Genomic DNA, 55,507 nt, shown 5'->3' with positions numbered 1-55,507 from the left:
GCGCCGCCTCGGCCTCGACCCCGACACCGGCGCCGCCGCCGTCCTGCTGGGCCCCGGCGAAATCGAACAGCGCCGCCGCACCAGCGGACTCGACGCCGTCCTGCCGGTGCTGCGCGAGACCCTGCTGGAGGTGGGCGGAGCGGCCCCGCTGCTGCTGGCCGTCGCCGACGCCGAGGGCCACGTGCTCTGGCAGGAGGGCGAGCGCGGCCTGCGCCGCAGCGCCGACCGGATCGGCTTCATCACCGGCGCCCGCTGGATCGAGGAGAGCGTCGGCACCAACGGCATCGCGGTCGCGCTGCGCGCCCGGCGCCCGATGCACGTCCACTCCGCCGAGCACTACCTGCGCAGCCACCACGCCTGGACCTGCGTGGCCGCGCCGGTGCGCGACCCCGGGACCGGACGGCTGGTCGGCGCCATCAACCTGAGCGGCCCGGCGCACAGCGTCCGCCCGTTCCTGATCCAGCTCACCGCCACCGCCGCCCGGCTCGCCGAGGCCGAACTGCGCGCCCACCGGCTGGAGGCGCTGCACCAGCTGCGCGCCCTGGCCGCCCCGCTGCTCGCCCGGGTCGGCGGCCCGGCGCTGGTGGTCGACGCGGCCGGCTGGACCGCCGCCGCCGCCGGACTGCCGCCGCCCAGCCGGCTGCGGGTGCCCAGCGAGGGCTGGACCCCGGCCACCGTGCACTGGGTGCCCGGCCTCGGCGAGTGCGCGCTGGAGCCGCTCGCCGACGGCTGGCTGGTGCGCCCGGTCCGGCCGCCCGAGGAGGACGGCTCCGGCACGGTGACCGCCGAACAGGCCGAGGGCGCCCACCTGCGGCTCGACCTGCGCCGCCCGGATCGCCCCGAGCTGTCCGTCCGGGGCGCGGCCGACAGCTGGTCGCACCCGCTCAGCCCGCGCCACGCCGAACTGCTGCTCCTGCTCGCCACCGGACGCGAGGGCAGCACCGCCGCCCAGCTCGCCGAGGCGCTGTTCGGCGACGCGGGCCGGACGGTGACGGTCCGCGCCGAGCTGTCCCGGCTGCGCCGCTACCTGGGCGGGCTGCTGGCCCACCGGCCGTACCGGATCGCCGAGTCGGTGCTGGTCAGCGTGGACGGGCCGGACGACCCGTACGACCTGCTGCCCGCCTCCTCGGCCCCGGCCGTCCGGCGGCTGCGGGCCGCGCTGGCGGCGGGGACGGCCCGGTTGCCCGGCGCGCCGCCCCTCGCGCCGCCGTGCGCCGCCGGGCCGCCGGAGCGCCGCTGACGGCCCTGCTGCCCGGCGGCCTGGCGTCGGCGGTCGGCCTCAGCCCTCGGCGAGCAGCGCGGCCAGCTCGGCGTCGGTGGGGCCGCAGTGGCGCTCCTGGTGCTCGGAGACCAGCGCGTAGGTGCGGTCCAGCCAGGCCTGCACCCGGGGCTTGGAGGCCTCCAGCAGCGCGCTGCCGTGCGGGGATTCGAGCGCCAGGTGCAGCGTCGAGCCGTGGCACGGGCAGTACGCCGGCCACAGTTTGACGTCGCCCTGGCCGCTCAGCGCGCGCAGGCCGTCGCGCAGCAGTTCACGCGAGAACACCCAGTCCGCCTCGTCCGGCCGCCCCAGGTGGAAGGTCAGCAGCACCTCGTACGGGCGCGCGGCGGTGAACCGGAACCGGGTGCGCACCTCGCCGACCACCTCCTCGCCCAGCGAGATCCGCAGGATCAGCACCTCCTCCACCGCCGCCGGAGCGGCGGTGGAGACCTCCCCATCGCCGCCCGTGGGGGTGGCGGCGAGGGGTGCACTGGAGGCTGCGGACAGCGGGTCGGACGGCATGACGGTCTCTCCGGGACGGCGTGGGATGCCCTCAGCCTGCGTCACGCCCGGTACGGCGGGCAAGGGTTGCAAGGGGGTTGCAATAACCCCCGGCCGGGCCTTCCTTCCCCTGTCGGCGCTTATCAGACGGAGCGTCAACTTCCGTGTGGCGCACGGATGTCCGCGAAGTGGAGGGGGTGCGACCGGGCCACGGCCGTCCGCTGGTACGCTCTCCCCTCTCCCCACGCGGGCCCGCGTGGAACCGGCCCTCCGCGGCCGGAGCCGGGCCCGGCGGCGGCGCGTGGGAGAATACGGCGACGCGACGGCGGCTTCGGGGAGGGAGGGGTCCGGTGGCTGTGCGCGAGGACACCGCGCGGGACGTGCAGCACGAGCCCGCACGGCAGGGCCGGCACGGGCGGCCGCGCCCGTTCGGCGGCCTGTTCCGGCTGCCCACCCTGCGCTTCTCCGGCGCCGCGATGGCGATGTCCACCGTGGTCGGCATCAGCATCGCGACCACCCTGCTGCTCAACGAACAGCAGGGGATCGGCCGCCGGGCCGGCGTCGCCCGGGTCGGCAGCACCCCGCCGCCCACGCCGGCCGCCACCGAGGAGGCCGAGGCGGTCTCGGCGCAGACCCCGACCGACGGCCCGTCGTCCTCCCCCGCCGCGAACCGGCCCTCGACGCACCCGTCCACGCACCGCTCGGTGGACCCCCCGGTCGCCGCCTCCCCGCCCGCGCCCCGCGCGACGGTCCCGGGCGCACCCCAGACCGGCGGCCAGGCCTCGGCCGGGCAGGACGCACCCGCCTCAGGCACCCAGCTCGCGGGCACCGAGGCCGGGCTGCTCGGCGCCACGGCCCCGGCCGGCCCCTCGCCCTCCCCTTCCGTCTCCGTCCCGGCCCCGGGCGCCAAGCAGCCCGGCTTCGGCCCGCCCACCCCCGGCCGCCCGGCGCCGCCGCCCGCCCTGCCCGTCCCGGACACCGACGGCGCGGCGGACACCGGCGACACCCCGGACACCGACGGCACCGATGGCACCGATGGCACCGACGACAGCGCGGGCACCGACCACGCGCTGACCGGCGCCGCCCGGGTCTCCCCGCTGGGCCGCGACGGCCTGCGCCACCAGCTCACCCTCGCGGCCACCGAGCCGGTCACCGCGTTCCAGGCCGAGTTCCGGCTCGTCCCGGGCGAGTCGGCCCCCGGCCCCGGCTCCGCCTGGACCGACCTGCCGGGCGCCGTGGTGACCGTCCAGCAGGAGCGCGGCACCCTCGTCTACCGCTTCACCACCCCGCCCGGCACCGACGTCCGGCCCGGCCGCTACACCTTCGGCGTCCGCGGCGCCCGTCCGGCGGCCGACCCGTCCGCCGTGGTGCGCAAGTCGGCCCCGGCGGAGAGCTGGAGCGTCTCCGCCTTCGCCCTCGACCGCCCCCGCGCGGTCGCGGCGCTCGGCTCCTTCGGCCCGCCTCCGCCGCCGCCGTCCGCCGAGCCGTACGCGCCCGGCAGCCCGGCCGCCACGCCGCTCGCCGCTCCGGCGCCCACCCCGGCCGCGACCCCGGCCGCGACCCCGACCGCCGCGGCCCGCTGAGCCGCCGACGGCCCGCAGCGGACGATCGTCCGACGATCCGACAGCCGGCCCCGCCGGACGGGCGCATCCCCGCACCCTCGTTCGTTACTGTGGGCAGCACCCGGCCCGGCGCCCCCAACGGCCCCGGCCGGGCCGCCGTTCCGCACCCGAGGAGGAGTCCGTGCCCACCGTCCTGACCCAAGGCGGCAACGCACCGCTGACCGCCGCGCGAGTGACCGTCGAGGTCACCGCGCCCAAGGCGCTGGACGTCTCCGGCCTGCTGCTGACCGATGCCGGAAAGGTCCGCTCGGACGACGACTTCGTCTTCTTCAACGCCCCGAACGGCCCCGGCGTCAGCCACCGCCCGGCCTCCGCCGGCACCCCCGACGCGATCACCGTCGACACCCGGGCCGTCCCGGCCGGCATCACCAAGATCGTGGTCACCGCGAGCCCCGCCGACCAGGTCTCCACCTTCGCCGGGACGGAGCCCACCGCCACCGTCCGCGACGCCGACACCGGCGAGGTGCTGGTCACCTTCACCCCGCCCCGGCTGGGCCTGGAGACCGCGCTCATCGTGGTCGAGGTCTACCAGCGGGGCGGCGCCTGGAAGGTGCGCGCGGTCGGCCAGGGCTACGCCGACGGCCTCGCGGGCATCGCCACCGACTTCGGCGTCACCGTCGACGACTCCCCGGCCCCCGCGCCCGCCGCCCCGGTGGCAGCGGCCGCACCGCCGGCCCCGATGGACCGGACCATCCAGCTCCCGACCGCTCCGCCGGCCGCCCCGCCCGTGCCGCCCGCACCGGCGGCCTCCCCGATCGACCCGCGGATCGCCCTCGCCACCGGCCAGACCGCCGTCCCGGCCCCGCCCGCGGCTCCCCCGGCGCCCGCCGCGCCCCCGGCCCCGGCCGCCCCCGGCAAGGTCACCCTGGACAAGGGCCGGGTCAACCTGGTCAAGGGCAGCTCGGTCTCCCTGGTCAAGAACGGCCGCCCCTTCCTCTCCTCCGTCCGGATGGCCCTCGGCTGGAAGTCCGCCGCCCGCGGCCGCGACATCGACCTGGACGCCTCCTGCCTCGCCTTCGACGCCCGCCACAAGCGGCTGGAGACGGCCTGGTTCATGAAGCTGAGCATCTTCAACGGCGCGATCTCCCACTCCGGCGACAACCTGGTCGGCGGCGAGGGCGGCGACGACGAGGCGATCACCGTCCACCTGGAGGGCCTGCCGGCCGAGGTCCACGCGCTGGTCTTCGTCGTGAACTCCTTCTCCGGCCAGCGGTTCACCGAGGTGCGCGACGCCTACTGCCGCCTGCTGGACGCCCGGACGGAGGAGGAGCTGGTCCGCTTCGACCTCACCAACTCCGAGCCCCACACCGGTGTGATGATGTGCAAGCTGGTCCGCCGCCCGGGCGGCGAGTGGGAGATGACGGCACTCGGCGAGTACGTCGACGGCAAGACCGCGCGGGCGATGATCGAGCCCGCCGCCGCGACGCTCTGACACCCGGCGTCACCGTCCTGCCCGTGGTTTCACCCTCCCGAGGCATCAAGTCGTCCACAGAGCGACTCGATTGACTCTCAGGAGGGTGAAACCGCACTCTCCCCCTATCCCCAGGAGGAGAGCCGTGCCACGCTTCCTGTCCCGCCTCGCCGTCGCCGGCACCGCCACCGTGCTCGCCGCCGGGCTGATCACCCCGACCACCTCCCAGGCCGCCGCCCGGCCGGGCACCCGCGCCGGCGCACTGAGCTGGACGGCCCTCGGCGACTCCTACACCGCCGGGGTCATCGAGGCCACCGGCGACGAGACCGCGCCCCGCGACGGCTGCGCCCGGACCGTCGACTCCTACCCCGAGATCATCCGCCGCGACCTCGGCTCCCTGGCCGACCTGCGGAACGTCAGCTGCAGCGGCGCCACCACCGACGGCGTCGACGTGACCGCGCAAGCCCCGCTCGGCCGCCCGCTCCCGCCGCTCGGCACCGACCCGAACGGCCCCTACCCGCCCGTCCCGCCGCAGATCGACGCCGTCGACCCGGCCACCGGCCTGGTCACCGTCGGGATCGGCGGCAACGACCTCGGTTTCGCCGAGATCCTCAAGAGCTGCATCGAACTCGGCGCCGTCCAGCTCGGCCGGGGCACGCCCTGCAAGGACAAGTTCGACGCGGGCCTGCCCGACCGCTTCGCCCGGCTGCGCAACGGCTACGACCGGATGCTGACCGCGCTGCACGCCAAGGCCCCGTCCGCCAGGATCCTCACCGTCGGCTACCCGCACCTCGTCCCCGAGAACGCCGGGCTCTGCCAGTTCGGCAACCTCCTGCAGTTCGGCACCTTCACCGGCGGCGACCTCGTCTGGGCCCGCACCGCGATCGTGGAACCGCTCAACGCGCTCGTCGCCCGGAGCACCGCCGCCCACGGCGACACCTTCGTGGACCTCTACCCCGCCAGCGCCGGCCACAGCGTCTGCGACGCCGACCACTGGCTGGACGGCGTGCTGACCAGCGTCCTCCCCCTCGAGTACGCCGTGGTGCACCCCAACGCCACCGGCCAGGCGCACACCGCCGCCCTGGTCGAGAAGGCCGTCCTCGGCGGCTGACCGGCCGCTCCGACCGAAAACCGCTGGCCCGCCCACCCCTCGAGCATCATTCTGGTCCGATGCCCCTGCCCACGCCCGCGCCCGTGCCCGCTCCCGTCCGCATCCGCGAAGCCGTCCCCGAGGACTGGCCGGACATCTGGCCGTTCTTCCACACCGTCGTCGCCGCCGGCGAGACCTTCCCCTACCCCCTGGACATGTCCTCCGAGCTGGGCCGGGAGTGGTGGATGCTCGCCGCCCCGAACCGCACGGTGGTCGCGGTGGACGGGGACGGGCGCATCCTCGGCACCGCCACCATGAACCGCAACCGCCCCGGCAACGGCTCGCACGTGGCCAGCGCCAGCTACCTGGTCGACCCGGCCCACCACGGCCGGGGGATCGGGCGGGCCCTGGTCGAGTACACCCTCGACTGGGCCCGCCGCTCCGGCTTCCGCGCCATGCAGTTCAACGCCGTGGTCGCCACCAACCACCACGCCGTGCGGCTCTACGAGTCGCTCGGCTTCGAGATCGTCGGCACCGTCCCCGAGGCCTTCGACCACCCCGTGGACGGCTACGTCGGCCTGCACGTCATGTACCGCAAGCTGTAAGGCCGTTACCCCTGCTCCTACTCCTCGATCGCCCCGCCGATCCGCCGCAGGTGCCGCCGGAAGCTGTACGCCGGGTCGGCGGCGCGCCGCTCCAGGTACTCCTCGAAGGAGGTCTGCCGGCGCAGCGTGTCCCCGGAGGCGATCCGGGCGGCCTGCGCGCGCTCGGTCCGGGCGATCCCGCCGGCCGTCTCCAGCACCTCCGCGACCCGGTCGCCTGGCACGAACAGCACCCCGTCCGGGTCGGCGAACACCACGTCCTCCGCGCTCACCGGGTGCGGCCCGAACTTGGCCGTCAGCAGCGCCGCCGGCTCCCGGTCGTCCAACCGCACCGGGCCGAGCGGCAGCGCCCCGTAACTGAACACCGGCAGCCCGATCTCCCGCAGCTCGGGGGTGTCCCGGTGCAGCCCCCACACCACGATCCCGGCCACCCCGGCGGCCCGCGCCTCCAGCACCGCGAGGTCCCCGATGCAGGCCTCGTCGGTCCGCCCGCCGTTGTCGACCACCAGCACGTCCCCGTCCCGGGCCGCCCCGTACGCCTCCAGGAACACGTCCACGCTCCCGTAGTGCCGCACCGGCAGCACCCGCCCCGCCACCCGGGCCCCGGCCACCACCGCCCCCACCCCCGCCGGCGCCACCCGCACCCCCACCCCGAGCCGCACACAGGCATCCGCCACCAACGGCGTGGACAGCTCCGCGAAAGCCTTCAGCATCCCCAACTCCTCCACTCAAAAAGCCAGTTCACCAGCAGGAAGATCCTAGGCCCCGCCCCGAACTCACACCATCGAGTGACGATGACGCAGTCCCTGCCCCCGCTTGTGCCCACCGCGCATAGCCTTCCGACGCATCCGGTCGAGAGGTCGTTCATGAACACAACGGATAACGAGATCCTCCTCGAGCTGTTTCTCGCCCTGGACGCCCCCGAAGGCCTGAGGGCCGAACTCGTCAATGGCGAGATCCTCATCCGACTCCCCGTCGACGGCTACCACTGCCATCTCATCAGCGAGTTGACCGGCCAGGTGTGGCGCAAGTCGGCTACCGAAATGCAGATGTCGGAGAACAAGGGACTTCGCCTCGTCGCCAGCGGGCACCACCCTGCGGACCACGTCATCCCGGACGTCACGTTCGCCCCCGAGGAACTCCGCCTCTTCCGGGGCGCACCGTCCTGGATGGAACCGGACGGCGTCTCCATGGTCGTGGAAGTGACCTCCGCCAAGCCCGACCAGGACCGCATCGCCAAGCGGCACTGCTACGCCCGGGCGGGCATCCCGCTCTACCTCCTCATCGACCGCGAGAAGTCCCAGGTCAGCCTCTTCGCCAGGCCGCACCGCGACGAGTACACCGAGGTCCACCTCGCCGCCTTCGGCGAACCGCTCGCGCTCCCTGCCCCGTTCGACTTCGACCTCGACACGAAGCCGTTCCTCTGACGTCGACAACGCACGACGGCCCGCACCCCCCGTCAGGGGTGCGGGCCGTGGCCTGGGGCGCCGGGTCAGCCGCGGGTGGCCATGGCGCGCAGGAAGAAGGTCAGGTTGGCGGGGCGCTCGGCGAGGCGGCGCATGAAGTAGCCGTACCACTCCTGGCCGTACGGGAGGTAGACCCGCATGGTGTTGCCCTCGGCGGCGAGGCGCAGCTGCTCCTCGGGGCGGATGCCGAACAGCATCTGGTACTCGAAGGAGTCCCGCTTGCGGCCGTTCCACTGGGCCAGCTGGCCGGCGATCTTGATCATGTTGGGGTCGTGCGAGGCGATCATCGGGTAACCCTCGCCCGCCATCAGGACCTTCAGGGCCCGGACGTACGCGAGGTCGACCTCGTGCTTGCCCTGGAAGGCGACCGACTCGGGCTCCTTGTAGGCGCCCTTGCACAGGCGCACGCGCGAGCCGGCGCCGGAGAAGTCGCGGCAGTCGGCCTCGGTGCGGCGCAGGTAGGCCTGGAGCACGACGCCCAGCCACGGGAAGTCCGCCCGCAGCTCCCGCGCGATGGCGAGGGTGGAGTCGGTGGTGGTGTGGTCCTCCATGTCGAGGGTCACCGTGGTGCCGGCCTCGGCGGCGGCCTCGCAGATGCGGCGGGCGTTCTCCAGCGCGATCTTCTCGCCGTCCACCGGGAGGAACTGGCCGACGGCCGACAGCTTGACCGACACCTCGGCGCCAGCCGCGAGGCCGGTGTCCTTGAGGGCCTTGAGCAGGTGCTCGTAGGCCTCGGCGGTGCCGGCGGCCTGGGCGGCGTCCTGGGTGTCCTCGCCGAGGTGGTCGAGGGTGACCTTGCGACCGGTGGCGATCAGGTCGTCGGTGGCGGTGACGGCGTCGTCGAGGACGTCACCGGCGACGAAGCGCTCGACTATCGCGTGGGTCGGCGGGAACTTCTCGACCACGGTGCGGACCTGCGGGGACCGGGAGGCCGCGAGAAGGGCGGAACGGAGCATCGTGACTCCTGGAGCTGGTGCTTCTTAAGGATGGCAGAAAGGGCCGGGGCGGCGGTGCGGGGATGGGGCACCGCCGCCCCGGGAGGCGGCGCCCGGCTGCGGGACCGGGCGTCGCGGGTGACCGGTGGCTACGGGACGAGCCGGCTGGTCAGGGGGCTGGTCAGCCCATGTGCGGGTAGCGGTAGTCCGTCGGCGGGACGAAGGTCTCCTTGACCGAGCGGGTCGAGGTCCAGCGCGCCAGGTTCTGCTTGGCGCCGGCCTTGTCGTTGGTGCCCGAGGCCCGGCCGCCGCCGAAGGGCTGCTGGCCGACGACGGCGCCGGTCGGCTTGTCGTTGATGTAGAAGTTGCCGGCGGCGAAGCGCAGCTTGTGCATCGCGTCCTGGGCCGCGGCGCGGTCCTGGGAGATGATCGAGCCGGTCAGGCCGTACGGGGACACCGACTCCATCTGGGTCAGCATCTCCTCGTACTTCTCGTCCTCGTAGACGTACACGGCCAGGATCGGGCCGAAGTACTCGTCCTTGAAGTACTCGGCGGCCGGGTCCTGGCAGACCAGGACGGTCGGGCGGACGAAGTAGCCGACCGAGTCGTCGTAGGTGCCGCCGGCGAGGACCTCGACCTGCGGGTCGGCCTGGGCGCGGTCGATCGCGGCCTTGTTCTTGGCGAAGGAGCGCTCGTCGATGACGGCCGACATGAAGTTGGACAGGTCGCTGACGTCGCCCATGGTGAGGCCGTCGACCTCGGCGGCGAACTCGTCCTTGAGGCCGGCCCAGAGCGAGGCGGGGACGTAGGCCCGCGACAGCGCCGAGCACTTCTGGCCCTGGAACTCGAAGGCGCCGCGGGTCATCGCGGTCTTCAGGACCTTAGGGTCGGCGGACGGATGGGCGACCAGGAAGTCCTTGCCGCCGGTCTCGCCGACGATCCGCGGGTAGGTGCGGTAGCCGGAGATGTTGGTGCCGACCTCGCGCCACAGGTGCTGGAAGGTGGCGGTGGAGCCGGTGAAGTGGATGCCGGCGAGCGCCGGGTGCTTGAGCGCGACCTCGGAGACGGCCAGGCCGTCGCCGGTCACCATGTTGATGACGCCCTTGGGCAGGCCGGCCTCCTCCAGCAGCTGCATCAGCAGGTGCGCGGAGAACTGCTGGGTCGGGGACGGCTTCCACAGCACCACGTTGCCCATCAGCGCGGGCGCGGTCGGCAGGTTGCCGGCGATCGCGGTGAAGTTGAACGGCGTGATCGCGTAGACGAAGCCCTCGAGCGGGCGGTGGTCGCTGCGGTTCCACACGCCGTCCGAGGAGATCGGCTGCTCGGCCATGATCTGGCGGGCGAAGTGCACGTTGAAGCGCAGGAAGTCGACCAGCTCGCAGGGGGTGTCGATCTCGGCCTGCTGCGCGGTCTTGGACTGGCCGAGCATGGTGGCGGCGGCCAGGGTCTCGCGCCAGGGGCCGGCCAGCAGGTCGGCGGCCTTGAGGAAGATCGCGGCGCGGGAGTCGAAGGAGAGCGCCTGCCAGGCCTCGGCTGCGGCCAGGGCAGTGTCGATGGCCTCCTGCGCGTCGGCCTGGGTGGCGTTGCGCAGGGTGCCGAGCCGAGCCGCGTGGTTGTGCGGCTGGACGACGTGGATCTCGGTGCCGCCGCCCATCCGGCGCTCACCGTTGATCGTCATGGTCAGCTGGACCGGCTCCTGGCCGCCCAGCTCCTTCAGCTTGGCCTCCAGACGGGCCCGTTCCGGGCTCCCGGGGGCGTAGCTGTGGACCGGCTCGTTCACCGGCGCGGGGACCTGGGTCACAGCGTCCATAGAGCGCACGCTCTCCTTCGTTCAGTGCGGGGGGATTGCCGGCGCGGGTTGCACGCCGACCACAGCACGAACGCTATTCCTGGCCACCGGGCGACTTGATTGGCCGCGCGGCTAAATTCCCCCGTACGGCGTTGTCCGGCCCGACGAAGTCGGTCACGCCGCGGTCACGAACCGTCCCCGATCGCCCCACCTTTCACACCACCCCGCGCCACCTCGCGCCTCCGGGCTCACGCCCCCGGCCCACGAAGGCGGCTCGCGCGCCGGTGCCCGTCGGCAGGCCCCGGCGCGCCCGCGCGCCGGGCCGCGGTCCGGCGGCCACGCCGAATCTCTGTCCGTCCGGCTAAAATCGACCGCGAAACGTTGTCCGAGCGGATGAAGGAGGACCGGCGTGACCACCCCCGGCCTGCCGCTCCGTCAACTCCTGATGTCCCTCGGCGAACCGCTGGTCGAGCTGCAGGCCGCCCCGCTGGGCCTGGACGTCCCGGTGCGCGACGTCGCGATCCTCGACCCGGAGGACCCGCCGACCGCCGCCCCCGGCGAGCTGGTGCTCGCGATCGGCGCCCGCGGCCGCGCCGCCCTGCCCGCCCTTCGCGCGGCCGGCCGGGCCGGGGCCGCCGCCGTCGCGGTGAAGCTGGACGGCCCCGGCCAGGCCGACGCGCTGCGCGAGGCCGCCACCGACGCGGGCGTCGCCCTGCTCTCGGTGCGCCGCGAGACCCGCTGGGAGCACCTCGACTCGCTGGCCCGGGCGATCATCGCCGGCCCTGACGCCCCGGACGCCCCCGGCGCCCCCGAGCCCAACGCGGGCGACCTCTTCTCCCTCGCCCAGACCGTCGCCGTCCTCACCAACGGCATCGTCTCGATCGAGGACACCTCCAGCCGGGTGCTGGCCTACTCCCGCTCCTCCGACTCCGACGAGGTCGACGACCTGCGCCGGCTGTCCATCCTCGGCTGGCAGGGCCCGGAGCCGTACCTGTCCAAGCTCCGCGAGTGGGGCATCTTCCAGCACCTGCGCAGCTCGGACACCCCGATCGCGGTCGAGCCGCACCCCGAGCTGGGCCTGCGCCGCCGCCTCGCGGTCGGCATCCGGGCCGGGGCGCAGCCGCTCGGCACCATCTGGGTGCAGGAGGGTGCCCAGCCGCTGGCCCCGCTGGCCGAACAGTCCCTGGTCGGCGCCGCCCGGGTCGCGGCCGCCCAGCTGGTGCGCCGCCGCCGGGAGCTGTCCGCCGACGTCCGGCTCACCCAGACGCTGCTGACCGGCCTGCTGGAGGGCTCCACCGGCCCCCAGTCGCTCGCCACCCACCTCGGCCTGGACCTGCGCCGCCCGGCCACCGTGCTGGCCTACAGCGCGCACACCACCGACGTGCTGCACCGCTCCGACGTCACCGGCCTGATCTCGGTGCACACCGCCGCCCGGCACCGCACCGCGCTGCTCGCCCCGATCGAGTCCCGGGTGTACGTGCTGCTGCCCGAGCTGCCGCCCGGCCTGCCGATGACCACCGTGCGCGACTGGGCCTTCGAGGTGGTGGCGGCCGCCCGGGAGCACCTCGGCGTCCCGCTGCGCGCCGCGATCGGCTCGACCGTCGACGGCCTGGCCCAGGTCCCCGACTCCCGCGCCCAGGCGGACCGCATCCTGGACGCGATGGGCCGCGGCGGCGTGGACCTCGACGTCGCGGCGCTGATCGACGTCCAGGCGGAGGTGCTGGTCAGCGAGATGCTCGCGCTGCTCCAGGAGCGCACCGGCCTGCGCGACCCGCGGCTGACCGCGCTCACCGCGTACGACCGCCGGCACGGCACCCGGCTCGCCGAGTCGGTGCTGGCCTGGCTGGACGCGCTCGGCGAGGTCCGGGTGGCCGCGGACGCCTTGCACATCCACCCCAACACCCTGCGCTACCGGGTGCGCCGCGCCGAGCAGTTGACCGGCATCGACCTCGCCCAGCCGCAGCAGCGGCTGCTGGCGATGCTGCAACTGCGGCTGCCCGCGGACGAGTAGTCCGCGGGCAGCCGCACGGTCATTCCTGACGGTTCGTCACTCGCCGTAGCCCTGGCCGCGCTTGTGCTCGTTCAGTCGGCGCCACGGGCCGCTGATCGCCAGCTGGATGCCCGGGGTCTGGATGTTGGCGAACAGGGTCTTGCCGTCGTCCGAGAAGGTCACTCCGGTGAACTCGCTGAACTCGGGCTTCTCGGCGGTGCCGATGTTCAGCTCGTTGCGGGCGATCGGGTAGACCAGCCCGTCCTCGGTGGCGCCGAACAGGTGCGAGACGCCCTCGCCGTCCTCGCAGATCACGATGCCGCCGTACGGCGAGACGGTGATGTTGTCCGGGCCGTCGAAGTTGTCGTGGTCGCCCCAGACGTCGGTGTTGACGCCCAGCAGCACCTTCAGGGTGATGGTGCGGCGGGCCGGGTTGTAGAACCAGACCTGGCCGTCGTGCTGGAGCGGGCTCTCCGAACGGGCGAAGCTGGAGACGAAGTAGAAGCCGCCGTCACCCCACCACATGCCCTCCAGCTTGCGGGCGCGGCTGACCTCGCCGTCCTTGAACTGCTTGCGCACCGAGACGGTCCTGGCGTCGCGGTCCTGGACCTTGACCCAGTCCACGCCGTAGGTGGTGCCGACCTTGGTGGCGCGGGAGAGGTCGTCGACGAACTTGCCCTGGGCGTCGAAGACCTTGAAGGCCTCCAGCACACCGGCGTCGGCGGCGAGCTTGCGCAGCTGGTAGCGGCCGTGCTTGAAGCCGGCCGGCGGGGTCCAGCGGAACAGCAGGCCGTTCGGGTTCGAGGCGTCCTCGGTCAGGTAGACCTGGCCGCGCTTCGGGTCCACGACCACGGCCTCGTGCGCGTAGCGGCCGAAGGCCTTCACCGGCTGCGGGTCCCGGTTGTAGTCGTCGTCGAAGGGGTCGACCTCGAAGATGTAGCCGTGGTCCTTGGTGAAGCCGTTCTTGCCGGCCTTGTCCTCGGTCTCCTCGCCGGACAGCCAGGTGCCCCACGGGGTCACGCCGCCCGCGCAGTTGGTGGCGGTGCCGGCGATGCCGACCCACTGCTCGACCGAGCCGTCCCGCTTGGCGTGCACGATGGTGCAGCCGCCGGCCGCGCCCGGGTCGTAGACGTGGCCCTCGGTCAGCGGCACCGGGTGCGGCCAGTTGGCGCGGGCGCCGGCCAGCTCGTGGTTGACGACCATCAGGTTGCCGCCGCGCTCGTCCTCGAAGGCGGAGGTGCCGTCGTGGTTGCTCGGGGTGAACTCGCCGGTGCGCAGCTTGGTGACGCCGGCCCGGTTGAGGACCTTGTACGAGAAGCCCTTCGGCAGGGAGAGCAGGCCGGCCGGGTCCTGGACCAGCTGGCCGTAGCCGACGGCGGTGCCACCGGCCGAGTTGGTCCCGGCGGCCGCGGCGACCGGGGCCTCGCCGCCGACCGGGGCGGCGATCGCGCCCGGGGCGCTGGCCAGCGCCTCGGCGCCGCCGGCGATCAGCACGCCGGCCCCGACGAGGGTGGAACGGTTGACGAAGTCCCGACGGGACAGCGACATGGCAGCAACTCCTGAGGATGAGCGGGGGCGCCGGTGCGGGATGCCGACGCCCAGCAGGCTCCGCCGGGCGGGTGAACCCGGCATGACGCCCACCTCACGCCCAGGCGGCCATTTGCCGACCGATGACCTTCACATGACCTGTGCTTTACTGAGGCCCCCGCCGACCCGCCCGACCCGTCAGCGCCGCGCCGCCCGCCACTGCTCCCAGGCCGACAGCCACAGCTGCTCGGCCAGCCGCTGCTCCTCCCAGACCCCCGCCCCGCCGCCGCCCGGCCGTTCCCGCCACAGCTGCGCCCAGGCCCGCTGCGCCGGCAGGCTCGCCACCTCGCTCGCGAACACCGTGTACCGGACGACCTCCTCGACGGCCGCCTCCCCCTCCGCCGTGCCGACCAGCCAGTGCGTCTGCTGGGACAGCCGGTTGAGGTGGTTCACCATCGAGGTCACCGCCGCCGCGGCCTCCTCCCGGGTCTCGGTGGCCAGCCGCATCTGCTGGCGCACCGCCGCCTCCCAGCGCACCGCGCCGACCTCCCCGCGCAGCCCGCGCGGCAGCCTCGGCGTGCGCCCCACCCGCACCTGCGCCTCGATCGCGGCGGACTCGGCGACGCTCTGCGCGATCAGCGCCCGGTGCGCCTCCATCCCGACGGCGGGCGGCAGTTCACGCTCCTCGACCGGCACCCGGCGGGCGCGCCGGGCGGCCAGGTCGCGCAGCAGCTCGGTGCGGCCGCGCAGGCAGTCCTCGAAGTCGCCGATCGCGCCGAGCTCCACCGCGCCGGGGGCCACCCCGCGCGCGCACACCGTCACGGTCAGCCCGCCGACCCGCAGCCGCCCGGCCCACACCGGCTCCGGACCGTCCGCCGCCGGGGCGCCGGGCTCCGGCACCGGCCGGTCCTCGTGCACCTCCACCGCGCAGGGCTCGCCGTCCACCGTGATCCACGCGCGCAACGCCCGTACCCGGCCCGGCCCGTCGCCCTCGTCGACGCCCAACTGCTCGTAGACGCGGTCCCGTTCGTCCTCGACCAGGTCCTCCAGCTCGGGCAGCCGCTCGCCCGGTTCGGCCCCCGGCCGGTAGGTGCGCACGGTCACGTACGGGCCGGCCGCCGAACGCCAGTCGCCGCACTGGACCTCGACCCAGCGCAGCTCGCCGCCGGAGGTCTCGAAGGCGGCCAGCGCCTCACCGGCCAACGCCCCGTCGGCCGTCATCGTCCCGCCCGCGGGGACCCCTCCCGCGGGAGCCTGCCCCGCGGCCACGCCGTACACCGGGAAGTCCGCCGCCGCCAGGGTCCGGCGGGAGAACTCCTCCTGGTCGGCGAACCGGTCGACGGGCCTGCCCCCGGGCCGACCGGCACCCTGCTCGGCCGACCGGTCCAGTGACCGGTCCGCGGGCCGACCGGCGAAACGGTCCTCCCGGACCGGCCGGTCCGGGGCCGGGGCGGACCCCGAGGACCCGGCGTCCCGCTTCTGGTGCCTGCCGCCGCTCTCCCGCATCATCCTGTGCCGCACCCCCGAGACCTCGCACCCGCACCGCTGACGCCACCTTACGTGGCCGCAGCTGCCGGGTCATCAGCTCGGCCCCCGGACGGGGGTGGTGGCCGTGTCAGGGCACCCGGTTGTCAGCCGCCCTCCCTAACCTGGCGGCATGACAGCACAGAACGACGCAGCACAGGACCGCACCGGGCAGGGCGCCTTCCCCGCCCGGATCAGCATCGTCACCCTCGGGGTGACCGACCTCGACGAGAGCGCCCGCTTCTACGAGGCGCTCGGCTGGAAGCGCTCCACCGCCTCCAGCCCGGAGATCGTCTGGTTCCGCACCGCCGACTCGGTGCTCGGCCTCTTCCCCACCGACGAGCTGGCCGCCGACGCGGGCGTGCCCGCCACCGGGGAGCCCTCCTTCCGCGGCGTCACCCTCGCGGTAAACCTGGAGTCCCCCGCGCTGGTGGACGCCGCGCTGCGGACGGCGGTCGAGGCCGGCGCCGTGGTGGTCAAGCCGCCGGTCCCGACCGACTGGGGCGGCTACTCCGGCTACTTCGAGGACCCGGACGGCCACCTCTGGGAGCTGGCCCACAACCCGTTCTTCCCCTTCACCGAGGACGGCTCACTGGACCTCCCCTAGACCGCCGTACGGTGCGCCCGGAGGGCTCAGCTCCTGGAGCGCGCCTTGAACGCCGCCTTGCGCGCCTCCTTGGCCAGCGCCCGGTCCGGGTGCAGCTCCCCGATCGCCTCCAGGACGTCCGCCGTGTACGGGTGGTCGACCCGCCACAGCTCGCCGAACCACCCCGCCGGATCGCCGTTCACCGGCAGGTCGGCGACCAGCTCGCCCAGCAGCTCGGCGTCCCCGCCGTTGTCCAGCAGCTGGGCGGCGAAGGTGTCGACCACCGTCCACAGCGCCATCGCCCGGTCCGGCACCGGGACGTCCGTCGCCCCCTGCGCGGTCAGCCAGGCCCGCACCGCACCGCCCAGCTCCGGGTCGTCCATGACCTCCCGGGCGGCCGGCTCCGCGCCCGGCCCGAGCAGGTTGAGCGCCGAGACGCCGAGCATCCGGCGCAGCGGGCCGTAGCCGTCGGAGCCGCGCGCCGCCGCGAGCAGCTCGCGCGCCGCCGCCACCGGCTCCCGGTCGGCGGTCCACGCCCGCAGCTCCTCCTCCGGCAGCACGTTGGCCGACTCGCACACGCCGCGCAGCAGCTCGGCCGCGTCCCCCTTGGCCAGGTCGCCGACCAGCGGCGCGTCGTAGCCGTCCTCCAGCAGCCACTGCCGGATGCCGTACTGGCCGAGCGGGGTGAGCCGGACCAGCCCGAAGCGGGCCGACTCCTCCTCGTCCAGCGGCTCCTCGCCGACCACGGCGGGCTCCTCGCCGTCCTCCTCGTCGAACAGCTCGGGGTCGATCGGGCGGTAGTCCAGCAGGCCGAGCTCGGCGAGGTCGCCCAGCATCGGGTCCAGCGCGACCATCACGTCCGTGATGTCGCCGAGCAGTTCCTCGCTGGGCTCCTCGCCCTCCGGGACGACCAGCAGCGCGGCCAGCACGCCCAGCGGCACGGTCTCGTTGCCGGGCTCGGCGAAGGCGGTGGTCTCGTAGAGCACCTGCAGGGCCTCGTCCAGCAGCTCGGCGGCCTCGTCACGGGCCTCCTCGACCTCGGAGAGCGCGTCCTCGTCCTCCTCGCCCTCCCCGGCCCCGGCCTCCTCGGCGCCCTCCTCCGGGCCGGAGTCCGCCTCGACGGCCAGCTCCCGGACGATCCCGGCGGCGGTCAGCCACAGCTCCAGGACGGTCTCCGGGTCGCCCTGCTCGGCGGGCTCCAGGTCCGGGCCGGGGACGGCGACGTGCTCGCCCTCCGCGGTCGTACCGAGCTCCACCAGGTCCAGGTCGCAGGCCAGCGACCAGGCCCGCAGCGCCTCGATCTCGGCCTCCTCGGGCACCTCGCCCTCGGCCGGGGCCAGGCCCAGCAGCCGGGCCGCGGGCGCCCGGTCCGCCTCGACCAGGTCGCCGAACTCGTCCACCTCCCGGTGCGGGGCGGACCAGCGGGCCAGCGCCAGCGCGTACCCGAACATCGGTACGGCCTTCGCCTGCTCGGCCAGCTCGCGCTCGGCGGGCAGCTTCACCGGCGGGACCAGGACGGCCGCGTCGTCCAGGTCCTCGTCGTCCAGCCCGTGCGCGGCGAACGCCCCGTAGAGGTCCTGGAGCTCCAGGTCGGCGGGCAGCACCGCCTCGGCCGCGCCCTCACCCGTCGAAGCCCCGGTGTTCTTGCGACGTCGTCCGGCCATCGTTGTGCGCTCTCCCTCAGCCCAGCGGTCAGCCCAACAGCGCCGCGTACCGATCCATCACCTCAGCGTATAGGCCGGGCACCCCCGACGCCCGGCCGTACGGGGCGCACCCAGGGGCGCGCGCCATGGGCGTACGCCCACCCCTTATCCTTCGGTCTGGTACCGCGCACACCCCGCGCGTGCCACCGGGGCAACGAAGCCCAACCGCCCTCCGCCCGACCCCGGGCCGGAGGGGCCCTCTTCAGCTCACCTCGCCCCACCAGGGAGCCCGTACCCTCGGCCACCACCACAGCGCCTCCGGACGGGCGCGCCGGCACACCCCGCCGACCCCGGTGGTGCCCGGCCACAGGAGACCCCTGCCATGGCGGACCTCTCCCCCGCCGGCTCCGGCCTGCGCACCGCGCAGCTCGACGGACGCCGACTGTCGGAGGCCCTGCTTCCCCCGGAGCTCGCGCCGCGCGCCCAGCTCCGGCTCGCCGCGATCAGCCGCTGGAACGCGCTGCGCGGCGTCCGCGTCGGCCTGGTGGCCGCCGCCCTGCTGCTGATGCTGATCGGCGCCAACCTGGCCACACCGATCTACTCGCTCCTCCAGCAGCGGCTGCACCTCACCGCGCTCGACACCACCGTCCTGTTCGCGATCTACGTGCTGGCACTGGTCCCGGTCCTGGCCGTGGTCGGCCACTGGTCCGACCACCTCGGCCGCCGCGCCCTGATCCTGCCCGCCGTCGCGCTGTCCGCCGTCGGCGACGTCGTGTTCGCCACCTCCGACAGCTTCTGGCAGCTCGCCGCCGGCCGGGCCGTCCAGGGCATCGCCGTCGGCCTGTCCACCGGAGCCGCCGGAGCCGCCCTCGGCGACCTGCTGCCCGACCACCCGACCCTGGCCGCCAAGATCACCCTGGCCTGTTCCGCGGGCGGCGTCGCCCTCGGCCCGGTGGTCGGCGCCCTGCTGGCCGGCGGCTCCGACCCGCTGCTGACCCCCTTCCTGCTGCACGCCATCGCCCTGCTCGCGCTCTGCGTGCCGCTGGCCCTCCTCCACCCCCGGATGCCCGGCCGCAGCCGCCCGCCGGCCTCCCCGCCCCGCATCACCACCCCGGCCCACCTGCGCCCCCAGCGCCTGCGGCTGCCGCGCACCGGGCGCCGCGAGTTCCTGCTCGCCGCCACCGCCGGCTTCATCTCCTACGCGGTGTTCGGCGTCTACCTCAGCCTGGCCCCGGCCTTCGCCGCCAAGCTGCTGCACACCGACTCCAAGCTGGTCGGCGCGATCGTGGCCGCCCTCCTGCTCGGCTCCTCCGCCGCCACCCAGCTGCTCGTCCCGCCGACCTCCGACCGCGTGGTGACCGCCCTCGGCATGACCGGCCTGGCCACCGGCCTCGGCCTGGTCGTCGCCGCCCAGTACACCGGCACCCCGGCACTGCTCTTCATCGGCAGCGTCCTCGGCGGCGTCTCCCAGGGCGTCGCCTTCCGCTCCCTGTTCACCAGCGCCGTCACCGCGATGAACCCGGAACGCCGCGGCTCCGAACTGAGCGCCCTCTGGGTCATCGTCTACCTCGGCAGCTCCGCCCCCATCATCGCCCTCGGCGCCCTCGTCCAGACCTACGGCCTCCTCCCCTCCGTCAGCGGCTTCGCCGCCCTCGCCGCCCTCGCCTGCACCGCCCTCGCCATCGCCGTCGCCCGCAAACCCAAGCCCACCGCCTGACGGCCCACCCACAGAACGCCGCTGCCCGGGACTTCCGAAGAAGTCCCGGGCAGCGGCGTCTTCCCACCCCCGCTTCGCCCGCCGCCGGGTGAAACCCGCGCATCATCTGCTGCGCTGTTCAAGTCCCCCGCCGTTCCCCACCATCCACCCCCCACCCGCCTCCCGGCGGGTGCCCGCCCCCGCCCTCACCGCACGCCGTCCCGCCTGTCACATCGAAGCGCCGTGGCGTGGCCTTACGGGCGGGTCGCTCCGTGCTCCAGGTAGACGGTCTCGGACTGCATCCTGGCCGCGCAGGCAGCGTGGACGCGGCGAGCGAGGCGTGGGATGAGGACTTCGTCGAGCTGGCCGATGGTATGGAAGGCGTACTCGCCGATCTCCACCCGGTCGATGGTGATGCTGTCGAGCTCGTCGGTGGAGAGGACGCCACCGTCGAAGACGAAGAGGAGCTTGTCACCCTCGGTGGGGTGGGGAGCCCAGTCGGCGACGAGCAGGCGCCCGATCGGCGGGGTGATGCCGAGCTCCTCCTTGACCTCCCGGGCCGCGCCCTCGCTCGGTGTCTCGCCAGCGTGCAGGTAGCCGCCGGGAATCTCCCAGCCAGGCTTGTAGGTCGGCTTGACGAGGAGGACGCGGTCGTCCTCCTCGTCGAAGAAGAGCACGCCGGCGGCGGTACGGGGCTGGGCCACGACCTCGGGAGACGGGGAGTCGCTCATGGCCGCGACTGTAGCCGCCCAGCCAGACGGCGCGAGGGGTTCACCCGGCGGCGGGCGAACCCCTCGCGTGCTGAGGCACGGAGACGCCACTGCCCGGGACTTCCGAAGAAGTCCCGGGCAGCGCGGCAGGCCTCAGACGCTCCAGGGCTTCCAGGCGTCGGTTGCGATCTCGACGTCGAACGGCTCCGGCAGCCGGACGGTCTCACCGAACTTCCACTCGCCCAGCACCTCGTACGTCCCCTCGCCCCGGTTCGGTTCCCCGAACAGGGTGACACCGGACTGCCGCGGGTCGCGGTCCACCAGCAGGTAGTACGGCACTCCGGTGCGCGCGTACCCGCTCCACTTGGTGGGATTGCCCGATACAGGGCGCCGGTCGTTGTGCGCGCTGGGATACGCGGTGACCTCGGCCACCAAGCTGATCTCGTTCGGGCTGAGGTATCGGTCCTCCGCCCTCGCCAACAGGTCCACCTCAGCGGTCACCACAATGAGGTCAGGGCTGTACCCGTCACCGATCTCCGCAAGATCGACGCCGACGTGCTGCACTACCCGCCACGGGAAGCCCCCATCTCTGGACTCGGCACGGAACAGCCACTCGTGGATGTCCCGCAGCATCAAGGCATGATTCACCGGCGGATACGGAGTCACAGCGAACTCCCCGCCGATCACCTCAACCCGCAGCACTTCGGGTAGCCCCAGCTGCTCATCGAGCTCGCCCCGAGCCCAAAGCGCGTATGGCGATTCGGGCAAGACCCACTGCCCGAGCGCAACAACAGACGACATGAGCCCCACCTTCACCGGCCGCGAGCAGCCGTACCAGCGGCACACAGTTCTTTCCGCCGAAGGAGAGGTTTGAGCAGTGGGAGATTGACGACTCATCTCCGGACGAAGGGTGCGCTGCTGGCAGGATCAGCACATGAGGATTCTCGTGCTGGGTGGCGGCTGGTTCCTGGGTCGCGCGGTCGTGAGCGGCGCGCTGGAACGGGGCTGGGCGGTGACCACGTTCACGCGCGGACTGTCCGGTACCCCGGTGCCCGGAGCGGTCGCCGTGCACGGCGACCGGGAGCGCCCCGAGGACCTGGCGCGTCTGGCCGATCACGGTCCGTGGGACGCCGTGATCGACACCTCGGCCTCGGAGCTGTCGCCCCGTGCTGTCCTGGCGGGCACTCGGGCCCTGGAACCGGTCGTCGGCCGGTACGTCTACGTCTCCACCGTTTCGGTGTACGAGGGATGGCCCCATGAGCCTCTGAGCGTGGACTCGCCGGTACTGGAGGCCCCGGCCGGTGCAGGGCCAGGCACTACTCAGTCATCGGACAGCGCCTCGGGCATCAACCCCGACTACGGGCGGCGGAAGGCCGGTACCGAGTATGCGGTGACCGAGGCATTCGGTCTCGCCCGAACGAGCCTTCTCAGGCCAGTCGTGATCCTCGGCCCCGGGGAGTACGTCGGCCGACTGCCGTGGTGGCTGGGCCGAGCCGAGCGGGGCGGAGCGATCCTCGCGCCTGGGGACCCCACGAGACGGGTCCAAGCGGTCGATGTTCGGGATGTCGCCACTTTCGCACTCGACCAAGTCCTGCACGTCGGTCACCAGGTCCACAACCTCGCCACCCCGATCGGCCGGGAGACGATGGGCGGCTTCCTCCAGGCGTGCGTGGACGTGACCGGCAGCACCGGGGAACTGTTCTGGGTGGAGGACGAGATCTTGCTCCGCCACGGTCTGCGGCAGTGGACCGAGCTTCCGCTGTGGTGGAACCACCCTGGTGTGTCCGTCATCGACTCGTCCTCGGCGGTCGCGGCCGGCTTCCACAGCCGGCCGCTCGCAGAGACCGTGGCCGACACGTGGCACTGGCTGAGCCAAGGCAACACGCCGGTCCCGCACAGGCGTTGGGCCAAGCACGGTATCGACCCGGCCAAGGAGCAGGCCATCCTGGACAGCGTGCGCTAGTCATTGCCTCCACCGAGAGCGATCCGCGTCGTGCCGGGCCCGAGAACCTGGGGCGGAGCCACCAGGGTGAAGTCGTCAATCCGGTCCGCAAGATCCCGTGCGAGCTGGGCGCTGCGGAAGGCCGGCAACGCCAACTCGGTCCGGACCGCGTTGACCCTGCCCGTAAGGCCCGCGCCACGCCACTCCCGGGGAAGGGAGAGCACCGGGGAGAGCGCGTCAGCAGCGCCGTCCAGATCATGGCGCATCAGGAGGGCAGAAGCCAGATCGGCCCGGGCCTGGGGAGCGATGACAAGAGGATTGGAGTTCGCGGAGCGGGCAGCGCTCAGTTCCAGCGACCGCCGGGCAGAGGCCTCGGCGCCACGGCCGTCCCGCAGGAGCAACAAGCTGGCGCTGTTACTCATCTCGACCCGCTCCACGTCTGGGCCCGGGTCGCCGCCATGCGCCCGGCACCCGCAGAACCACCGCAACCGGTCACCGACAGGATCCGAGTGCTGCTGTCCGCCGACACCCTCACCATGAGCGCCCCCGGCCAAGCCATCCACGCAGAAACCGATCGCGTCCACGCCTTCGCCCGCGCGGGCCGTGAATTGGCCGACCTCGCGCTGTGTGGAAGCCTCACCCGTGGACTGCGCGACGTCCTCGCGCACATGATCGCCTTCCACTGGAACCGCGCCGCGATCCCCACCCCGCATCAGGCCACCCTCGCCCGTGCCGCACGCAACCACATCCTCGGATTCCCCCGCTGAGACGACGAGCTCATCGAGGGGCGGACGATGCCGAACATCCACAATCGATTCGTCGGGCCACCACCCCTGACGCCCGACCCGAGGACCAGATCCGCCGCCAGTGCGTCCCGCGCCGTCGCCTTCCTCGCAGGCCCCAGCGCGTCCTTCATCGCCGGCCAGTCGTTGCACGTCGACGGCTACTGGCTCCTCCACTGACCGCCCGTCCCATCGAACAGGAAGCAGGCCACCATGCAGCACCGCGTCCGCGCCGTCCTCCTCACCCCGAACGACACCATGCTGTTGATCAAGCGCATCCGTCCCGGCATCGACCCCTACTGGGTGATCGTCGGCGGCAAGATCGAGCCCACCGACGCCGGCCCCGAGGAGGCCCTGCTGCGCGAGGTCCGTGAGGAGATCGCCGGCGAAGCCGAGATCACCGGCCTCCTCCACACCATCCAAACTGACGACGAGCGCCAGGACTTCTACCTCGCCACCGTCGACAAGTGGAGCTTCGAGGACCGCACCGGCCCCGAGTTCAGCCAGGAAGGCCGAGGCGAGTACATCCTCGAAGAGATCCCCCTCACCGCCGAAGCCCTCGACGCGGTCAACCTCCTGCCCCAGGACTTCGCCACCGTCCTGCGCGGGGCCGTCGAACGCGGGATCCTCCCGGCCACCAGGTAGCCGCAAGCCGGCAGCTACCCACCAATCCCAAACGTCTCACGCAGTGTCAATTACCGTGATACGTTCTGTAATCCAATCGAAAACAGGCGACCCCGGCGGTGCTGGAACACCCCGGGGTCCGGCAACAGGAGTACAACCTCCCGATGCGCGTCCATCGTAGCGCCCCCGTGCGCAACTTCACCGTGCTACCCAACGCCGTACTCCAGTACCGGCGGTTGAGCTACACCGCCCGCGGCCTGCTCGCGGACCTCCTCTCCCGGCCCGACGGCTGGCGCGAGGACGGCCGGCACATGGCCGACACCAGCCCCCAGGGGCGCGGCGCCGTCCGCAGGGCCCTGAAGGAGCTGACCGAGGCCGGCTACTACCGGGTCGAGAAGATCCGCATGCCGGACGGCACGATCCGCACCGAGACCCACGTGTACGACACACCATGGTTCGCGCCGGATGCCACCCGTCCGGCGCCCGGTGGAGCGGCAACCGGCGCTGCTGGCAGCCCTGTTGTAAAGGACCGGCAGCAAGAACCCACCCTCCCCGCGAGTCCGGCCGATGACCTCACGTCGAAAGGACAGGAGGAGGATTCCGAGACCGAAGAGGTCCGCGAAGCGGTGGCCACCCTGTTCCGGGTGATCCGACCGGAACCCCGCCTGCGCCTCGGCGAGGCCGAAGCGCGCGTACTCGCTCCCCTGGTCGCCCAGTGGCTGGCCCGCGGCAGCACCGCCGCCGACCTGGCCCATGCCCTGCTTCCGGGCCTGCCCACCCCGATGCACTCGGCAGCCGCCGTGCTCCGCTATCGCCTGGAGCACAAGCTGCCACCCGCCCGGCCCGCCGCACGGCCACCGGCCCGGTACGCCGAGTGCGCCAAGTGCCACGACCCCGTGCCCCGACCGGGCATCTGCCGCCCGTGCGCCGGCCTGGCCACCCGAGCCCTCACGGTCGGCCAGGGAGCGGACTTGGCAGCCGCAGGTGCCGCCCGAGTCCGAACAGCTCTACGCTCCGCGATGACCGGCAGTCGGCCTGCACACATCGCCGCCTGAGACACACTGTCCCACCGGCCCGAAGGGGCTCCGGCAGGTAGTCACCCTGCTCCATCTGCGCCGCACGCGGCGCAGGGCAGGGGCGGGCACCCGCCGGCAGGCGGGTGGGGGGTGGATGGTGGGGAACGGCGGGGGACCTGTGCAGCACAGCAGATGGCGCTCGGGTGTTTGCGCAAAAACGCCGCCGCCGCGCGACCCCCAAGGGTTCGCGCGGCAGCGGCGTACCGTACAGCAGATCTCAGACGTTGAAGCCGAGGGCGCGGAGCTGGTCGCGGCCGTCGGGGGTGATCTTGTCGGGGCCCCACGGCGGCATCCAGACCCAGTTGATGCGCAGGTCCTGCACCAGGCCGTCGGTGGCCGTCTTGGCCTGGTCCTCGATGACGTCGGTCAGCGGGCAGGCCGCCGAGGTGAGCGTCATGTCGATGGTGGCCACGTCGGACTCGTCGATGTGGATGCCGTAGATCAGGCCCAGGTTGACGACGTCGATGCCCAGTTCGGGGTCGACGACGTCCATCAGGGCCTCGGTCAGGTCCTCGACCGAGACGGTGCCGGCGGTGGTGCCGACGATGACGGTGCCGGTCTGCTCCTCCGCAGTGGAGGGGGTTTCGTCACTCATGGTCTTGTCCTCCTCTGCGGGTCAGTCGTTCACGGCGGGGTTCTTGGCGAGCGCCTGGGCGGTGGCGTCCTTCCAGGCCATCCAGCTGAGCAGGGCGCACTTGACCCGGGCCGGGTACTTGGAGACGCCGGCGAACGCGACCGCGTCCTCCAGCACCTCCTCGTCGCCCTCGCCCTGGCCCTTGCTCTGCATCAGCTCCAGGAAGGCCTCCTGGACGGCCTGCGCCTCGCCGACGGTCTTGCCGACCACCAGCTCGTTCAGCACCGAGGCGCTGGCCTGGCTGATCGAACAGCCCTGGGACTCGTACGAGACGTCGGTGACCTTGGCACCGTCGAGCTTCACCCGCAGGGTGATCTCGTCGCCACACGTCGGGTTGACGTGGTGCACCTCGGCGTCGCCGTCCCGCAGCCCCTTGCCCTTCGGGTTGCGGTAGTGGTCCAGGATGATGTCCTGGTACATCGAGTCGAGCTTCATGGTCGTCCTGCCCCGTCCCTCAGCCGAAGAAGTTCCGGACGTGGTGCAGGCCGTCGATCAGCGCGTCGACCTCGCCCGGCGTCGAGTACAGATAGAACGACGCCCGCGTGGTCGCCGGAATTCCGTACCGCAGGCACACCGGCCGCGCGCAGTGGTGGCCGACGCGCACGGCGATGCCCTGCTCGTCCAGCACCTGGCCCACGTCGTGCGGGTGGATGTCGCCGAGGGTGAAGGAGATCGCGGCGCCGCGGTCCACGGCCGTGCGCGGGCCGATGATCCGCAGGTCCGGGACCTCCAGCAGCCGCTCGACGGCGTACTCGGTGATCGCGTGCTCGTGCGCCGCGATCTTCTCCATGCCGATGCCCTGGAGGTAGTCGATGGCCGCGCCGAGTCCGACCGCCTGGGCGATCGGCGGGGTGCCGGCCTCGAACTTGTGGGGCGCCGGGGCGTAGGTGGACGAGCCCATGGTGACGGTCTCGATCATCTCGCCGCCGCCGAGGAACGGCGGGAGGTCCTCCAGCAGCTCCTGGCGGCCCCAGAGCACGCCGATGCCGGTCGGGGCCAGCATCTTGTGCCCGGTGAAGGCGACGAAGTCGGCTTCCAGCGCCTGCACGTCGAGCACCATGTGCGGCGCGGCCTGCGAGGCGTCGATGACGACCAGCGCGCCGACCGACTGGGCCTTGCGGACGATCGTCTCGACCGGGTTGACGGTGCCGAGCAGGTTGGAGACCAGGGTGAAGGAGACCACCTTGGTCTTCTCGGTGATCAGCTCGTCGATGTTCGACAGGTCGAGCCGGCCCTCGTCGGTCAGCCCGAACCACTTGAGCTTCGCACCGCTGCGCTGCGAGAGCAGCTGCCACGGGACGATGTTGGAGTGGTGCTCCATCTCCGTGATGACGATCTCGGAGTCGGCGTCCACCCGGTACGGCTCGTCGGCCCAGGCCAGCATGTTGGCAACGAGGTTGAGCGACTCCGAGGCGTTCTTGGTGAAGATCACCTCGTTGCGGCTCGGCGCGTTGACGAACGCCGCGACCTTGTCCCGGGCGCCCTCGTACAGCGCCGTGGCCTCCTCGGCGAGAACGTGCACGCCGCGGTGGACGTTGGCGTTGTGCCGCTCGTAGTAGGCGTTCAGCGCCTCCAGCACCTGGCGCGGCTTCTGCGAGGTCGCCGCGTTGTCCAGGTAGACCAGCGGCTTGTCGTCGTGCAGCACCCGCTGGAGGACCGGGAAGTCCTTGCGGATCGCGTCGGTGTCGAGCAGTCCCGCGAACGGATGCGTCACTCGGACGCGCCCCCCTTCACATACGCCTCGTAGCCCTCGTTCTCCAGCTTGTCGGCCAGCTCGGCGCCGCCGGACTCGACGATGCGGCCGCCCGCGAAGACGTGGACGTAGTCGGGCTTGATGTACCGCAGGATGCGGGTGTAGTGGGTCACCAGCAGGGTGCCGACCTCGCCGGTCGAGCGGACCCGGTTGATGCCCTCGGAGACGATCCGCAGCGCGTCGACGTCCAGGCCGGAGTCGGTCTCGTCGAGGATCGCGATCTTCGGCTTGAGCAGCTCCAGCTGGAGGATCTCGTGGCGCTTCTTCTCGCCGCCGGAGAAGCCCTCGTTGACGTTGCGCTCGGCGAAGGCCGGGTCCATCTGGAGGGCGGCCATCGCCTCCTTGACCTCCTTCACCCACAGCCGCAGCTTGGGGGCCTCGCCGCGGACGGCGGTGGCGGCGGTGCGCAGGAAGTTGGAGACCGAGACGCCCGGGACCTCGACGGGGTACTGCATGGCCAGGAAGACGCCGGCCTTGGCGCGCTCGTCGACGGACATCTCCAGGACGTCCTCGCCGTCGAGCAGCACCGAGCCGCCGGTGACGGTGTACTTGGGGTGGCCGGCCAGCGAGTAGGCGAGGGTGGACTTGCCCGAGCCGTTCGGACCCATGATGGCGTGGGTCTCGCCCTGCTTCACGGTCAGGTCCACGCCCTTCAGGATCTCGCGCGGGCCGTTCTCGGCGTCCACGGAGACGTGCAGGTCGCGGATTTCAAGGGTTGCCATGTGTACTCAGGACTCCTGGTTGACGGAGACGAGCACATCGTCCCCTTCGATCTTTACGGGGTAGACAGCGACCGGCTTGGTGGCGGGCAGGCCGGACGGCTTGCCGGTGCGCAGGTCGAAGCTGGAGCCGTGCAGCCAGCACTCGATCATGCAGTCCTCGACCTCGCCCTCGGAGAGCGAGACGTTCGCGTGCGAGCAGGTGTCGTTGATCGCGAACACCCCCTCGTCGGTGCGGACGACGGAGACCGGCACGCCGTTGAGGTCCACGCGCTTGGGAACGTCCTCCTGGAGGTCGCTCAGCGCGCAGGCACGGAGGAAGGTCATCTGGATCAGACCGCCGCTTCCAGCTCGGCCTCGATCTTCTCCATCAGCTGGTCCTGGATCTCGGCGACGCCGATCTGCTGGACGAGTTCGGCGAAGAAGCCGCGGACCACCAGGCGGCGGGCCTCGTCGGCCGGGATGCCGCGGGACCGCAGGTAGAACAGCTGCTCGTCGTCGAAGCGGCCGGTCGCGGAGGCGTGGCCGGCGCCGACGATCTCACCGGTCTCGATCTCCAGGTTGGGGATCGAGTCGACCCGGGCGCCGTCGGTGAGCACCAGGTTCCGGTTGAGCTCGTAGGTGTCGGTGCCCTCGGCGGCGGCGCGGATCAGCACGTCGCCGACCCAGACGGCGTGGGCGTCCTGGCCCTGCAGCGCGCCCTTGTAGACCACGTTGGAGCGGCAGTGCGGGGTGTCGTGGTCGATGACCAGACGGTGCTCCAGGTGCTGGCCGGCGTCGGCGAAGTAGAGGCCGAACAGCTCGGCCTCGCCGCCGGGCGCGGCGTAGCTGACCCGCGGGTGGATCCGGACGACGTCGCCGCCGAAGGTGACGACCACGGACTTCAGCGAGGCGTCCCGGCCGACCAGCGCGGTCTGCTGGGCGGCGTGGACGGCGTCGCGGTCCCAGTCCTGGACGGAGACGAAGGTGAGCTTGGCGCCGTCGCCGACCAGCAGCTCGACGTTGGCGGCCCGGGTGCCGGTACCGGTGTGGTTGATCACCACGACGGCCTCGGCGAACGGCTTGACGTCGACCACCACGTGGGCGAAGCGGGTGCCGCCCTCGCCGTGCACGTCGATCTTGACCGGCTCGGTGAGCACCGCGTCCTGGGGGACGGTGACGACGAGCGCCTGGTCGAAGGCGCTGAACGCCTGCGCGGCGACCCGGTCGACCGGCGTGCCGGCCTTGCCCAGGCGGGCGTCGTCCCGGCCGACGGTCTCGGCGGTGACGCCGTCCGGCAGCGTGAACTCGACCTTGTCCTCGCCGCGCTCGGCAGCGGCGGCGGTGCCGTCGTGCAGCCCGCCGAGGCGGTGCAGCGGGGTGAACCGCCAGTCCTCCTCGCGGCCGGTGGGCACCGGGAAGTCGTTCACGTCGAAGGACGGCTTGACCGCGACGCGCGCGTCGATCGGCTGCTGGACCGTGGTGCGGCCGGTGCCGGGGCCGGCGAGCTGCGCGCCCGCGCCGGCCGTGCCGACCTCGATCGAACCGGCGGTGGTGGAGCCGGTGGTGTTCTGCTCAGCCATGGCTGTTCGTAGTGCTCTCTTCCTCGGAAATGAGTGGACGGCGGCGGCCGGAGGTCAGCCGACCGCGCCCTCCATCTGCAGCTCGATCAGCCGGTTGAGCTCCAGCGCGTACTCCATCGGCAGCTCGCGCGCGATCGGCTCGACGAAGCCACGGACGATCATCGCCATCGCCTCGAACTCGGTCATGCCGCGGCTCATCAGGTAGAAGAGCTGGTCCTCGCTGACCTTGGAGACGGTCGCCTCGTGGCCCATGGACACGTCGTCCTCGCGGACGTCCACGTACGGGTAGGTGTCCGAGCGGGAGATGGTGTCCACCAGCAGCGCGTCGCACAGCACGTTGGACTTGGCGCCCTTGGAGCCCTCGCCGATCTCGATCAGACCGCGGTAGGAGGTCCGGCCGCCGCCGCGCGCCACCGACTTGGAGACGATGTTGGACGAGGTGTTCGGCGCCATGTGCACCATCTTGGCGCCGGCGTCCTGGTGCTGGCCCTCGCCCGCGAAGGCGATCGAGAGGGTCTCGCCCTTGGCGTGCTCGCCCATCAGGTAGACGGCCGGGTACTTCATGGTGACCTTGGAGCCGATGTTGCCGTCGACCCACTCCATGGTCGCGCCCTCGTACGCCACGGCACGCTTGGTGACCAGGTTGTAGACGTTGTTCGACCAGTTCTGGATGGTCGTGTAGCGGCAGCGGCCGCCCTTCTTGACGATGATCTCCACGACCGCCGAGTGCAGCGAGTCGGAGGAGTAGATCGGGGCGGTGCAGCCCTCGACGTAGTGGACGTAGGCGTCCTCGTCGACGATGATCAGCGTCCGCTCGAACTGGCCCATGTTCTCGGTGTTGATCCGGAAGTAGGCCTGCAGCGGGATGTCGACGTGCACGCCCTTCGGCACGTAGATGAACGAGCCGCCGGACCACACCGCGGTGTTCAGCGCGGCGAACTTGTTGTCGCCGGCCGGGATCACCGTGCCGAAGTACTCCTTGAAGATCTCCGGGTGCTCGCGCAGCGCGGTGTCGGTGTCCAGGAAGATGACGCCCTGCTCCTCCAGGTCCTCGCGGATCTGGTGGTAGACGACCTCGGACTCGTACTGGGCGGCGACGCCGGCGACCAGGCGCTGCTTCTCCGCCTCCGGGATGCCGAGCTTGTCGTACGTCGCCTTGATGTCCGCCGGCAGGTCCTCCCAGGACTCGGCCTGCTTCTCGGTGGAGCGGACGAAGTACTTGATGTTGTCGAAGTCGATGCCGGTGAGGTCGGAGCCCCAGGTCGGCATGGGCTTCTTGCCGAACAGCTTCAGGCCCTTGAGCCGCAGGTTCAGCATCCACTCGGACTCGTTCTTCTTCGCCGAGATGTCGCGGACGACGTCCTCGCTGAGCCCGCGCTTGGCCGCGGCACCGGCGGTGTCCGGGTCGGCCCAGCCGTACTCGTAATTGCCGAGGCCTTCGAGCTCGGGGTGCGAAACGGTGTCAGTCATGCGAGCTTCCTAACGCGCGGACGCTGAATCTTCGGTGGACACGGAATTTTTCATGTACTGGCAGTCGGCATCGCATCGGAGCCGCGTCCCGCCGGGGGCCGGGCGGACGACGATGCGGCACCGGGTGCCGGCACATAGGTGGTGCAGACCCCGTCGCCGTGGGCGATCGTGGCCAGCCGTTGCACATGGGTGCCCAGGAGCTGGGAGAAGACCTCGGTCTCCGCCTCGCAGAGCTGCGGGAACTGCTCGGCGATGTGCGCGACCGGGCAGTGGTGCTGGCAGAGCTGGGCGCCCGCCGGGGCCTTGGCCGCGGCCGACGGGACACGCCGCACCGTGGCAGCGTACCCGTCCGCGCTGAGCGCCTGGGCCAGCGCCTCGGGGCGCTCTCCGGCGGCGGCCAGGCGCAGGGCCTCCAGGTACTTCTCGGCCTGCTTGCCGAACCGGGCGCGGGCGAAGGCGGCGACCGCCTCCTCGCCCGCCTTGCCGCCGCCCACCGAGTCCGCGATCCAGCGCAGCGCGTCGGCGGCGAGCTGGTCGTACGCCTGATAGAAGGCGTCCCGGCCGGCGTCGGTGAGGGCGAAGACCTTGGCCGGACGGCCCCGGCCGCGGCTGCCGTAGACCCGCTGTTCGCGGGACTCGACCAGACCGGTGGCGACCAGGCCGTCGAGGTGGCGGCGGACGGCGGCGGCGGTGAGGCCGAGCCGGTTCGCCAGGTCGGCGGCGGAGGACGGGCCGTGGTCCAGGATCGACCGCGCGACCCGGTCCCGGGTGGCCCGGTGGCCCTCCAGCAGCACCTCGGCCGCCGTCACGGGCACGTCACAGGAGGAGGCCGACTCGGCCTCCCGCTGCTGGGCGTGCTCGCGCATGTTTTTCACAACACCAGTGTTGCGTAATTACTTCCGCCGGGACAAGCCGTGACCCAGGCCTCACCGGTGTCATCTGTCACGCAGGTTAGCCTTACCTGACCTGGGAAAACGATCACCGAGCCGCCGTCCGGCCGGCGCGTCAGGCCCTCTTACACTCGCCGGTATGCACTCCGAACCCGCGGTCCAGATCGCCGGGCTGGTCAAACGCTACGACGACAAGCTCGCGGTGGACGGCCTCGACCTCACCATCCCGGCCGGCGCGATCACCGCCGTCCTCGGCCCCAACGGCGCCGGCAAGACCACCACCATCGAGACCTGCGAGGGGTACCGCCGTCCGGACGGCGGCACCGTCCGCGTCCTCGGCCTCGACCCGGTCACCCAGGGCGCCGCGCTCCGGCCCCGGATCGGCGTCATGTTGCAGTCCGGCGGCGTGTACGCGGGCGCGCGCGCCGTCGAGATGCTGCGGCACACCGCCAAGCTGCACGCCCACCCGCTGGACGTGGACGCCCTGGTCGAACGCCTCGGCCTCGGCTCCTGCGGCCGCACCACCTACCGCCGGCTGTCCGGCGGCCAGCAGCAGCGGCTCGCCCTGGCGATGGCCGTGGTCGGCCGCCCCGAGCTGGTCTTCCTGGACGAGCCCACCGCGGGCCTCGACCCGCAGGCCCGCCGGGCCACCTGGGAGCTGGTGCGCGACCTGCGCCGGGACGGCGTCACCGTGGTCGTCACCACCCACCACATGGACGAGGCCGAGCAGCTCGCCGACCGGGTCGCCATCGTCGACCGCGGCAAGGTGATCGCCGACGGCACCACCGAGGAGCTGTGCCGCGGCGGCGCCGAGGGCGCGCTGCACTTCGACGGCCCGCCCGGCCTCGACCTCGGCCCGCTGCTCAAGGAGCTGCCCGAGGGCGCCACCGCCACCGAGACCGCCCCCGGCAACTACCGCGTCGAGGCGCCCGTCGACCCGCAACTGGTGGCCGCCGTCACCGGCTGGTGCGCGGCCTCCGGCATCCTGCCCGAACGGCTGTCCGTCCAGCGCCGCAGCCTGGAGGACGTCTTCCTCGACCTGACCGGACGGGAGCTCCGCTCATGAGCGAACGCAGTGAGGCAACCATGAGCGCCGCCACGACGGACTACTCCCCCAAGCCGGGCCCCGCGCCCGTCGGCCGGATGCTGCTCGCCCAGACCGCGTTCGAGACCCGGATGCTGCTGCGCAACGGCGAGCAGCTGCTGCTCACCGTGGTCATCCCGACCGTGCTGCTGGTGCTGTTCTCCGCCGTGGACATCGTCGCGGTCGAGGGCCCCGGCAAGCGGGTCGACTTCCTGGCCCCCGGCCTGCTCGCGCTGGCCGTGATGTCCACCGCCTTCACCGGCCAGGCCATCGCCACCGGCTTCGAGCGCCGCTACGGCGTGCTGAAGCGGCTCGGCGCCAGCCCGCTGCCGCGCTGGGCGCTGCTGACCGCCAAGACCGGCTGCGTCCTGGTGACGGAGGCGCTGCAGGTCGCGCTGCTGTCGGTGATCGCCCTGGCCCTCGGCTGGTCCCCGCACGGCAACCCGCTGACGGTCGCCGCGCTGCTGGTCCTCGGCACCGCCGCCTTCTCCGGGCTCGGCCTGCTGATGGCCGGCACCCTGAAGGCCGAGGCCACCCTGGCCGGCGCCAACCTGGTGTTCATCCTGCTACTGCTCGCCGGCGGGGTGATCGTGCCGCTGGGCAGGTTCCCCGACGCGGTGCGCCCGGTGCTGGAGCTGCTGCCGATCTCGGCGCTCTCGGACGGCCTGCGGTCGGTGCTCCAGGCCGGCGCCGGGGTGCCGTGGGCGGACCTCGGCATCCTGGCCGGCTGGTCGGTGCTCGGCCTGGCCGCGGCCGCCCGCTTCTTCCGCTGGGAGTGACCGGCGGCGGCAACGCACAACGCCCCCCGGCCACTTGGCGGCCGGGGGGCGTTGCCGTTGTCGACTGACCGGGCGTCAGCTCTCGCTGCCGCCACGGCGCTTGCGGGCGAGCAGCACGAGCGCGCCGCCGACCAGCAGCACGCCGCCGCCGGCCGCCGCGATCATCGGGGTCGCGTCGCTGCTACCGGTCTGGGCGAGCGCCGGCGCGCTGGCGGAGGGCGACGGGGTCGGGGTCTTGCTCGGGGTGTGGGTCACCGACGGGGTCGGGGTGGCCGGGGGCGTCGTGACCGGCGGCGGGGTGCTCGGGGTCACGGTCGGCGTCGGGGTGGGAGTCGGGGTCGGGGTCTTGGTGGGGGTCGGGGTCGGAGTCGGCGTGTGGCACGGCTCGATGGTCTTGGTCTCGTTGATGTTCCAGCCCTTCTCGTTCGGGTTCTCCGTGGTGGTGACCACCAGGTTCGCCTTGATCGGGGCATCGTGGTCCTTCACCGGGAAGGAGCCGTGGAACTCCGCGGGGAAGGCCTTGGCGTCCAGGACCTTCTCGCCGTCGATGGTGAGGCTGACGGTGTTCTTCACGTCGGCCTTGGGGCTGTAGTTGATCAGATCGATCACGATCTTGTCGCAGGTCACCGACCAACTCGGCACGTGCGCCGAGGCATTGGTGGCCAGTGCCAGAGGCAGGAGAAAACCGGCCGCAGCCGTGCCGGCGAGTGCCGTCGCGCCGATCGCGAAGTGCCGCTGCTGTCGCGCCATTACTTTGTTCCCCTCCGAACGGTCGTGCGCAGCAGGCGTGTTGAGTGGTACGCGGTGGCCCGCTACGACTGTCCGGGGGACTCTACCGGCACTCCCGCACCCCGCCACACCCCGCCGCACGACCGGATATCGACTGTCCGTCCGTCTTCCGATGTGCTTGGGCCAGCCCATCACAGCCGTCACCTCGCAGAACGCGGATTCGGCAAACCTGAATGGACTTCGCCACTTCAGGGAAGAACGGAGCCCCCGGTGATCAGGTTCAATCACCGAGGGCTCCGATTCGGTCAGCCGACGAACGCCGGGCCATTCCGGCCTTTCCGTCGTTTCCGACCTTTCCGTTCTTTCCGACACTCCCGTGCCTCCGACGCGCCCGCCTTTCCGGCGTTCCCGTCCGGATCGCGGGCTCAGCCGGTTCAGGCCTTCCGGGCCGCCTTGCGCCGGGCGGCCACCACGATCGCGCCGCCGGCCGCGAGCACGACCGCGCCGCCGATCGCCAGCGGCAGCACCGGACCGGAACCGGTGTGCGCCAGGTTGCCCCCGGCGTCCGGCTGGGCGGACGGGCTGCCCGAGGCCGTCGGAGCGGCCGTCGAGCCGCCGGCCGACGGGCTGCCGCTCGCGCCGGGCTTGCCGCTCGTCGACGCGGACGGGCCGCCCGAGGGGCTCGCCGAACCGCTCGGGGCGGTCGACGCGCTCGGCGTGGCCGACGGCGAGCCGCTCGGCACGGTCGGCGGGACGGTCGGCGGCACCGTCGGGGTGCCGGACGGCGTCGGGACGGTGGTGCCCGGCAGGCAGCCGGCGAAGGGGTAGTGGTGCGTCTCGGCGCCGCCCTTGCCGGTCAGCGAGGCGGCGATCACCGAGCCGTTGACCGGGCCGCCGCTGCCGAGGTCGAAGGCGGCGTTCGGCGCGAGCACGGTGCCGGCCCAGGCGGCCTGGCTGTTCTTGACCACCTTGGTGGCGGTCGGGAAGTTCCAGAGCAGCCTGGACCGGATCGCCCCGCCCGCCGCGCTCTGGAGCTTGTCGTCCAGCACGAAGGCCTTCTTGCCCTCGTCCCACAGGTGGAAGCCGGTGGTCCCGGCCGCCGCCATGTCGTACGAGCCGCCGGTCACGTTGACCACCGTCACCGAACCGGCCGGCACCTTGAGGTAGACGTCCTTGGCGCCCTGCAGCTTCGCCGCGTCGACGGTGAAGCTGTTGTACTTCGCGTCGCCGCCGGTGAGCGTCAGCTTGCCGCCCTCGGCCTGGACGGTGGCGCCGGCGGTCTGCGGGACGGCGGCCAGCGAGGTGGCGGCGGCGCGCAGCTTGGCGAACTCGGCCTTGAAGTCGATCGGCGAGGGGCCCTGGTTGACGGTGCCGGCGTGGGCCTGGGCCACCGCGCCGTCGGCCTTGGAGCCGAAGACGCCGTTGCCCTTCATCACCTGGGTGTTGTGGCCGGTGAGCTTGCCGGCCACGACCAGGGCGTTCTTGCCCGGCAGCGCGTCGACCTGGGCCTGGGTGAGCTCCTGGCCGACCGAGAAGCCGCCGGTGAAGTCGGCGTTGCCGCCGACCGCGACCGCGCCCTCGGCGTCGGGGGTGTGGGTGTCGTCGCCCTCGATGAACTCGCCGTAGAGGTTGGCGACCCCGAGGCTGCGGCACTCCTGGTCGGTGCCGACGGCCTGGGCGGCCGGCGCGACGAGCCCGGCCAGTGCGAGCGAGCCGCCTACCGCGAGCGCGGCGGCGGAAATGGGTATGCGCATGTGCAGGTCTCCGCTTGCGTGCGGGCGTAGATGGGGGGAGGGGTCCTCAAAAAGGTATGGACCAATCCGCACTCTTTCGGCCAAACGGGTGATTGGTCAAGACCAATAACCTCCTTGACCGAACCACCCCGGTTTGTCCGCGTGTCGCACCCCAGCGTGTCGCCGCCCGCCGGCTCCGCCGCCTCCCGCCGCACCACCCGCGCCACACCGCCGCGCGGCCCGTGCCCCGCCCCAAGATCGCCTGTAAGGCCGCCTACGATTGACCGCGTGCCTAATCCCTTCTCCCTGCTCGCCGAGCGCTGGCAGCCATCCGCCGAGATGGTCCGGCGTGCCACGTTCGCCGCGCTGGTGATGAGCGTGGTGATCGTCGTCACCGGCGGCGCCGTCCGCCTCACCGCCTCCGGCCTCGGCTGTACGACCTGGCCCCGGTGCACCGACGAGAGCCTGACGCCCACCGCCGAGATGGGCTTCCACGGCATCGTCGAGTTCACCAACCGGATGCTCACCTACGTGCTGAGCGCCGCCGTCGGCTGGGCCATCCTGGCCGCCCGCTGCCACCGGCCCTGGCGGCACAGCATGACCCGGCTCGGCTGGGCCCAGTTCTGGCTGGTGATGAGCAACGCCGTGCTCGGCGGCATCACCGTGCTGACCGGCCTCAACCCGTACACCGTGGCGCTGCACATGATCGCCGCGATGGCCCTGGTCTGGGTCGCGCTGCTGATGTGGGAGCGGTCCAAGGAGGGCGACGGCCCGCCGACGCTCGTGGTGCCCTGCCCGGTCCACCAGCTGTCCTACGTCCTGGTCACCGTGATCGGCCTGCTCGTCGCGGCCGGCACCCTGGTGACCGGCGCCGGCCACCACCCCGGCACGCCCAAGGACAACAAGATCGTCCCGCGCATCCCGATCGACTACGACCGCCTCGCCCAGTTCCACGCCGACTTCGCATTCGTGTCCGTGGGCCTGGCCATCGCGGTGATCTTCGTCCTCACCGCTGTGAAGGCCCCCCAGGCGGCCAGGTCCCGCACCAAGGAGCTGCTGGCCGTCCTCCTCCTCCAGGGCGTCCTGGGCTTCATCCAGTACTTCACCGACGCCCCCGAGCTGATGGTCGGCCTCCACATGCTCCTCGCGGCACTGACCTGGATCGCCGCCCTCCGCGTCCCCCTCGCCCTGCGCACCCGCGGGGCCGAGGCGGTCACCGACCAGCTCCCCGCCCAGACCCCGCAGCCCGCCGCGGTCTGACCGCGCACACGCCGACGGCCCGGCTCCCCCGCGTGGGGGAACCGGGCCGTTCGTCGTACCGGGATGCGGTCAGATCTGGATGCCGGCCATCCGCTTCCACTCGTACGCGCCGGTCTTGACCTTGAGGCCCAGCTCGCCCTCGAAGTCGTCGTGCAGGGTCAGCCCGGCCAGCTCGGCGGCGCGCTTGCCCACGGCGTAGCTGGGGGCCACCTGGTCGCCCCAGGCGCCGTCCGCGCCGACGACCACGATGCGGGTGGCCACGGAGCCGACGTACTCGACGACGGCGTCGCCGCCCCCGTGCTCGCGGGCGAAGCTGGTGAGGTGCTTGGCGATGCGCTTGGCGCGGCGCTCGGTGCGGGCGTCCGGCGCGGCGGTGGCGGTCTCTGCGCTGCTCATGTCCCGCATGCTACCCACCGGTAGCGCCGCTGGCGACGGGAGCGCCCTGTGCACCGGGCCACATACTGGAGGGGTGACCTTCTCCGGCTGGCCGGCCGAGGCGCTCGACTTCTACGAGCACCTGGAAGCCGACAACTCCAAGACCTTCTGGCAGGCCCACAAGGACGTCTACGACGGCGTCGTCCGGGCCCCGATGGAGCTGCTGCTCGCCGAACTGGAGCCGGAGTTCGGGCCGGGGAAGATCTTCCGGCCCAACCGCGACGTCCGGTTCAGCGCCGACAAGTCCCCGTACAAGACCCACATCGGCGCCCATCTGGAGAGCGGCGGCTACATCCAGCTCTCCGCCGACGGACTGGCCTGCGGCAACGGCCTCTACCAGCTCGCCCCGGACCAGCTGGAGCGCTACCGCGCCACCGTCGCGGAGGACGTCACCGGCGCGGAGCTGGAGCGGGTGATCGCCCGGGTGGAGCAGCAGGGCCCGCTGGTCGTGGGCCGGGACTCCCTCAAGTCGGCCCCGCGCGGCTACCCCAAGGACCACCCCCGGATCGTGCTGCTGCGCCACAAGGGCCTGGTGGCCTGGCAGGAGTGGGAGCCCGCGAAGTGGCTGGGCACCCGCGCCGCCCACACCCGGATCACCGGCTTCCTGCACGCCTCCCAGCCGCTGCGGGACTGGCTGGACGGCCACGTCGGCCCCTCCGAGCTGCCCGCCCGCTGAGAACGCGAAGAGCCCCGGTCCGCCCGGACCGGGGCTCTTCCCATCAGCCTCTTACTTCACGAACGGGTCGATCGCGCAGACCACCATCAGCAGCGACAGGTAGGTGATCGACCAGTGGAACAGCCGCATCTCCTTGAGCTTCGCGCCCACGATCCCGGCCTTGGCCCGCCCGTACAGCGCGTGCGCCTCGCGCAGCCAGGCCCCGCCCAGCAGCACCGCGGCGACCGGGTACAGCCAGCTCATGTGGCCCAGCGGCCAGACCGCCAGCGAGACCGCCACCATCACCCAGGAGTAGGCGACGACCTGCTTGCCGACGGCCACGTTGCCCTTGACGACCGGCAGCATCGGCACGCCGGCCCGCTCGTAGTCGTCGCGGACCTTCATCGACAGCACCCAGGTGTGCGGCGGCGTCCAGAAGAACACGACCAGGAACAGCATCACCGCGGCCCAGGACACCGAGTTGGTCACCGAGGACCAGCCGATCAGGACGGGCATGCAGCCGGCGATGCCGCCCCAGACGATGTTCTGCGAGGTGCGCCGCTTGAGCCCGAGCGTGTAGACGAACACGTAGAACAGCAGCGCGCCGAGCGCCAGCCAGGCCGACAGCCAGTTGACCCCGAAGCCCAGCAGAAGCGTCGAGACGACGGCGAGGACGATGCCGAACACCAGCGCCTCGCGCGGCGACACCATCCCGGTGACGATCGGACGCCGCTCGGTGCGCGACATGACCGCGTCGATGTCGCGGTCGATGTACATGTTGAGGGCGTTGGCGCCGCCGGCCGAGAGGTAGCCGCCGACGACGACCTTCAGCACCAACAGCATGTTCGGCACGCCCTGCTGGGCCAGGAACATCACCGGCACGGTGCTCATCAGCAGCAGCTCGATGATCCGCGGCTTGGTCAATGCGACGAACGCGCCGACACGGGCCCCGAACGGCCGGTGCGCAGGAGTCGCCCCGGTGACCCCGGCGGGACGGGTTTCGACGGCGGTCACTAACACCCCAACTGAAGATGAATCTTCGCAGGCGTCCACAGGAACGAAGGGTCCCGAATCGTCCGCTCTGCGCGTACCACGACACCATAGACGTTCCATATATCCCATCCGGCTCCGGGGTCCCCCGGCGAGGCGGAACGCACACCCCCGGGTGAACCGCCCGGGCGGGGCCGTCGAGCGCCTCCGCCGGGTCCGCTAGCCCGTCCTGACCACCGGAGCGGCGCGACGGCGCGAACCGGGAGAGTCTGGGACAAATCCATCCGCACCGCTCCAGTGGGAATCTGCATGCGGAATTGCCGGTTGTCCCAGCACGGAGGGTGAGCCGCACCCCGGACGGTAGGCTCGCGGACAGAAGCGGGATCTACCCTCCGTGACCGGCACCACCCAGCGTCGGGACCACAGCGCCGTGGCCGACCCGGTCCCCATTCACGGGGTCACTCTTCACAATGGAAGGAGCCCTGAGACAGGGTGAGCACTGCGCCGACGAACGCATTCGAGTGGACCGATCTGGATGAGCGCACCGTTGACACGGCGCGCGTCCTGGCCATGGACGCTGTCCAGAAGGTCGGTAACGGACACCCCGGGACGGCCATGTCGCTGGCCCCGGCCGCGTACCTGATCTTCCAGCGGTTCCTGCGCCACGACCCGACCGACCCGTCCTGGGTCGGACGCGACCGCTTCGTCCTCTCCCCCGGCCACACCAGCCTGACGCTCTACACCCAGCTCTACCTCGCCGGCTACGGCCTGGAGCTGGACGACCTGAAGGCCTTCCGCGTCGCGGGCAGCCGTACCCCCGGCCACCCCGAGCACGGCCACACCGCGGGTGTGGAGACCACCACCGGCCCGCTGGGCCAGGGCATCGCCAACGCGGTCGGCATGGCGATGGCCGCCCGCTACGAGCGCGGCCTGTTCGACCCGGAGGCCCCGGCCGGCGAGTCCCCCTTCGACCACACGGTCTGGGCGATCGTCTCCGACGGCGACCTGGAGGAGGGCATCTCCGCCGAGGCCTCGTCGCTGGCGGGCCACCAGAAGCTGGGCAACCTCGTCGCCGTCTACGACGACAACCACATCTCGATCGAGGGCGACACCGAGACCGCCTTCTCCGAGGACGTCCTCAAGCGCTACGAGGCGTACGGCTGGCACGTCCAGCGCGTCACCCCGAAGTCCAACGGCGACATCGACGTGGCCGCCCTGGCCGAGGCGCTGGCCGCGGCCAAGGCCGAGACCTCCCGCCCGTCGATGATCGCGATGCGGACGATCATCGCCTGGCCGGCCCCGGACGCCCAGAACACCGCCAAGGCCCACGGCTCCGCGCTCGGCGCCGCCGAGATCGCCGCCACCAAGAAGGTCCTGGGCTTCGACCCGGAGAAGACCTTCGAGGTCAGCGACCAGGTCATCGGGCACGCCCGCCAGGTCATCAAGCGCGGCAAGGCCGCCCGCGACCAGTGGCAGCAGGGCTTCGAGGCCTGGCGCGCCGCCAACCCGCACCGCGCGGCCGAGTTCGACCGCATCGAGGCCGGCGAGCTGCCCGAGGGCTGGAAGAAGGCCGTCCCGTCCTTCCCGGCCGGCAAGGACGTCGCCACCCGCAAGGCCTCCGGCGACACCCTCAAGGCGATCGGCGCGGTGATCCCGGAGCTGTGGGGCGGCTCGGCCGACCTCGCCGAGTCCAACCTCACCACCATCGACGAGGACAGCTCCTTCCTGCCCGAGGGCAACCCGCTGAAGTCGGCGAGCCCGTACGGCCGGACGATCCACTTCGGCATCCGCGAGCACGCCATGGGCTCGACCATGAACGGCATCGCCCTGCACGGGAAGACCCGGGTCTACGGCGGCACCTTCCTGGTCTTCGCCGACTACATGCGCCCGGCCGTCCGCCTGGCCGCGCTGATGAAGCTGCCGGTCACCTACGTCTGGACGCACGACTCGATCGGCCTCGGCGAGGACGGCCCGACCCACCAGCCGGTCGAGCACATGGCCTCGCTGCGCGCCATCCCGGGCCTGGCCATGGTCCGCCCGGCCGACGCCAACGAGACCGCCGTCGCCTGGCGCACCATCGTCGAGCGCCACACCAGCCACCCCGGCCCGGTCGGCCTGGCGCTGACCCGCCAGGGCGTCCCGACCTTCGACCGCGAGGTCTTCGGCTCCGCCGAGGGCACCGCGAAGGGCGGCTACATCCTGGCCGAGGCCTCCACCGGCGACCCGCAGGTGATCCTGCTCGGCACCGGCTCCGAGGTCCAGCTGGCCGTCCAGGCCCGCGAGGCGCTGGAGGCCGAGGGCATCGCCACCCGGGTGGTCTCGCTGCCGTCCTTCGAGTGGTTCCAGGAGCAGGACCAGGCCTACCGCGACAGCGTGCTGCCGCCGTCGGTCAAGGCCCGCGTCTCGGTCGAGGCCGGCATCGCCCAGGGCTGGCGCGAGCTGGTCGGCGACCACGGCCGGATCGTCTCGCTGGAGCACTTCGGCGCCTCCGCCGACTACAAGGTGCTGTTCGAGGAGTTCGGCATCACCACCGAGCGCGTGGTGGCCGAGGCCCACAACGCCCTGCGCTCCCTCGAGGCCGTCAACCGCTAGCGGCCCCCGGGCCGCGTGCCCGCCCGCACGCGGGCACGCGGCCCCCTCCCGACCACCCCACGAAGCAAGAACAAGGGACTGAAGCACCATGACTGACGCACTGAAGCGCCTCAGCGACGAAGGCGTTGCGATCTGGCTGGACGACCTCAGCCGCAAGCGGCTGAACTCCGGCAACCTGGCCGAACTGGTGCAGAACAAGCACGTGGTGGGCGTGACCACCAACCCGACCATCTTCCAGAAGGCCATCGCCGGCTCCGGCGACGACTCCTACGACGGCCAGCTGCGCGACCTCGCCGTCCGCAAGGTCACCACCGACGAGGCGATCCGCATGATCACCACCTCGGACGTGCGCGACGCGGCCGACGTGCTGCGCCCGGTCTACGACGCCTCCAACGGCCGCGACGGCCGGGTCTCCATCGAGGTCGACCCGCGCCTGGCGCACGAGACCGCCACCACCGTGGCCGAGGCCAAGCAGCTGTGGTGGCTGGTCGACCGCCCGAACGTCTTCATCAAGATCCCCGCCACCAAGGCCGGCCTGCCCGCGATCGCCGAGGTCATCGGCAAGGGCATCAGCGTCAACGTCACGCTGATCTTCTCGCTGGAGCGCTACAAGGCCGTCATCGACGCCTACCTGACCGGCCTGGAGACCGCCAAGGCCAAGGGCCTGGACCTCTCCCAGATCGAGTCGGTCGCCTCCTTCTTCGTCTCCCGCGTGGACACCGAGATCGACAAGCGCCTGGACAAGATCGGCGGCGAGGCGAAGGACCTGCGCTCCAAGGCCGCGCTGGCCAACGCCCGCCTCGCCTACCAGGCGTACGAGGAGGTCTTCGGCAGCGTCGACGGCAAGACCGCCGGCAGCGCCCGCTGGGCCGCCCTGGAGGCCGCCGGCGCCAAGCCGCAGCGCCCGCTGTGGGCCTCCACCGGCGTCAAGGACCCGGCCCTGCCGGACACCCTGTACGTCACCGAGCTGGTCGCCCCCGGCACCGTCAACACGATGCCCGAGGCCACCCTGGAGGCCACCGGCGACCACGGCGTGGTCACCGGCAACACGATCGTCCCCAACTACGCCGACGCCAAGGCCGTGCTGGACGCGATCGCCGCCGCCGGCGTGGACTACGACGACGTCGTCCAGCTCCTGGAGGACGAGGGCGTCGAGAAGTTCGAGCAGTCCTGGAACGAGCTGCTCGACACCGTCACCGCCTCGCTCGCCTCCTTCGCCGACGAGAAGTGACCCCTGCTCACAGCCAGCGCACGAAAGCGGAGCCCATCAAGTGAGCACTGATTTCCCCGAGTTGACTCCGGAATCGGACGCGGACGACCTCCCGCCCGCCCCCGTCAACCCGCTTCGTGACCCCTCCGACCGACGGCTCCCGCGCATCGCGGGGCCGTCCGGTCTGGTCATCTTCGGGGTCACCGGCGACCTGTCCCGCAAGAAGCTGATGCCGGCCATCTACGACCTGGCCAACCGCGGTCTGCTTCCGCCGGGCTTCTCCCTCGTCGGCTTCGCCCGCCGCGAGTGGGACGACGAGGACTTCGCCAAGGAGGTCCACGACGCCGTCCGGGACCACGCCCGCACCCCGTTCCGGGAGGAGGTCTGGCAGCAGCTCGCCAAGGGCATGCGGTTCGTCCACGGAACCTTCGACGACGACGAGGCCTTCGACAAGCTGCGCGAGACCATCGAGGAGCTGGACAAGGCCCAGGGCACCGGCGGCAACTTCGCCTTCTACCTGTCCGTCCCGCCGAAGTTCTTCCCCACGGTCGTCCAGCAGCTCAAGAAGCACGGCCTGGCCGACCCGCCGCAGGGCTCCTGGCGCCGCGCGGTCATCGAGAAGCCCTTCGGCCACGACCTGGAGAGCGCTCAGGAGCTCAACAAGGTCGTCCACGAGGTCTTCCCCCGGGACGAGGTCTTCCGGATCGACCACTACCTGGGCAAGGAGACGGTCCAGAACATCCTGGCGCTGCGCTTCGCCAACCAGATGTTCGAGCCGATCTGGAACCGGTCGTACGTCGACCACGTGCAGATCACCATGGCCGAGGACATCGGCATCGGCGGCCGGGCCGGCTACTACGACGGCATCGGCTCCGCCCGTGACGTGATCCAGAACCACCTGCTCCAGCTGATGGCGCTCACCGCCATCGAGGAGCCCGCCTCCTTCCACCCGAAGGCGCTGGTGGCCGAGAAGCTCAAGGTGCTCAGCGCCGTCAAGCTCCCGGCCGACCTCGGCCGGCACACCGTGCGCGGCCAGTACGCGGCCGGCTGGCAGGGCGGCGAGGAGGTCGTCGGCTACCTGGACGAGGACGGCATCGACCCCGACTCCAAGACCGACACCTACGCGGCCATCAAGCTGGAGATCAACAACCGCCGCTGGGCGGGCGTCCCGTTCTACCTGCGCACCGGCAAGCGCCTGGGCCGCCGGGTCACCGAGATCGCGGTCGTCTTCCAGCGCGCCCCGTACCTGCCCTTCGACTCCTACGCGACCGAGGAGCTGGGGCAGAACGCCCTGGTCATCCGGGTCCAGCCGGACGAGGGCGTGACGGTGCGGTTCGGCTCCAAGGTGCCGGGCACCTCCTTCGAGGTGCGGGACGTCACGATGGACTTCGCCTACGGCGAGTCCTTCACCGAGTCCAGCCCGGAGGCGTACGAGCGGCTCATCCTCGACGTGCTGCTCGGCGACGCCAACCTGTTCCCGCGCCACCAGGAGGTCGAGCTCTCCTGGCAGATCCTCGACCCGATCGAGAAGTACTGGGACACCCACGGCAAGCCCGCCCAGTACGCGGCGGGGACCTGGGGTCCCGTCGAGGCGGACGAGATGCTCGCACGAGACGGCAGGAGCTGGCGCCGGCCATGAAGATCGACCTCACCAACACGACGTCCAGCAAGATCAACGCCGCGCTGATGGAGGCGCGCCGGGCCCGCGGCTCGGGCGCCGCCGGCATGGTGCTCACCCTGGTGATCGTGACCGACGAGGGCAGCGCCTACGACGCCCTCAAGGCCGCCAACGACGCCTCCCGCGAGCACCCGATGCGCACCCTCGCGGTGATCAAGCGCGCCGGGCGCTCGCCCCGGGCCCGCGCCGAGACCCGGCTGGACGCCGAGATCCTGGTCGGCTCCGACGCCGGCTCCGGCGAGACGGTCGTCCTGCGGATGCACGGCGAACTCGCCGCGCACGCCCAGTCGGTGGTCCTGCCGCTGCTGCTGCCGGACGCCCCGACCGTGGTCTGGTGGCCGGACAACGCTCCGCACCACCCGGCGCAGGACCCGCTGGGCTCGATCGCCCAGCGCCGGATCACCGACGCCGTCACCGCCGAGTCCCCGGTCGGCCAGCTCGCCCAGCGCGCGCAGAGCTACACCCCGGGCGACACCGACCTGGCCTGGACCCGGGTCACCGGCTGGCGCTCGATGCTGGCCGCCGCGCTGGACCAGCGGCCGTCCACGATCGTCTCCGCGGTGGTCGAGGGCGAGTCCTACAACCCCAGCGTCGAGCTGCTCGGCCTCTGGCTGACCAACCGGCTCCAGGTGCCCGTCGAGCGGGTCGTCACCAACGGCCCCGGCATCACCGCGGTGCACCTGCGCACCAAGGACGGGGACATCACCCTGGACCGCCCGGACGGCCTGCTGGGCACGCTCTCCATGCCCGGCTCGCCGGACCGCCAGGTGGCGCTCAAGCGGCGCGAGACCTCGGAGCTGATCGCCGAGGAGCTGCGCCGCCTGGACCCGGACGACATCTACGCGACGGCCGTGCGCACGCCCGTCGACCGGCTGCACGAGCCGTCCAACGCCGAGACCGCGGCGGCCGAGCAGGTCGCCCGCGAGGTCGCGGAGGAGGCCGTCGAGGAGGCCGCCGAGGCGGCCGTGGAGCAGGCCGTGGCCAACCCGGAGCGGGTGACCGCCGGGGCGGCGGAGAAGAAGCCAGCCCGCAAGGCCGCCGGCAAGCGCACCGGCAAGGACGGCGCATGACCAACGCGACCCCGCAGCTGGTCGTCCACCGGGACAAGGAGCTGATGGCCCAGGCGGCCGCGGCCCGGCTGATCACCCGGATCGTGGACGCCCAGGCCGCCCGCGGCAGCGCCTCGGTGGTGCTCACCGGCGGGCGCAACGGCAACGCCCTGCTGGCCGCGATCGCCGCCTCCCCGGCGCGCGACGCGGTCGACTGGGGCCGGCTGGACCTCTGGTGGGGCGACGAGCGCTTCCTGCCCGCCGTCGACCCGGAGCGCAACGCCGTCCAGGCCCGCGCCGAGCTGCTGGACGCCGTCCCGCTCGACCCGGCGCGGGTGCACGAGATGCCCGCCTCGGACGGGGTGGACGGCTCGGACGTGGAGGCCGCCGCCGCCCGCTACGCCGAGGAGCTGGCGAAGGCGGCCGGGCCGGGCGACCGGCTCGGCGTCCCGGCCTTCGACGTGCTGCTGCTCGGCGTCGGCCCGGACACCCACGTCGCCTCGCTCTTCCCCGAGCACCCGGGCGTCCGGGAGACCGAGCTGACCGTGGTCGGCGTGCGCGGGGCCCCCAAGCCCCCGCCGACCCGGGTCTCGCTCACCCTCCCGGCGATCCGCACCGCCCGCGAGGTCTGGCTGCTGGCCGCCGGCGAGGACAAGGCGGGCGCGGTCGCGCTGGCCCTGTCCGGCCCCGGCGAACTCCAGGCGCCCGCCTCCGGCGCGTACGGCCGCAGCCGCACCCTGTGGCTGCTGGACCGCGCCGCCGCGGAGCGGATCCCGCCGCAGCTCTACCCGCCGGCCTCGGCCTGACCGGATCCGGCAACGCCGAAGGGCGCCACCGTCACCGACGGGGGCGCCCTTCGCGCTGTTCTGTCCGGACCGCTGCGTTCCGCTCCGGCGCTCCGCTCAGATCTCGCCGCGGAGCTTCGCCAGCGCCTCGGCCAGGATCGCCTCGCCGTCGGCGTCGGTGCGCCGCTCGCGGACGTAGGCGAGGTGGGTCTTGTACGGCTCGTTGCGCGAGGGCGCCGGCGGGTTGTGCTGGTCCTGGCCGGCCGGGAAGCCGCAGCGCGGGCAGTCCCAGGTGTCCGGGATCGCCGCTTCGGCCGCGAAGCTGGGACGGGTCTCGTGCTTGTTCGCGCACCAGAAGGAGATCCGGTTGCGCGGGGCGGACTCGCCGCGCTCCGCCTCGCCCATCGGGCCGGCCCCGACCCTGCTGCCACGGATGGCATTGCCACTTGCCACGGTCTGACTCCCTGCGTACTGGTGCGCCGACCCGCCGCGGTGCGCGTCGGTGGCGAAAGTCGTCCTAGTGTAAGCAGGAGTTAAGCCTCCGCCACCACCGCCTCCGCACCCGACCGTCCCAGGATAGGCGCTCGGGCGACGGGGCGTCAGGGTTACGTCAGACCGAGGACTTCATCAGCAGGCCGAGGACGATGATGGAGGCGAACCAGCCCAGGCCGACCACGATGGTGATGCGGTCCAGGTTGCGCTCGGCCACCGCCGAACCGCCGCCGGTGGACATCGAGCCACCGCCGAACATGTCGGACAGGCCGCCGCCCTTCCCCTTGTGCAGCAGCACCAGAAGGATCATCAGCAGACTGAAGATGATCAGGGCAATCGAGAACCCGAGAACCACGACGGGACCAACTCTCTCGTATCTTCGGCGAAGGGGCCGGGCCGCGTACGGCGGTCCGGCCCCAAAGCCTACGTTGCTGCGGCGGCGTTAGCCTACTGCCTGCTCACGGTAGCGCACGATCTTGACGAACTCGTCGGCGTCCAGCGAGGCACCGCCGACCAGGCCGCCGTCGATGTCGGGCTTGGCCATCAGGCCGGCCGCGCTCGACGACTTCACCGAACCGCCGTACAGCACCCGGACCTTGCCGGCCAGCTCGGTGTCGTACAGCTCGGCGATCCGCCCGCGGATGGCGGCGCAGACCTCCTGCGCGTCCTCCGGGGTGGCCACCTCGCCGGTGCCGATCGCCCAGACCGGCTCGTAGGCGACCACGATCGACTCGGCCTGGTGGGCCGGGACGTCGGCCAGGCCGCCGTCCAGCTGGGCCAGGGTGTACTCGACGTGGGTGCCGGCCTTGCGGATCTCCAGCGGCTCGCCGACGCACAGGATCGGGGTGACCCCGGCGCGGTAGGCGGCCTTCACCTTGGCGTTGACGATCTCCTCGTTCTCGCCGTGGTACTGGCGGCGCTCGGAGTGGCCGATCACCGCGTAGGTGCACTGGAGCTTGGCCAGCATCGGGCCGGAGACCTCGCCGGTGTAGGCCCCGCCGTCGTGCTGCGAGATGTCCTGCGAGCCGTACTTGATCTTCAGCTTGTCGCCGAAGACCAGGGTCTGCACCGAGCGCAGGTCGGTGAACGGCACCAGGACGGCGACCTCGACGGCCGCGTAGTCCTTGTCGGCCAGCGCGAAGGCCAGCTTCTGGGTGTGCTGGATGGCCTCAAGGTGGTTGAGGTTCATCTTCCAGTTGCCCGCCATCAGCGGGAGACGGTCGGTCATGTGCTGTCAGTCCTCCAGAGCGGCGAGACCGGGGAGGGTCTTGCCCTCCAGGTACTCGAGGCTGGCGCCGCCGCCAGTCGAAATGTGCCCGAACTTCGTCTCGTCGAAGCCCAGGATGCGGACGGCCGCGGCGGAGTCGCCGCCACCGACCACGGTGAACGCGTCGCTGTCGAGCAGGGCCTGCGCGACGGCCTTGGTGCCGTTCGCGTAGTCCGGGTGCTCGAAGACGCCCATCGGGCCGTTCCAGAACACGGTGCCCGCGTCGGCCAGCTTGGCCGCGTACAGCTCGCGGGTCCCGGGGCCGATGTCCAGGCCCTCCTGGTCGGCCGGGATGGCGTCCGCGGCGACGGTCGAGGGGTTCGCCGGAGCCTTGGTCTTGAGGTCCGGGAACTCGGCGGAGACCAGGACGTCGACCGGCAGCACGAACTCGACGCCGCGCGCCTCGGCCCGGGCCAGGTACTCCAGGACGGTCGGGATCTGGTCGGCCTGGAGCAGCGAGATGCCGACCTCGTGGCCCTTGGCCTTGAGGAAGGTGTACGCCATGCCGCCGCCGATCAGGATCCGGTCGGCCTTCTCCAGCAGGTTGTCGATCACGCCGAGCTTGTCGGAGACCTTGGCGCCGCCGAGCACCACCACGTACGGGCGGGCCACGTCCTCGGTGAGCTTCTTCAGCACGCCGACCTCGGTGGCGATCAGGTCGCCCGCGGCGTGCGGCAGCAGGGCCGGCAGGTCGAAGACCGAGGCGTGCTTGCGGTGCACGGCGCCGAAGCCGTCGCCCACGTACAGGTCGGCCAGCGCGGCCAGCTGCTCGGCGAAGGCCTTGCGCTCGGCGTCGTCCTTGCTGGTCTCGCCCGCGTTGAAGCGCAGGTTCTCCAGCAGCGCGACCTCGCCGTTCGCCAGCGCGGCGACGGTGGCCGCGGCGCTGTCACCGACGGTGTCGGTGGCGAAGGCGACGCCCTTGCCGAGGATCTCGCCGAGGCGCTCGGCCGCCGGGGCGAGCGAGAACTGCGGGTCCGGCGCGCCCTTGGGACGGCCGAGGTGCGAGGCGACGACCACCTTCGCGCCGGCCGCGGCCAGCTTGGCGATGGTCGGCGCGACGGCGCGGATGCGGCCGTCGTCGGTGATCGTGCGGCCGTCCAGCGGCACGTTCAGGTCGGCGCGCACGAAGACGCGCTTGCCTTCGACACCGGCTTCGATGAGCTCTTCGATGGTCTTCACGGGGATTCGGATTCTCCTGGGGAGATGGTTGATGCGCAGTGAGGCGGCACGGCGCAGGGGCCGCCTGAGAAGTCCTTGAGCGCGGAACGAGGGCCCGGTCGGCACCGTACGCCGACCAGGCCCTCGCCCCTACATCACGTCAGCTCCCGCGAGGTCAGAGCTGCCCGCCGACGAGGCCGACCAGGTCGACCACGCGGTTCGAGTAGCCCCACTCGTTGTCGTACCAGCCGAGCACCTTGACCTGGTTGCCCTGGACCATGGTCAGCTGCGAGTCGAAGATGCAGGAGTGCGGGTCGTTCACGATGTCCGAGGAGACGATCGGGTCCTCGGTGTAGGCCAGGATGCCCTTGAGCGGGCCCTCCTGGGCGGCCTTCTGGAAGGCCGCGTTGACCTCGTCCTTGGTGACCTCGCGCTCGAGGGTCACGACCAGGTCGGTGATGGAGCCGGTCGGGACCGGGACGCGCAGCGAGGTGCCGTCCAGCTTGCCCTTCAGCTCCGGCAGGACCAGGGCGGTCGCCTTGGCGGCACCGGTCGAGGTCGGGATGATGTTCTGCGAGGCCGCACGAGCACGGCGCAGGTCCTTGTGCGGGAAGTCCAGGGTCACCTGGTCGTTGGTGAACGCGTGGACGGTGGTCATCAGACCCTTGACGATGCCGAAGCTCTCGTTCAGGACCTTCGCCATCGGCGCCACGCAGTTGGTGGTGCACGAGGCGTTGGAGATGACGTGGTGGTTGGCGGCGTCGTACTTCTCGTCGTTGACACCCAGGACGATGGTGACGTCCTCGTCGGTGGCGGGCGCCGAGATGATGACCTTCTTCGCGCCGGCGGCGAGGTGCTTCTTCGCGGCCTCGGCCTTGGTGAAGATGCCGGTGGACTCGACGACGATGTCGGCGCCCAGGGCAGCCCACGGGAGGTTCGCGGGGTCACGCTCGGCGGTCACCTTGAAGGTGTGGCCGTCGACGGTGATGCTGTCCTCGGTGTGCGAGACCTCGGCCTGGAGGGTACCCAGGGTGGTGTCGTACTTGAGCAGGTGAGCCAGGGTCTTCGTGTCGGTGAGGTCGTTGACACCGACGATCTCGATGTCCGCGCCCTGAGCCTTGACCGCGCGGAAGAAGTTGCGGCCGATGCGGCCGAAGCCGTTGATGCCTACCCGGATCGTCACGAACCGATCTCCTCGTTAGGTACGCCGGGCGCGAGGCCCGGCGGGGGTGAGATTTGGGAAGTCCCCGACCGCCTACGACCCTACCCCTCCGGGGCCTGGGACGGCACATCGCGCCGCCTGGTGAGACCGGGCGTGGCGTGCCCCAAACCCCATTTCAGGCCGTCCGGCCCTGGCCCGCCGGGCAGTTGGTCCCAGCTCAGTGGTCTCTACCAATTCGGGAGTGTCGCGGCTGTCCGGAAACGACCGCGGCCGGCGCCCGGGGGTCCGGGCACCGGCCTTCGTGATCACGGGGTGTGACCGTGGGCGTCAGTTCATCGCCATCTCGTCGGTGAGGCTCGCCTCGGTGCTGGGCAGGCCCAGCTCGGAGGCCCGCTTGTCGGCCATCGCCAGCAGGCGGCGGATCCGGCCGGCCACCGCGTCCTTGGTCAGCGGCGGGTCGGCGAGCGCGCCCAGCTCCTCCAGCGAGGCCTGCTTGTGCTGCATCCGCAGCTGGCCGGCCGCGGCCAGGTGCTCGGGCACCTCGTCGCCGAGGATCTCCAGCGCGCGGGCCACCCGGGCGCCGGCCGCCACCGCGGCGCGGGCCGAGCGGCGCAGGTTGGCGTCGTCGAAGTTGGCCAGCCGGTTGGCGGTGGCGCGCACCTCGCGCCGCATCCGGCGCTCCTCCCAGGCGAGCACCGACTCGTGCGCGCCGAGCCGGGTCAGCAGGGCGCCGATCGCGTCGCCGTCGCGGATCACCACCCGGTCCACGCCGCGCACCTCGCGGGCCTTGGCCGGGATGCCGAGCCGGCGGGCGGCGCCGACCAGGGCGAGGGCGGCCTCGGAGCCGGGGCAGGTGATCTCCAGCGAGGAGGAGCGGCCCGGCTCGGTGAGCGAGCCGTGCGCCAGGAAGGCCCCGCGCCAGGCCGCCTCGGCGTCGCAGGTGGCCCCGGAGACGACTGCCGGGGGCAGGCCCCGGATCGGGCGTCCGCGGCCGTCCACGAGCCCGGTCTGGCGCGCGAGCAGCTCGCCGTCCTTGACGACCCTGACCACGAAGCGGCTGCCGCGGCGCAGCCCGCCGGGGGCCATCACCACCAGGTCGGAGGAGTGCCCGAAGATCTCCAGCAGGTCCTTGCGCAGCCGCCGTGCCGCCGCTCCGGTGTCGAGCTCCGCCTCGATCACGATGCGGCCGCTCACGATGTGCAGCCCGCCCGCGAACCGCAGGATCGCCGACACCTCCGCCTTGCGACAGCAGGCCCGGGTGACCGGGAGCCGGCTGATCTCGTCCTTCACCGCTGGAGTCATCGCCATGGCCCGATCCTTCCATGTGTCCGGAAAATCCGGTCGTACGCTGCCGCCAACAGCTCGGGGTCGTGTCGCGGCGTCCCGTCGGTGCGGGCCACCGAGCCGAGCACCAGAGCCGCGCCCATCCGTTCGGCGGCCTTCGCCAGGCCGTCCAGGTCGGCCTGGCCGAAGGCCCCGCCGGTGACGGCGCGCTCGTCCACCAGGATCGCATCCACCGCGAGGTTCGGAGCGTGGTCGGCGATGACCTCCAGGTGGCGCTGCGGGGTGAAGCCCTCGGTCTCCCCGGGCTGGGGGGCCAGGTTCAGGGTGAGCAGGCGGCGGGCGCGGGTCTCGGTGAGCGCCGCGGCCAGTTCGGGCACCAGCAGGTGCGGCAGCACGCTGGTGAACCAGGAGCCGGGGCCGAGCACCACCCAGTCCGCCTCCCGGACGGCGGTGACCGCCTCCGGGACGGCGGGCGGCTCGTCCGGCAGCAGCCGGATCGACTGCACGGTGCCCGGGGTGACCGCGACGTCGGCCTGGCCGCGGACGGCCGTGACCTCGCCGGGGCGCGCCGGGTCGTGGCCGCGGACGGTCGCCTCGATGTCCAGCGGCACCGCCGACATCGGCAGCACCCGGCCCTGCACGTTGAGCAGCCGGCCGACCCAGTCCAGCGCCGCGACCGGGTCGCCCAGCTTCTCCCAGAGCGCGACGATCAGCAGGTTGCCGACGGCGTGGCCGCCGAGCTCGCCGTTGCCGGTGAAGCGCTGCTGGATCACCTCGGACCAGGTGCGGCCCCAGTCGTCGTCCCCGCACAGCGCGGCCAGCGCCTTGCGCAGGTCGCCCGGGGGCAGCACGCCCAGCTCCTCGCGCAGCCGGCCGCTGGAGCCGCCGTCGTCGGCGACGGTGACCACGGCGGTGAGGTCGCTGGTGAGCCGGCGCAGCGCGGACAGCGAGGCCGACAGGCCCTGCCCGCCGCCGAGCGCGGTGATCCTCGGGGCCGGGTTGGCGCGGGCGGGACTGCTGCGCGGACGGCCCGGCGCCGTGGGCCGGGCCGGGCTGCCCGCCCGGTCACCGGTCCTGCTCTGCGGCTGCCGCCCGGGCACGTATCCCGCCACACTCACCTCGCGTTCCTCGGCCCGCCGACCACTCCGCCGGCGGGCCCGGCAGGGCGGCGGCGGTTACTCCCGTCCCATGTCACGGTGGACGAGCACCGTCTCGACTCCGTCGGCGATGAGACGCTTGGTCAGACGCTCGGACATGGCGACGCTTCGGTGCTTGCCACCGGTGCAGCCTACGGCAAGCGTCATGTAGCGCTTCCCCTCGCGGCGGTATCCCTCGGTGATGATGCGCAGCAGCTGGGCGTAGCCGTCCAGGAACTCGTTGGCTCCGGGCTGCTGGAAGACGTAGCCGGCGACGTCCGCGTCGGTGCCGGTACGGGCCCGCAGTTCGGGCACCCAGTGCGGGTTGGGCAGGAAGCGGCAGTCCACCACGAGGTCGGCGTCGACCGGCAAGCCGTACTTGAAGCCGAAGGACATCACGGTGGCGCGCAGCTCGGGCTCGTCGTGGTCGGCGAACTGGGCGTCCAGCTTGGCGCGCAGCTGGTGCACGTTGAGGTTGGAGGTGTCGATCACCAGGTCGGCCTCGCCGCGCAGGTCGCGCAGCAGGTCGCGCTCCAGGGCGATGCCGTCCACGATCCGGCCGTCGGCCTGCAGCGGGTGCGGGCGGCGGACGCTCTCGAAGCGGCGCACCAGCGCCTCGTCGGAGGAGTCCAGGAAGACGACCCGCAGCCGGACGCCGCGCTTCTCCAGCTCGTCCAGCGAGGTGAGCAGGTCGTCGAAGAACTGCCGGCCGCGGACGTCCACGACCACGCCGATCCGGGCGACGTTGCCCTGGGAACGGGCGCCCAGGTCGACCATGGTCGGGATCAGGGCCGGCGGCAGGTTGTCCACCACGAACCAGCCGAGGTCCTCCAGGCACTTGGCGGCGGTGGAGCGGCCGGCTCCGGACATACCGGAGATGATCACCAGCTCCGGCGCGTTCTCGGCCACGTCTGACACGGTCACTTCGGTTCCCCGCTCTCGGTCTTTCTGCTGGGGAGTACGCGTACGGCTCGGCCGCCCTTCCCCGGCCCGGGCAGGCGGGCGGGGCCGGGGCACACCGGCTGACGGGCGGCGTCGGCCGTCATGGCGTCTCCTGGGATGGTGCGGTCTGGGGTGCTGCGGCCACCGGCCCGGCGGCCTGCTCGGCCCCGTCCTCGATGATCTCGCCGGTCGCGGTGTTGACCGCGGGTGCGGCGGGTGTACGGGACGACAACGCCTCCGCAACAGTCTGCGCGGTGCGGCGTCCGATGCCGGGTACCTCGCAGAGCTCGTCCACGGTGGCGGCCCGGAGCTTCTTCAGCGAACCGAAGTGCTTGAGCAGCGCCCGGCGGCGAGTCTCGCCGAGGCCCGGGACGGAGTCCAGTTCCCCGGCGGTGAGTCGCTTGGAACGCTTGTTGCGCTGATAGCTGATCGCGAAGCGGTGCGCCTCGTCGCGGACCCGCTGGAGCAGGTAGAGGCCCTCGCTGGAGCGGGGCAGCACCACCGGGTCGTCCTCGCCGGGCAGCCAGACCTCCTCAAGGCGCTTGGCCAGGCCGCACAGCGCGACGTCGTCGATGCCGAGTTCGTCCAGGGCGCGCCTGGCGGCGGCGACCTGCGGCTGGCCGCCGTCGACGACCAGCAGCTGGGGCGGGTAGGCGAAGCGCTTGGGGCGGCCCTCCTCGTCCCGGGTGCCGCCGGCGCCGGTGTCGGGGTCGTCCTCCTCGGGGACGGCCCACTCGCCGGTCTGCTCGCGCTCCTGGAGGTAGCGGCGGAAGCGCCGGCTGATCACCTCGTGCATCGAGCGGACGTCGTCCTGGCCCTCGAAGCCCCTGATCTGGAAGCGCCGGTACTCGCTCTTGCGGGCCAGGCCGTCCTCGAAGACGACCATCGAGGCGACCACGTCCTCGCCCTGGAGGTGGGAGATGTCGTAGCACTCGATGCGCAGCGGGACGGAGTCCAGCTCCAGCGCGTCGGCGATCTCCTGGAGGGCGCGGCTGCGGGTGGTGAGGTCGGAGGCGCGCTTGGTCTTGTGCAGCGCCAGCGCCTGCTGGGCGTTGCGCTGCACGGTGGCCATCAGGTCCTTCTTGTCCCCGCGCTGGGGCACGCGCAGGTCGACCTGGCTGCCGCGCAGGCCGCCGAGCCACTCGCGGACCGGCTCCGCGGGCTCCGGCAGGGCGGGGACGAGCACCTCGCGCGGGACGGACTCGCCGCCGCCGTAGAGCTGCTGGAGGGCGTGCTCGACCAGGCCCGCGGTGTCGACGTCCTCGACCTTGTCGGTGACCCAGCC

54 protein-coding genes (2 of these 54 only partly in view) are annotated in these 55,507 nt (G+C 72.3%); 23 read left to right on the top strand and 31 right to left on the bottom strand.

Features of this window, described 5'->3' with window-relative positions; translation table 11 throughout:
* A protein-coding gene (locus tag ACWDD9_RS17165; protein ID WP_220450064.1) for a helix-turn-helix domain-containing protein crosses the window boundary here: on the top strand, window positions 1–1,240 show its 3' portion. Its footprint begins 197 nt before the window's first position; only the last 1,240 of its 1,437 coding nucleotides appear in the window; its start codon lies beyond the left edge, outside the window; it ends in the stop codon at window positions 1,238–1,240.
* A gap of 39 nt (window positions 1,241–1,279) precedes the next feature.
* On the opposite strand, the gene ACWDD9_RS17160 is transcribed toward ACWDD9_RS17165, so the two are convergent.
* Window positions 1,280–1,780 carry an SsgA family sporulation/cell division regulator gene (locus tag ACWDD9_RS17160; RefSeq protein WP_074001657.1) on the bottom strand — a complete coding sequence of 167 codons (501 nt, stop codon included), beginning with the start codon at window positions 1,778–1,780 and terminating at the stop codon, window positions 1,280–1,282.
* A 329-nt stretch (window positions 1,781–2,109) separates the two neighbouring features.
* Between ACWDD9_RS17160 and ACWDD9_RS17155 the strand changes: the two genes are divergently transcribed.
* From ACWDD9_RS17155 to ACWDD9_RS17140, 4 genes are all read left to right on the top strand, one after another.
* The gene (locus tag ACWDD9_RS17155) at window positions 2,110–3,342 is read left to right on the top strand and encodes a hypothetical protein (protein WP_449811944.1); all 1,233 of its coding nucleotides are present in this window, start codon (window positions 2,110–2,112) and stop codon (window positions 3,340–3,342) included.
* A 172-nt stretch (window positions 3,343–3,514) separates the two neighbouring features.
* Entirely contained in the window at window positions 3,515–4,813 is a 1,299-nt protein-coding gene (locus tag ACWDD9_RS17150; protein WP_449811988.1) for a TerD family protein, read from the top strand.
* Between the two features lie 124 nt (window positions 4,814–4,937).
* On the top strand, window positions 4,938–5,903 hold the full coding sequence (locus ACWDD9_RS17145; protein ID WP_049654985.1) for an SGNH/GDSL hydrolase family protein: 966 nt from the start codon (window positions 4,938–4,940) through the stop codon (window positions 5,901–5,903).
* Between the two features lie 59 nt (window positions 5,904–5,962).
* Complete coding sequence (locus tag ACWDD9_RS17140) at window positions 5,963–6,487, top strand: N-acetyltransferase family protein (RefSeq protein ID WP_449811943.1); 525 nt, start codon at window positions 5,963–5,965, stop codon at window positions 6,485–6,487.
* 17 nt (window positions 6,488–6,504) lie between these two features.
* Here the strand turns inward: ACWDD9_RS17140 and ACWDD9_RS17135 are convergent, their stop codons facing one another.
* The gene (locus tag ACWDD9_RS17135; RefSeq protein WP_049654991.1) at window positions 6,505–7,197 is read right to left on the bottom strand and encodes an RraA family protein; all 693 of its coding nucleotides are present in this window, start codon (window positions 7,195–7,197) and stop codon (window positions 6,505–6,507) included.
* A 153-nt stretch (window positions 7,198–7,350) separates the two neighbouring features.
* Here ACWDD9_RS17135 and ACWDD9_RS17130 point away from each other — a divergent pair, with 153 nt between their 5' ends.
* Complete coding sequence (locus ACWDD9_RS17130; RefSeq protein WP_449811942.1) at window positions 7,351–7,911, top strand: Uma2 family endonuclease; 561 nt, start codon at window positions 7,351–7,353, stop codon at window positions 7,909–7,911.
* 65 nt (window positions 7,912–7,976) lie between these two features.
* Here ACWDD9_RS17130 and ACWDD9_RS17125 read toward each other — a convergent pair whose 3' ends face one another.
* Together ACWDD9_RS17125 and pruA are read right to left on the bottom strand one after the other, a co-directional pair.
* On the bottom strand, window positions 7,977–8,906 hold the full coding sequence (locus ACWDD9_RS17125; protein ID WP_049654995.1) for a proline dehydrogenase family protein: 930 nt from the start codon (window positions 8,904–8,906) through the stop codon (window positions 7,977–7,979).
* A gap of 160 nt (window positions 8,907–9,066) precedes the next feature.
* Window positions 9,067–10,695 (bottom strand): L-glutamate gamma-semialdehyde dehydrogenase, encoded by a 1,629-nt coding sequence (pruA, locus tag ACWDD9_RS17120; protein WP_049654997.1) that lies wholly within the window; start codon window positions 10,693–10,695, stop codon window positions 9,067–9,069.
* A 388-nt stretch (window positions 10,696–11,083) separates the two neighbouring features.
* Here pruA and ACWDD9_RS17115 point away from each other — a divergent pair, with 388 nt between their 5' ends.
* Complete coding sequence (locus ACWDD9_RS17115; protein ID WP_241852794.1) at window positions 11,084–12,685, top strand: PucR family transcriptional regulator; 1,602 nt, start codon at window positions 11,084–11,086, stop codon at window positions 12,683–12,685.
* A gap of 36 nt (window positions 12,686–12,721) precedes the next feature.
* On the opposite strand, the gene ACWDD9_RS17110 is transcribed toward ACWDD9_RS17115, so the two are convergent.
* Both ACWDD9_RS17110 and ACWDD9_RS17105 read right to left on the bottom strand, forming a co-directional pair.
* Window positions 12,722–14,212: an alkaline phosphatase PhoX gene (locus ACWDD9_RS17110; RefSeq protein ID WP_049654998.1), complete on the bottom strand. Its 1,491-nt coding sequence runs from the start codon at window positions 14,210–14,212 to the stop codon at window positions 12,722–12,724.
* 177 nt (window positions 14,213–14,389) lie between these two features.
* Window positions 14,390–15,700, bottom strand: coding sequence for a hypothetical protein (locus tag ACWDD9_RS17105; RefSeq protein ID WP_449811941.1), 1,311 nt, complete (start codon window positions 15,698–15,700; stop codon window positions 14,390–14,392).
* Between the two features lie 148 nt (window positions 15,701–15,848).
* Between ACWDD9_RS17105 and ACWDD9_RS17100 the strand changes: the two genes are divergently transcribed.
* On the top strand, window positions 15,849–16,322 hold the full coding sequence (locus ACWDD9_RS17100; RefSeq protein WP_049650575.1) for a VOC family protein: 474 nt from the start codon (window positions 15,849–15,851) through the stop codon (window positions 16,320–16,322).
* A 26-nt stretch (window positions 16,323–16,348) separates the two neighbouring features.
* On the opposite strand, the gene ACWDD9_RS17095 is transcribed toward ACWDD9_RS17100, so the two are convergent.
* The gene (locus ACWDD9_RS17095; protein WP_416874220.1) at window positions 16,349–17,965 is read right to left on the bottom strand and encodes a hypothetical protein; all 1,617 of its coding nucleotides are present in this window, start codon (window positions 17,963–17,965) and stop codon (window positions 16,349–16,351) included.
* 361 nt (window positions 17,966–18,326) lie between these two features.
* Here ACWDD9_RS17095 and ACWDD9_RS17090 point away from each other — a divergent pair, with 361 nt between their 5' ends.
* On the top strand, window positions 18,327–19,661 hold the full coding sequence (locus ACWDD9_RS17090; protein ID WP_049650576.1) for an MFS transporter: 1,335 nt from the start codon (window positions 18,327–18,329) through the stop codon (window positions 19,659–19,661).
* 233 nt (window positions 19,662–19,894) lie between these two features.
* Here ACWDD9_RS17090 and ACWDD9_RS17085 read toward each other — a convergent pair whose 3' ends face one another.
* Both ACWDD9_RS17085 and ACWDD9_RS17080 read right to left on the bottom strand, forming a co-directional pair.
* Window positions 19,895–20,371, bottom strand: a complete 477-nt coding sequence (locus ACWDD9_RS17085; protein ID WP_449811940.1) for an NUDIX domain-containing protein — start codon at window positions 20,369–20,371, stop codon at window positions 19,895–19,897.
* A gap of 132 nt (window positions 20,372–20,503) precedes the next feature.
* Window positions 20,504–21,151 (bottom strand): Uma2 family endonuclease, encoded by a 648-nt coding sequence (locus tag ACWDD9_RS17080; RefSeq protein ID WP_449811939.1) that lies wholly within the window; start codon window positions 21,149–21,151, stop codon window positions 20,504–20,506.
* Between the two features lie 133 nt (window positions 21,152–21,284).
* Here ACWDD9_RS17080 and ACWDD9_RS17075 point away from each other — a divergent pair, with 133 nt between their 5' ends.
* Entirely contained in the window at window positions 21,285–22,313 is a 1,029-nt protein-coding gene (locus ACWDD9_RS17075; RefSeq protein ID WP_387825845.1) for an NAD-dependent epimerase/dehydratase family protein, read from the top strand.
* Here ACWDD9_RS17075 and ACWDD9_RS17070 read toward each other — a convergent pair.
* Complete coding sequence (locus ACWDD9_RS17070; RefSeq protein ID WP_449811938.1) at window positions 22,310–22,714, bottom strand: hypothetical protein; 405 nt, start codon at window positions 22,712–22,714, stop codon at window positions 22,310–22,312. The genes ACWDD9_RS17075 and ACWDD9_RS17070 overlap by 4 nt on opposite strands.
* A gap of 87 nt (window positions 22,715–22,801) precedes the next feature.
* On the opposite strand from ACWDD9_RS17070, the gene ACWDD9_RS17065 reads away from it, so the two are divergent.
* The 4 genes from ACWDD9_RS17065 to ACWDD9_RS17050 all read left to right on the top strand — a co-directional run bounded on the left by ACWDD9_RS17065 (window position 22,802) and on the right by ACWDD9_RS17050 (window position 24,753).
* Window positions 22,802–23,059 carry a hypothetical protein gene (locus tag ACWDD9_RS17065; RefSeq protein WP_449811937.1) on the top strand — a complete coding sequence of 86 codons (258 nt, stop codon included), beginning with the start codon at window positions 22,802–22,804 and terminating at the stop codon, window positions 23,057–23,059.
* A gap of 27 nt (window positions 23,060–23,086) precedes the next feature.
* Window positions 23,087–23,254, top strand: a complete 168-nt coding sequence (locus ACWDD9_RS17060) for a hypothetical protein (RefSeq protein ID WP_449811936.1) — start codon at window positions 23,087–23,089, stop codon at window positions 23,252–23,254.
* Between the two features lie 33 nt (window positions 23,255–23,287).
* On the top strand, window positions 23,288–23,719 hold the full coding sequence (locus ACWDD9_RS17055; RefSeq protein ID WP_449811935.1) for an NUDIX hydrolase: 432 nt from the start codon (window positions 23,288–23,290) through the stop codon (window positions 23,717–23,719).
* A 143-nt stretch (window positions 23,720–23,862) separates the two neighbouring features.
* Window positions 23,863–24,753, top strand: coding sequence for a hypothetical protein (locus ACWDD9_RS17050; RefSeq protein ID WP_449811934.1), 891 nt, complete (start codon window positions 23,863–23,865; stop codon window positions 24,751–24,753).
* A 238-nt stretch (window positions 24,754–24,991) separates the two neighbouring features.
* Here ACWDD9_RS17050 and ACWDD9_RS17045 read toward each other — a convergent pair whose 3' ends face one another.
* The 8 genes from ACWDD9_RS17045 to ACWDD9_RS17010 are packed head-to-tail and all read right to left on the bottom strand — an operon-like array spanning window position 24,992 to window position 31,787.
* On the bottom strand, window positions 24,992–25,369 hold the full coding sequence (locus tag ACWDD9_RS17045) for a metal-sulfur cluster assembly factor (RefSeq protein ID WP_079271946.1): 378 nt from the start codon (window positions 25,367–25,369) through the stop codon (window positions 24,992–24,994).
* A 21-nt stretch (window positions 25,370–25,390) separates the two neighbouring features.
* Window positions 25,391–25,843 carry a Fe-S cluster assembly sulfur transfer protein SufU gene (gene sufU, locus ACWDD9_RS17040; protein ID WP_049650585.1) on the bottom strand — a complete coding sequence of 151 codons (453 nt, stop codon included), beginning with the start codon at window positions 25,841–25,843 and terminating at the stop codon, window positions 25,391–25,393.
* A gap of 19 nt (window positions 25,844–25,862) precedes the next feature.
* Window positions 25,863–27,122 (bottom strand): cysteine desulfurase, encoded by a 1,260-nt coding sequence (locus tag ACWDD9_RS17035; RefSeq protein WP_049650586.1) that lies wholly within the window; start codon window positions 27,120–27,122, stop codon window positions 25,863–25,865.
* Entirely contained in the window at window positions 27,119–27,883 is a 765-nt protein-coding gene (gene sufC / locus ACWDD9_RS17030; protein ID WP_049650587.1) for a Fe-S cluster assembly ATPase SufC, read from the bottom strand. The genes ACWDD9_RS17035 and sufC overlap by 4 nt, the downstream gene beginning before the upstream one ends.
* Window positions 27,884–27,889: 6 nt before the next feature.
* Window positions 27,890–28,207: a bifunctional 3-phenylpropionate/cinnamic acid dioxygenase ferredoxin subunit gene (locus ACWDD9_RS17025; RefSeq protein ID WP_063349526.1), complete on the bottom strand. Its 318-nt coding sequence runs from the start codon at window positions 28,205–28,207 to the stop codon at window positions 27,890–27,892.
* Between the two features lie 5 nt (window positions 28,208–28,212).
* Window positions 28,213–29,442, bottom strand: a complete 1,230-nt coding sequence (sufD, locus tag ACWDD9_RS17020) for a Fe-S cluster assembly protein SufD (protein WP_449811933.1) — start codon at window positions 29,440–29,442, stop codon at window positions 28,213–28,215.
* 54 nt (window positions 29,443–29,496) lie between these two features.
* Window positions 29,497–30,912: a Fe-S cluster assembly protein SufB gene (gene sufB / locus ACWDD9_RS17015; RefSeq protein WP_049650590.1), complete on the bottom strand. Its 1,416-nt coding sequence runs from the start codon at window positions 30,910–30,912 to the stop codon at window positions 29,497–29,499.
* Between the two features lie 50 nt (window positions 30,913–30,962).
* A complete protein-coding gene (locus tag ACWDD9_RS17010; RefSeq protein WP_449811932.1) occupies window positions 30,963–31,787 on the bottom strand; it encodes a helix-turn-helix transcriptional regulator in 825 nt (274 codons plus the stop codon).
* 154 nt (window positions 31,788–31,941) lie between these two features.
* Here ACWDD9_RS17010 and ACWDD9_RS17005 point away from each other — a divergent pair, with 154 nt between their 5' ends.
* Together ACWDD9_RS17005 and ACWDD9_RS17000 are read left to right on the top strand one after the other, a co-directional pair.
* Entirely contained in the window at window positions 31,942–32,868 is a 927-nt protein-coding gene (locus tag ACWDD9_RS17005; protein ID WP_049650591.1) for an ABC transporter ATP-binding protein, read from the top strand.
* Window positions 32,869–32,888: 20 nt separating this feature from the next.
* Complete coding sequence (locus ACWDD9_RS17000; protein WP_074001670.1) at window positions 32,889–33,665, top strand: ABC transporter permease; 777 nt, start codon at window positions 32,889–32,891, stop codon at window positions 33,663–33,665.
* Window positions 33,666–33,740: 75 nt separating this feature from the next.
* On the opposite strand, the gene ACWDD9_RS16995 is transcribed toward ACWDD9_RS17000, so the two are convergent.
* Window positions 33,741–34,415 (bottom strand): LAETG motif-containing sortase-dependent surface protein, encoded by a 675-nt coding sequence (locus ACWDD9_RS16995; RefSeq protein ID WP_181970706.1) that lies wholly within the window; start codon window positions 34,413–34,415, stop codon window positions 33,741–33,743.
* Between the two features lie 413 nt (window positions 34,416–34,828).
* Window positions 34,829–36,148 (bottom strand): choice-of-anchor A family protein, encoded by a 1,320-nt coding sequence (locus ACWDD9_RS16990; RefSeq protein WP_375873242.1) that lies wholly within the window; start codon window positions 36,146–36,148, stop codon window positions 34,829–34,831.
* 258 nt (window positions 36,149–36,406) lie between these two features.
* On the opposite strand from ACWDD9_RS16990, the gene ACWDD9_RS16985 reads away from it, so the two are divergent.
* Window positions 36,407–37,387: a COX15/CtaA family protein gene (locus ACWDD9_RS16985; RefSeq protein ID WP_449811987.1), complete on the top strand. Its 981-nt coding sequence runs from the start codon at window positions 36,407–36,409 to the stop codon at window positions 37,385–37,387.
* A gap of 69 nt (window positions 37,388–37,456) precedes the next feature.
* Here ACWDD9_RS16985 and ACWDD9_RS16980 read toward each other — a convergent pair whose 3' ends face one another.
* The gene (locus ACWDD9_RS16980; protein WP_053111946.1) at window positions 37,457–37,783 is read right to left on the bottom strand and encodes a hypothetical protein; all 327 of its coding nucleotides are present in this window, start codon (window positions 37,781–37,783) and stop codon (window positions 37,457–37,459) included.
* A 73-nt stretch (window positions 37,784–37,856) separates the two neighbouring features.
* Here ACWDD9_RS16980 and ACWDD9_RS16975 point away from each other — a divergent pair, with 73 nt between their 5' ends.
* Window positions 37,857–38,498 carry a DUF2461 domain-containing protein gene (locus ACWDD9_RS16975; protein ID WP_449811931.1) on the top strand — a complete coding sequence of 214 codons (642 nt, stop codon included), beginning with the start codon at window positions 37,857–37,859 and terminating at the stop codon, window positions 38,496–38,498.
* A 51-nt stretch (window positions 38,499–38,549) separates the two neighbouring features.
* Here the strand turns inward: ACWDD9_RS16975 and ACWDD9_RS16970 are convergent, their stop codons facing one another.
* Entirely contained in the window at window positions 38,550–39,497 is a 948-nt protein-coding gene (locus ACWDD9_RS16970) for a heme o synthase (protein WP_074001672.1), read from the bottom strand.
* Window positions 39,498–39,959: 462 nt separating this feature from the next.
* On the opposite strand from ACWDD9_RS16970, the gene tkt reads away from it, so the two are divergent.
* The 5 genes from tkt to pgl all read left to right on the top strand — a co-directional run bounded on the left by tkt (window position 39,960) and on the right by pgl (window position 46,802).
* A complete protein-coding gene (gene tkt / locus ACWDD9_RS16965; protein ID WP_074001673.1) occupies window positions 39,960–42,059 on the top strand; it encodes a transketolase in 2,100 nt (699 codons plus the stop codon).
* 88 nt (window positions 42,060–42,147) lie between these two features.
* The gene (gene tal / locus ACWDD9_RS16960; protein WP_074001674.1) at window positions 42,148–43,290 is read left to right on the top strand and encodes a transaldolase; all 1,143 of its coding nucleotides are present in this window, start codon (window positions 42,148–42,150) and stop codon (window positions 43,288–43,290) included.
* A gap of 61 nt (window positions 43,291–43,351) precedes the next feature.
* Window positions 43,352–44,908: a glucose-6-phosphate dehydrogenase gene (gene zwf, locus ACWDD9_RS16955; RefSeq protein ID WP_049649618.1), complete on the top strand. Its 1,557-nt coding sequence runs from the start codon at window positions 43,352–43,354 to the stop codon at window positions 44,906–44,908.
* Window positions 44,905–46,017 (top strand): glucose-6-phosphate dehydrogenase assembly protein OpcA, encoded by a 1,113-nt coding sequence (opcA, locus tag ACWDD9_RS16950; protein WP_380744582.1) that lies wholly within the window; start codon window positions 44,905–44,907, stop codon window positions 46,015–46,017. The genes zwf and opcA overlap by 4 nt, the downstream gene beginning before the upstream one ends.
* On the top strand, window positions 46,014–46,802 hold the full coding sequence (gene pgl, locus ACWDD9_RS16945) for a 6-phosphogluconolactonase (protein WP_449811930.1): 789 nt from the start codon (window positions 46,014–46,016) through the stop codon (window positions 46,800–46,802). The genes opcA and pgl overlap by 4 nt, the downstream gene beginning before the upstream one ends.
* 96 nt (window positions 46,803–46,898) lie before the next feature.
* Here pgl and ACWDD9_RS16940 read toward each other — a convergent pair whose 3' ends face one another.
* The 9 genes from ACWDD9_RS16940 to uvrC form a co-directional block, all read right to left on the bottom strand.
* A complete protein-coding gene (locus ACWDD9_RS16940; RefSeq protein WP_030238413.1) occupies window positions 46,899–47,186 on the bottom strand; it encodes an RNA polymerase-binding protein RbpA in 288 nt (95 codons plus the stop codon).
* Between the two features lie 205 nt (window positions 47,187–47,391).
* Entirely contained in the window at window positions 47,392–47,628 is a 237-nt protein-coding gene (gene secG / locus ACWDD9_RS16935; protein WP_049649615.1) for a preprotein translocase subunit SecG, read from the bottom strand.
* 87 nt (window positions 47,629–47,715) lie between these two features.
* Window positions 47,716–48,501, bottom strand: a complete 786-nt coding sequence (gene tpiA, locus ACWDD9_RS16930) for a triose-phosphate isomerase (protein ID WP_449811929.1) — start codon at window positions 48,499–48,501, stop codon at window positions 47,716–47,718.
* A gap of 6 nt (window positions 48,502–48,507) precedes the next feature.
* Window positions 48,508–49,719, bottom strand: coding sequence for a phosphoglycerate kinase (locus tag ACWDD9_RS16925; RefSeq protein ID WP_074001676.1), 1,212 nt, complete (start codon window positions 49,717–49,719; stop codon window positions 48,508–48,510).
* Window positions 49,720–49,873: 154 nt separating this feature from the next.
* Window positions 49,874–50,881 carry a type I glyceraldehyde-3-phosphate dehydrogenase gene (gene gap / locus ACWDD9_RS16920; RefSeq protein ID WP_049649612.1) on the bottom strand — a complete coding sequence of 336 codons (1,008 nt, stop codon included), beginning with the start codon at window positions 50,879–50,881 and terminating at the stop codon, window positions 49,874–49,876.
* Window positions 50,882–51,187: 306 nt separating this feature from the next.
* Window positions 51,188–52,168 carry a DNA-binding protein WhiA gene (whiA, locus tag ACWDD9_RS16915; RefSeq protein WP_049649611.1) on the bottom strand — a complete coding sequence of 327 codons (981 nt, stop codon included), beginning with the start codon at window positions 52,166–52,168 and terminating at the stop codon, window positions 51,188–51,190.
* A complete protein-coding gene (locus ACWDD9_RS16910; RefSeq protein ID WP_079271949.1) occupies window positions 52,159–53,256 on the bottom strand; it encodes a gluconeogenesis factor YvcK family protein in 1,098 nt (365 codons plus the stop codon). Before ACWDD9_RS16910 ends, whiA begins: the two co-directional genes overlap by 10 nt.
* Before the next feature lie 63 nt (window positions 53,257–53,319).
* Entirely contained in the window at window positions 53,320–54,204 is an 885-nt protein-coding gene (gene rapZ / locus ACWDD9_RS16905; protein ID WP_234348205.1) for an RNase adapter RapZ, read from the bottom strand.
* Between the two features lie 118 nt (window positions 54,205–54,322).
* Window positions 54,323–55,507 carry the 3' portion of an excinuclease ABC subunit UvrC gene (gene uvrC, locus ACWDD9_RS16900; RefSeq protein WP_449811928.1) on the bottom strand. Its footprint extends 855 nt past the window's final position, so only the last 1,185 of its 2,040 coding nucleotides appear in the window; its start codon lies beyond the right edge, outside the window — the gene reads right to left on this strand; its stop codon occupies window positions 54,323–54,325.

It is taken from the genome of Kitasatospora sp. NPDC001119 (assembly GCF_053598475.1).
The sequence above is the reverse complement of the archived record's forward strand: the minus strand, read 5'-3'. Positions and strand labels throughout refer to the sequence as shown.

What these genes read in the sequence shown, in the direction of transcription:
- ACWDD9_RS17105 (WP_449811941.1), bottom strand. Translation starts at nt 15,700, where the DNA reads ATGATGCGGGAGAGCGGCGGCAGGCACCAGAAGCGGGACGCCGGGTCC.
- ACWDD9_RS17075 (WP_387825845.1), top strand. Translation starts at nt 21,285, where the DNA reads ATGAGGATTCTCGTGCTGGGTGGCGGCTGGTTCCTGGGTCGCGCGGTC.
- opcA (WP_380744582.1), top strand. Translation starts at nt 44,905, where the DNA reads ATGAAGATCGACCTCACCAACACGACGTCCAGCAAGATCAACGCCGCG.
- ACWDD9_RS17080 (WP_449811939.1), bottom strand. Translation starts at nt 21,151, where the DNA reads ATGTCGTCTGTTGTTGCGCTCGGGCAGTGGGTCTTGCCCGAATCGCCA.
- ACWDD9_RS17100 (WP_049650575.1), top strand. Translation starts at nt 15,849, where the DNA reads ATGACAGCACAGAACGACGCAGCACAGGACCGCACCGGGCAGGGCGCC.
- ACWDD9_RS17090 (WP_049650576.1), top strand. Translation starts at nt 18,327, where the DNA reads ATGGCGGACCTCTCCCCCGCCGGCTCCGGCCTGCGCACCGCGCAGCTC.
- ACWDD9_RS17005 (WP_049650591.1), top strand. Translation starts at nt 31,942, where the DNA reads ATGCACTCCGAACCCGCGGTCCAGATCGCCGGGCTGGTCAAACGCTAC.
- ACWDD9_RS16940 (WP_030238413.1), bottom strand. Translation starts at nt 47,186, where the DNA reads ATGGGCGAGGCGGAGCGCGGCGAGTCCGCCCCGCGCAACCGGATCTCC.
- sufB (WP_049650590.1), bottom strand. Translation starts at nt 30,912, where the DNA reads ATGACTGACACCGTTTCGCACCCCGAGCTCGAAGGCCTCGGCAATTAC.
- ACWDD9_RS17140 (WP_449811943.1), top strand. Translation starts at nt 5,963, where the DNA reads ATGCCCCTGCCCACGCCCGCGCCCGTGCCCGCTCCCGTCCGCATCCGC.
- ACWDD9_RS17055 (WP_449811935.1), top strand. Translation starts at nt 23,288, where the DNA reads ATGCAGCACCGCGTCCGCGCCGTCCTCCTCACCCCGAACGACACCATG.
- ACWDD9_RS17060 (WP_449811936.1), top strand. Translation starts at nt 23,087, where the DNA reads ATGCCGAACATCCACAATCGATTCGTCGGGCCACCACCCCTGACGCCC.
- ACWDD9_RS17000 (WP_074001670.1), top strand. Translation starts at nt 32,889, where the DNA reads ATGAGCGCCGCCACGACGGACTACTCCCCCAAGCCGGGCCCCGCGCCC.
- ACWDD9_RS17110 (WP_049654998.1), bottom strand. Translation starts at nt 14,212, where the DNA reads ATGTCGCTGTCCCGTCGGGACTTCGTCAACCGTTCCACCCTCGTCGGG.
- sufD (WP_449811933.1), bottom strand. Translation starts at nt 29,442, where the DNA reads ATGGCTGAGCAGAACACCACCGGCTCCACCACCGCCGGTTCGATCGAG.
- ACWDD9_RS17045 (WP_079271946.1), bottom strand. Translation starts at nt 25,369, where the DNA reads ATGAGTGACGAAACCCCCTCCACTGCGGAGGAGCAGACCGGCACCGTC.
- whiA (WP_049649611.1), bottom strand. Translation starts at nt 52,168, where the DNA reads ATGGCGATGACTCCAGCGGTGAAGGACGAGATCAGCCGGCTCCCGGTC.
- ACWDD9_RS17085 (WP_449811940.1), bottom strand. Translation starts at nt 20,371, where the DNA reads ATGAGCGACTCCCCGTCTCCCGAGGTCGTGGCCCAGCCCCGTACCGCC.
- ACWDD9_RS17160 (WP_074001657.1), bottom strand. Translation starts at nt 1,780, where the DNA reads ATGCCGTCCGACCCGCTGTCCGCAGCCTCCAGTGCACCCCTCGCCGCC.
- ACWDD9_RS17095 (WP_416874220.1), bottom strand. Translation starts at nt 17,965, where the DNA reads ATGGCCGGACGACGTCGCAAGAACACCGGGGCTTCGACGGGTGAGGGC.
- pruA (WP_049654997.1), bottom strand. Translation starts at nt 10,695, where the DNA reads ATGGACGCTGTGACCCAGGTCCCCGCGCCGGTGAACGAGCCGGTCCAC.
- ACWDD9_RS17125 (WP_049654995.1), bottom strand. Translation starts at nt 8,906, where the DNA reads ATGCTCCGTTCCGCCCTTCTCGCGGCCTCCCGGTCCCCGCAGGTCCGC.
- ACWDD9_RS17025 (WP_063349526.1), bottom strand. Translation starts at nt 28,207, where the DNA reads ATGACCTTCCTCCGTGCCTGCGCGCTGAGCGACCTCCAGGAGGACGTT.
- ACWDD9_RS16995 (WP_181970706.1), bottom strand. Translation starts at nt 34,415, where the DNA reads ATGGCGCGACAGCAGCGGCACTTCGCGATCGGCGCGACGGCACTCGCC.
- sufC (WP_049650587.1), bottom strand. Translation starts at nt 27,883, where the DNA reads ATGGCAACCCTTGAAATCCGCGACCTGCACGTCTCCGTGGACGCCGAG.
- sufU (WP_049650585.1), bottom strand. Translation starts at nt 25,843, where the DNA reads ATGAAGCTCGACTCGATGTACCAGGACATCATCCTGGACCACTACCGC.
- tal (WP_074001674.1), top strand. Translation starts at nt 42,148, where the DNA reads ATGACTGACGCACTGAAGCGCCTCAGCGACGAAGGCGTTGCGATCTGG.
- ACWDD9_RS17135 (WP_049654991.1), bottom strand. Translation starts at nt 7,197, where the DNA reads ATGCTGAAGGCTTTCGCGGAGCTGTCCACGCCGTTGGTGGCGGATGCC.
- tpiA (WP_449811929.1), bottom strand. Translation starts at nt 48,501, where the DNA reads ATGACCGACCGTCTCCCGCTGATGGCGGGCAACTGGAAGATGAACCTC.
- ACWDD9_RS16980 (WP_053111946.1), bottom strand. Translation starts at nt 37,783, where the DNA reads ATGAGCAGCGCAGAGACCGCCACCGCCGCGCCGGACGCCCGCACCGAG.
- ACWDD9_RS17070 (WP_449811938.1), bottom strand. Translation starts at nt 22,714, where the DNA reads ATGAGTAACAGCGCCAGCTTGTTGCTCCTGCGGGACGGCCGTGGCGCC.
- ACWDD9_RS17050 (WP_449811934.1), top strand. Translation starts at nt 23,863, where the DNA reads ATGCGCGTCCATCGTAGCGCCCCCGTGCGCAACTTCACCGTGCTACCC.
- pgl (WP_449811930.1), top strand. Translation starts at nt 46,014, where the DNA reads ATGACCAACGCGACCCCGCAGCTGGTCGTCCACCGGGACAAGGAGCTG.
- ACWDD9_RS17130 (WP_449811942.1), top strand. Translation starts at nt 7,351, where the DNA reads ATGAACACAACGGATAACGAGATCCTCCTCGAGCTGTTTCTCGCCCTG.
- ACWDD9_RS16990 (WP_375873242.1), bottom strand. Translation starts at nt 36,148, where the DNA reads ATGCGCATACCCATTTCCGCCGCCGCGCTCGCGGTAGGCGGCTCGCTC.